At 74.7% G+C, this 57,671-nt stretch carries 48 protein-coding genes (2 of these 48 cut by a window edge); 28 read left to right on the forward strand and 20 right to left on the reverse strand.

What is annotated here, in order from left to right; genetic code table 11:
* Positions 1–944, forward strand: the 3' portion of a protein-coding gene (locus PKE99_RS07340; RefSeq protein WP_081923745.1) for an MFS transporter. Its footprint begins 367 nt before the window's first position; the window shows 944 of its 1,311 coding nt (coding positions 368–1,311); its start codon lies off the left edge, out of view; its stop codon occupies positions 942–944.
* A 7-nt stretch (positions 945–951) separates the two neighbouring features.
* Here the strand turns inward: PKE99_RS07340 and PKE99_RS07345 are convergent, their stop codons facing one another.
* Positions 952–1,719 (reverse strand): IclR family transcriptional regulator, encoded by a 768-nt coding sequence (locus PKE99_RS07345; RefSeq protein WP_051736752.1) that lies wholly within the window; start codon positions 1,717–1,719, stop codon positions 952–954.
* Positions 1,720–1,792: 73 nt separating this feature from the next.
* Between PKE99_RS07345 and PKE99_RS07350 the strand changes: the two genes are divergently transcribed.
* Together PKE99_RS07350 and PKE99_RS07355 are read left to right on the forward strand one after the other, a co-directional pair.
* A complete protein-coding gene (locus tag PKE99_RS07350; protein WP_037040719.1) occupies positions 1,793–3,049 on the forward strand; it encodes a Rieske 2Fe-2S domain-containing protein in 1,257 nt (418 codons plus the stop codon).
* A complete protein-coding gene (locus PKE99_RS07355) occupies positions 3,046–3,288 on the forward strand; it encodes a hypothetical protein (RefSeq protein WP_051736753.1) in 243 nt (80 codons plus the stop codon). Before PKE99_RS07350 ends, PKE99_RS07355 begins: the two co-directional genes overlap by 4 nt.
* 43 nt (positions 3,289–3,331) lie before the next feature.
* Here the strand turns inward: PKE99_RS07355 and PKE99_RS07360 are convergent, their stop codons facing one another.
* Positions 3,332–4,132, reverse strand: coding sequence for an SGNH/GDSL hydrolase family protein (locus PKE99_RS07360; RefSeq protein ID WP_051736754.1), 801 nt, complete (start codon positions 4,130–4,132; stop codon positions 3,332–3,334).
* A gap of 141 nt (positions 4,133–4,273) precedes the next feature.
* Between PKE99_RS07360 and PKE99_RS07365 the strand changes: the two genes are divergently transcribed.
* Positions 4,274–5,734 carry a thioredoxin family protein gene (locus PKE99_RS07365; RefSeq protein ID WP_197040447.1) on the forward strand — a complete coding sequence of 487 codons (1,461 nt, stop codon included), beginning with the start codon at positions 4,274–4,276 and terminating at the stop codon, positions 5,732–5,734.
* Positions 5,735–5,757: 23 nt separating this feature from the next.
* Entirely contained in the window at positions 5,758–6,273 is a 516-nt protein-coding gene (locus PKE99_RS38815) for a UGSC family (seleno)protein (protein ID WP_486362882.1), read from the forward strand.
* 1 nt (position 6,274) lies between these two features.
* Here the strand turns inward: PKE99_RS38815 and PKE99_RS07380 are convergent, their stop codons facing one another.
* The 6 genes from PKE99_RS07380 to PKE99_RS07405 form a co-directional block, all read right to left on the reverse strand.
* Entirely contained in the window at positions 6,275–6,616 is a 342-nt protein-coding gene (locus PKE99_RS07380; protein WP_037040723.1) for a Rieske (2Fe-2S) protein, read from the reverse strand.
* Positions 6,613–6,816: a 2-hydroxymuconate tautomerase gene (gene thmT, locus PKE99_RS07385; protein WP_037040725.1), complete on the reverse strand. Its 204-nt coding sequence runs from the start codon at positions 6,814–6,816 to the stop codon at positions 6,613–6,615. The genes PKE99_RS07380 and thmT overlap by 4 nt, the downstream gene beginning before the upstream one ends.
* Entirely contained in the window at positions 6,807–7,568 is a 762-nt protein-coding gene (locus PKE99_RS07390; protein WP_037040727.1) for a 2-keto-4-pentenoate hydratase, read from the reverse strand. Before PKE99_RS07390 ends, thmT begins: the two co-directional genes overlap by 10 nt.
* Positions 7,565–8,350: a 2-keto-4-pentenoate hydratase gene (locus tag PKE99_RS07395; protein ID WP_037040729.1), complete on the reverse strand. Its 786-nt coding sequence runs from the start codon at positions 8,348–8,350 to the stop codon at positions 7,565–7,567. The genes PKE99_RS07390 and PKE99_RS07395 overlap by 4 nt, the downstream gene beginning before the upstream one ends.
* A 215-nt stretch (positions 8,351–8,565) precedes the next feature.
* Positions 8,566–9,348, reverse strand: a complete 783-nt coding sequence (locus tag PKE99_RS07400; protein ID WP_037040732.1) for an IclR family transcriptional regulator — start codon at positions 9,346–9,348, stop codon at positions 8,566–8,568.
* A complete protein-coding gene (locus PKE99_RS07405) occupies positions 9,345–10,064 on the reverse strand; it encodes a hypothetical protein (protein ID WP_037040735.1) in 720 nt (239 codons plus the stop codon). The genes PKE99_RS07400 and PKE99_RS07405 overlap by 4 nt, the downstream gene beginning before the upstream one ends.
* A 112-nt stretch (positions 10,065–10,176) precedes the next feature.
* Here PKE99_RS07405 and PKE99_RS07410 point away from each other — a divergent pair, with 112 nt between their 5' ends.
* From PKE99_RS07410 to PKE99_RS07435, 6 genes are all read left to right on the forward strand, one after another.
* Complete coding sequence (locus PKE99_RS07410; RefSeq protein WP_037040738.1) at positions 10,177–11,091, forward strand: catechol 2,3-dioxygenase; 915 nt, start codon at positions 10,177–10,179, stop codon at positions 11,089–11,091.
* A gap of 8 nt (positions 11,092–11,099) precedes the next feature.
* Positions 11,100–12,029 (forward strand): catechol 2,3-dioxygenase, encoded by a 930-nt coding sequence (locus tag PKE99_RS07415; RefSeq protein WP_037041541.1) that lies wholly within the window; start codon positions 11,100–11,102, stop codon positions 12,027–12,029.
* A gap of 73 nt (positions 12,030–12,102) precedes the next feature.
* Complete coding sequence (locus PKE99_RS07420) at positions 12,103–13,179, forward strand: histidine phosphatase family protein (protein WP_037040739.1); 1,077 nt, start codon at positions 12,103–12,105, stop codon at positions 13,177–13,179.
* Between the two features lie 4 nt (positions 13,180–13,183).
* On the forward strand, positions 13,184–14,026 hold the full coding sequence (locus tag PKE99_RS07425; RefSeq protein ID WP_037040740.1) for an IclR family transcriptional regulator: 843 nt from the start codon (positions 13,184–13,186) through the stop codon (positions 14,024–14,026).
* Between the two features lie 8 nt (positions 14,027–14,034).
* Positions 14,035–17,460 carry an indolepyruvate ferredoxin oxidoreductase family protein gene (locus tag PKE99_RS07430; RefSeq protein ID WP_231498034.1) on the forward strand — a complete coding sequence of 1,142 codons (3,426 nt, stop codon included), beginning with the start codon at positions 14,035–14,037 and terminating at the stop codon, positions 17,458–17,460.
* 419 nt (positions 17,461–17,879) lie between these two features.
* Entirely contained in the window at positions 17,880–18,923 is a 1,044-nt protein-coding gene (locus PKE99_RS07435; RefSeq protein WP_231498035.1) for a M23 family metallopeptidase, read from the forward strand.
* 12 nt (positions 18,924–18,935) lie between these two features.
* Here PKE99_RS07435 and sthA read toward each other — a convergent pair whose 3' ends face one another.
* On the reverse strand, positions 18,936–20,345 hold the full coding sequence (gene sthA / locus PKE99_RS07440) for a Si-specific NAD(P)(+) transhydrogenase (RefSeq protein ID WP_037040742.1): 1,410 nt from the start codon (positions 20,343–20,345) through the stop codon (positions 18,936–18,938).
* Between the two features lie 285 nt (positions 20,346–20,630).
* Between sthA and PKE99_RS07445 the strand changes: the two genes are divergently transcribed.
* Entirely contained in the window at positions 20,631–21,809 is a 1,179-nt protein-coding gene (locus PKE99_RS07445) for a DUF4192 domain-containing protein (protein WP_197040448.1), read from the forward strand.
* A gap of 44 nt (positions 21,810–21,853) precedes the next feature.
* Here the strand turns inward: PKE99_RS07445 and galE are convergent, their stop codons facing one another.
* Entirely contained in the window at positions 21,854–22,816 is a 963-nt protein-coding gene (gene galE, locus PKE99_RS07450) for a UDP-glucose 4-epimerase GalE (RefSeq protein WP_037040745.1), read from the reverse strand.
* Between the two features lie 231 nt (positions 22,817–23,047).
* Positions 23,048–23,770, reverse strand: coding sequence for an iron-dependent transcriptional repressor DtxR (locus tag PKE99_RS07455; RefSeq protein ID WP_037040748.1), 723 nt, complete (start codon positions 23,768–23,770; stop codon positions 23,048–23,050).
* Between the two features lie 352 nt (positions 23,771–24,122).
* On the opposite strand from PKE99_RS07455, the gene PKE99_RS07460 reads away from it, so the two are divergent.
* The 3 genes from PKE99_RS07460 to PKE99_RS07470 are packed head-to-tail and all read left to right on the forward strand — an operon-like array spanning position 24,123 to position 29,083.
* Positions 24,123–24,992: a sulfurtransferase gene (locus PKE99_RS07460; RefSeq protein ID WP_037041543.1), complete on the forward strand. Its 870-nt coding sequence runs from the start codon at positions 24,123–24,125 to the stop codon at positions 24,990–24,992.
* A gap of 58 nt (positions 24,993–25,050) precedes the next feature.
* Positions 25,051–26,223 carry an acetoin utilization protein AcuC gene (locus tag PKE99_RS07465; RefSeq protein WP_037040751.1) on the forward strand — a complete coding sequence of 391 codons (1,173 nt, stop codon included), beginning with the start codon at positions 25,051–25,053 and terminating at the stop codon, positions 26,221–26,223.
* 4 nt (positions 26,224–26,227) lie between these two features.
* Positions 26,228–29,083, forward strand: a complete 2,856-nt coding sequence (locus PKE99_RS07470; protein WP_081923749.1) for a bifunctional acetate--CoA ligase family protein/GNAT family N-acetyltransferase — start codon at positions 26,228–26,230, stop codon at positions 29,081–29,083.
* 59 nt (positions 29,084–29,142) lie between these two features.
* Here PKE99_RS07470 and PKE99_RS07475 read toward each other — a convergent pair whose 3' ends face one another.
* A complete protein-coding gene (locus PKE99_RS07475) occupies positions 29,143–30,804 on the reverse strand; it encodes a fumarate hydratase (protein ID WP_037040752.1) in 1,662 nt (553 codons plus the stop codon).
* A 264-nt stretch (positions 30,805–31,068) separates the two neighbouring features.
* Here PKE99_RS07475 and PKE99_RS07480 point away from each other — a divergent pair, with 264 nt between their 5' ends.
* The 4 genes from PKE99_RS07480 to PKE99_RS07495 all read left to right on the forward strand — a co-directional run bounded on the left by PKE99_RS07480 (position 31,069) and on the right by PKE99_RS07495 (position 37,765).
* Positions 31,069–33,519 carry a phosphotransferase gene (locus PKE99_RS07480; protein ID WP_037040753.1) on the forward strand — a complete coding sequence of 817 codons (2,451 nt, stop codon included), beginning with the start codon at positions 31,069–31,071 and terminating at the stop codon, positions 33,517–33,519.
* Between the two features lie 194 nt (positions 33,520–33,713).
* Positions 33,714–36,059 (forward strand): xanthine dehydrogenase family protein molybdopterin-binding subunit, encoded by a 2,346-nt coding sequence (locus PKE99_RS07485; RefSeq protein WP_037040755.1) that lies wholly within the window; start codon positions 33,714–33,716, stop codon positions 36,057–36,059.
* A 147-nt stretch (positions 36,060–36,206) separates the two neighbouring features.
* A complete protein-coding gene (locus PKE99_RS07490; RefSeq protein ID WP_037040757.1) occupies positions 36,207–37,031 on the forward strand; it encodes a fumarylacetoacetate hydrolase family protein in 825 nt (274 codons plus the stop codon).
* Positions 37,028–37,765, forward strand: a complete 738-nt coding sequence (locus tag PKE99_RS07495) for a maleylpyruvate isomerase family mycothiol-dependent enzyme (RefSeq protein ID WP_037040760.1) — start codon at positions 37,028–37,030, stop codon at positions 37,763–37,765. The genes PKE99_RS07490 and PKE99_RS07495 overlap by 4 nt, the downstream gene beginning before the upstream one ends.
* Before the next feature lie 12 nt (positions 37,766–37,777).
* On the opposite strand, the gene PKE99_RS07500 is transcribed toward PKE99_RS07495, so the two are convergent.
* The 3 genes from PKE99_RS07500 to PKE99_RS07510 form a co-directional block, all read right to left on the reverse strand.
* Positions 37,778–38,515, reverse strand: coding sequence for a hypothetical protein (locus tag PKE99_RS07500; RefSeq protein ID WP_037040762.1), 738 nt, complete (start codon positions 38,513–38,515; stop codon positions 37,778–37,780).
* 13 nt (positions 38,516–38,528) lie between these two features.
* Positions 38,529–38,690, reverse strand: a complete 162-nt coding sequence (locus PKE99_RS07505; protein WP_156067119.1) for a hypothetical protein — start codon at positions 38,688–38,690, stop codon at positions 38,529–38,531.
* A gap of 404 nt (positions 38,691–39,094) precedes the next feature.
* Entirely contained in the window at positions 39,095–40,153 is a 1,059-nt protein-coding gene (locus PKE99_RS07510; protein WP_051736755.1) for an esterase/lipase family protein, read from the reverse strand.
* A gap of 199 nt (positions 40,154–40,352) precedes the next feature.
* On the opposite strand from PKE99_RS07510, the gene PKE99_RS07515 reads away from it, so the two are divergent.
* From PKE99_RS07515 to PKE99_RS07530, 4 genes are all read left to right on the forward strand, one after another.
* On the forward strand, positions 40,353–41,756 hold the full coding sequence (locus PKE99_RS07515) for an RNB domain-containing ribonuclease (protein ID WP_037040763.1): 1,404 nt from the start codon (positions 40,353–40,355) through the stop codon (positions 41,754–41,756).
* 106 nt (positions 41,757–41,862) lie between these two features.
* Positions 41,863–42,942 carry a glutamate-cysteine ligase family protein gene (locus PKE99_RS07520; RefSeq protein ID WP_037040764.1) on the forward strand — a complete coding sequence of 360 codons (1,080 nt, stop codon included), beginning with the start codon at positions 41,863–41,865 and terminating at the stop codon, positions 42,940–42,942.
* Between the two features lie 108 nt (positions 42,943–43,050).
* Positions 43,051–44,253 carry a PP2C family protein-serine/threonine phosphatase gene (locus PKE99_RS07525; protein WP_037040765.1) on the forward strand — a complete coding sequence of 401 codons (1,203 nt, stop codon included), beginning with the start codon at positions 43,051–43,053 and terminating at the stop codon, positions 44,251–44,253.
* Positions 44,254–44,297: 44 nt separating this feature from the next.
* Entirely contained in the window at positions 44,298–44,663 is a 366-nt protein-coding gene (locus tag PKE99_RS07530) for an ATP-binding protein (protein ID WP_197040449.1), read from the forward strand.
* 25 nt (positions 44,664–44,688) lie between these two features.
* Here the strand turns inward: PKE99_RS07530 and PKE99_RS07535 are convergent, their stop codons facing one another.
* Together PKE99_RS07535 and PKE99_RS07540 are read right to left on the reverse strand one after the other, a co-directional pair.
* Entirely contained in the window at positions 44,689–45,024 is a 336-nt protein-coding gene (locus tag PKE99_RS07535) for an STAS domain-containing protein (RefSeq protein WP_037040766.1), read from the reverse strand.
* A gap of 13 nt (positions 45,025–45,037) precedes the next feature.
* Positions 45,038–47,053: a glycosyltransferase gene (locus PKE99_RS07540; RefSeq protein WP_081923750.1), complete on the reverse strand. Its 2,016-nt coding sequence runs from the start codon at positions 47,051–47,053 to the stop codon at positions 45,038–45,040.
* Between the two features lie 147 nt (positions 47,054–47,200).
* Between PKE99_RS07540 and PKE99_RS07545 the strand changes: the two genes are divergently transcribed.
* Positions 47,201–48,133 carry a glycoside hydrolase family 26 protein gene (locus PKE99_RS07545; RefSeq protein ID WP_051736757.1) on the forward strand — a complete coding sequence of 311 codons (933 nt, stop codon included), beginning with the start codon at positions 47,201–47,203 and terminating at the stop codon, positions 48,131–48,133.
* On the opposite strand, the gene PKE99_RS07550 is transcribed toward PKE99_RS07545, so the two are convergent.
* Both PKE99_RS07550 and panB read right to left on the reverse strand, forming a co-directional pair.
* Complete coding sequence (locus PKE99_RS07550) at positions 48,099–49,349, reverse strand: PP2C family protein-serine/threonine phosphatase (RefSeq protein ID WP_197040450.1); 1,251 nt, start codon at positions 49,347–49,349, stop codon at positions 48,099–48,101. The genes PKE99_RS07545 and PKE99_RS07550 overlap by 35 nt on opposite strands.
* A 148-nt stretch (positions 49,350–49,497) precedes the next feature.
* Complete coding sequence (gene panB / locus PKE99_RS07555) at positions 49,498–50,403, reverse strand: 3-methyl-2-oxobutanoate hydroxymethyltransferase (RefSeq protein ID WP_081923752.1); 906 nt, start codon at positions 50,401–50,403, stop codon at positions 49,498–49,500.
* 246 nt (positions 50,404–50,649) lie between these two features.
* Here panB and PKE99_RS07560 point away from each other — a divergent pair, with 246 nt between their 5' ends.
* From PKE99_RS07560 to PKE99_RS07575, 4 genes are all read left to right on the forward strand, one after another.
* Positions 50,650–52,290: an alpha/beta hydrolase gene (locus PKE99_RS07560; RefSeq protein WP_231498036.1), complete on the forward strand. Its 1,641-nt coding sequence runs from the start codon at positions 50,650–50,652 to the stop codon at positions 52,288–52,290.
* 84 nt (positions 52,291–52,374) lie between these two features.
* Positions 52,375–53,718, forward strand: coding sequence for a type I glutamate--ammonia ligase (gene glnA / locus PKE99_RS07565; RefSeq protein WP_037040767.1), 1,344 nt, complete (start codon positions 52,375–52,377; stop codon positions 53,716–53,718).
* Entirely contained in the window at positions 53,715–54,089 is a 375-nt protein-coding gene (locus PKE99_RS07570) for a DUF6027 family protein (protein ID WP_037040769.1), read from the forward strand. The genes glnA and PKE99_RS07570 overlap by 4 nt, the downstream gene beginning before the upstream one ends.
* 53 nt (positions 54,090–54,142) lie before the next feature.
* A complete protein-coding gene (locus PKE99_RS07575) occupies positions 54,143–57,175 on the forward strand; it encodes a bifunctional [glutamine synthetase] adenylyltransferase/[glutamine synthetase]-adenylyl-L-tyrosine phosphorylase (protein ID WP_037040770.1) in 3,033 nt (1,010 codons plus the stop codon).
* Between the two features lie 74 nt (positions 57,176–57,249).
* On the opposite strand, the gene PKE99_RS07580 is transcribed toward PKE99_RS07575, so the two are convergent.
* On the reverse strand, positions 57,250–57,671 hold the 3' end of the coding sequence (locus tag PKE99_RS07580) for a DUF5685 family protein (protein WP_197040451.1). 706 nt of this gene lie beyond the right edge of the window; 422 of the gene's 1,128 nt are visible here — the last part of the coding sequence; its start codon lies beyond the right edge, outside the window — the gene reads right to left on this strand; it ends in the stop codon at positions 57,250–57,252.

The following is a 57,671-nucleotide window of genomic DNA, read 5'->3' on the forward strand; positions in this document are numbered from 1 at the left end:
GGGCGATCGGGGTGGCGCTGGCGGTGCTCGGCGCCGGGCTCGTCGTGCGGGTGCTGGGCGGCGCGGGCCTGATGCTGGGCGGGACGTTCGTGGCCTGCGCCGGGATCGCGGTGGCCAACGTGCTGGTCCCGGTCGTGGTCAAGGAGTCCTTCGCCCACCGCGTCGGGCTCATGACCGGTCTCTACACGGCGGCGCTGCAGGGCAGCGGCGCGCTCGGCTCCGCGCTGACCCCGGCGGTGGAGGGCCCGGCGGGCGGCTGGCGCGGCGCGCTCGTCCTCTGGGCGGCGCTCGCGCTGGTGGCGCTGGTCGTGTGGGCCGTGGGGGCGCGGCACCGGCCGGCCGCGGAGGTCGCCCACGGCGCCCGGCGCGCGTCGTGGGGCCGGCTGCTGCGCAGCCCGGTGGCCTGGTCGGTGACGGCGTTCATGGGGCTGCAGTCCTTCATGGCCTACGTCGTGATGGGCTGGCTGCCGCAGATCTACCTGGGCGCGGGCCTGTCCAAGGGGACGGCGGGGGTGATGCTCAGCATCGCCACGCTCGTCGCCGTCCCCTTCAGCCTGATGGTGCCGGCGTTCGCCGCCCGGCGGCGGAGCCAGTCCGGCTGGAACGCCGGGCTGACCCTGCTCGCGATCGCCGGGGCGCTCGGGCTGATGCTCGCGCCGGCCGCGGTGCCGTGGCTGTGGGCGGTACTGCTCGGCACCGGGATGACCGTGTTCGCGATGGCGATGACCGTGATCACGCTCCGGGCGGGCGACGCCGCGACGGCGGCCGGGCTGTCCGCCATGGCCCAGGGCTTCGGCTACCTCCTCGCCTCGACCGGCCCGATGCTCGTCGGGCTGCTCCACGAGGCGACCGGCGGCTGGACCGTCTCGCTGGCCGTGCTGCTGGTGGCCCTGGTCGCGCAGCTGGTCGCGGGGGTGCTCGCCGGGCGGCCGCGCACGGTCTGAGCCCCGGTCACCCGAGGCGGTGCGAGACCACCGCCGCGGCCTCGACGACGGCGGCCCGCAATCGCCGCAGGACGTCCGGCGCCGCCCGGTCGGTCGGCGCGGCGACGGAGAGGGCGGCGATGACGACGTCGGCGCGGTCGCGGACCGGCGCGCCCACCGACATGACCCCGATCCGGCTCTCCTCCCGGTTCTCCGCCCAGCCCCGCTCGGCGACCTCCCGCAGCCGCGCACGCAGCACGGCCGGGTCGACGATCGAGCGCGGCGTGGCCCGGTGCGGCCGCCAGGCTTCCAGCCTCGTCGCCAGCTCCGCCTCCGGCAGGGCCGCGAGCAGCACCTTGCCGGTGCTCGTCGTGGTGGCGGGCAGCCGGGTACCGACCCGGGAGAAGATCCGCACGGTGTGCGGGCTCTCCAGCCGGTCGATGTAGACCGACTCCAGTCCGTCGAGCACCGCGAGCTGGACGGTCTCGCCGGTCGTCGCGCGCAGGGCGGCCATGACCGGCAGCGCGGCCTCGTGCAGGTCCAGCGCGGCGCCCACCGCGGAGCCGAGGTCGAACAGCGCCAGCCCGAGCCGGTAGCGGCCGGTCGGGACGCGGTCGAGCAGGCGCTCCTCGGTCAGCGTGCCGAGGATCCGGTGCACCGACGACGTCGAGAGGTCCAGGCGGCGCGCCAGCTCGGAGACCCCCAGCTCGCGGTCGTGCCGGGAGAACTCCTTGAGCAGCCGGGCGGCGTTGCGCACCGAGCTGAGCCCCTTCTCCGACCGGCTCCTTCCCTCCATGCGGGAAGGATTCCTTGTCCGCCGTGACCGGCGCCACCTACCGTTCGCGCACCCCGAACCCGCAGGAGGTGCCGTGCTCACCGCCGAGCAGAACGACGAGCTGACCCAGGTCGAACCCGGGACCCGGATGGGCGAGGTCCTCCGCCGCTACTGGTACCCGGTCGCGTTCACGCGCGAGCTGGAGGAGTTCCCGGTCAAGCGGGTGGAGCTGCTGGGGGAGTTCTTCGCGCTGTGGCGCTCGCCCTCGGGCCGGTACGGGATCGTCCCCGAGCCCTGCCCGCACCGGAAGGCGTCGATGGCCTACGGCGTGGTGGAGGCGAACGGGCTGCGCTGCCCGTACCACGGCTGGGTCTTCGACACCGACGGCGCGTGCACCGAGCAGCCGGCGGAGAAGGACAACACGAACTTCCAGGAGCGGGTGCGGGCCACGGCCGGGCGCGTGGAGGAGCTGGGCGGGCTGGTCTGGGCCTACGTCGGGCCGGCCCCCGCGCCGGAGCTGCCGCGCTTCGACACGTACGTCATGGAGGGCTTCCGGGACATCGGCTGGGCCGACCTGCCGTGCAACTACGTGCAGATCATGGAGAACGCGGTCGACCCGCACCACGTCGAGTTCCTGCACGGGCGGTACTTCGAGTTCGTCGGGCGGCACGAGGGCTTCACCGCGCCCGCCTCGTTCGGCAAGGAGCACGTCCGCATCGGGTTCGACGCCTTCGAGTGGGGGATCATCAAGCGCCGCGTGCTCAAGGGCGCCACCGAGGAGAACGACGACTGGAAGGTCGGCCACCCGCTCGTCTTCCCGTACAACATGCGCGTGGGCGGCGGCGGGATCCACCAGATGCAGATCCGGGTGCCGATCAACCGCACGACCACCCGGTTCATGCTCTACACGGTGCACGCGCCCGACGGCTACGAGCACGTGGAGCAGCCGCAGGTCCCGGACTACGAGATCCCGGTGTTCGACGACCGCGGCCGGCACGTCACGAACTACGTCGAGGGCCAGGACATCATGGCCTGGGTGACGCAGGGCGCGATCACCGACCGCACCACCGAGCACCTCGGCCGCAGCGACATCGGGGTGGCCATGCTCCGCCGGATGTTCCGCGAGCAGATGGACGTCGTGGAGCGCGGCGAGGACCCGCTCGGCACCATCCGGGAGCAGCACGACCGGATCGACCTGCCCTGTGAGAAGGACAAGTTCCACGCGGGCGGCGCGCAGTTCGCGCTGGACTTCTGCGACATGGGGTCGACCCGCTTCTCCCCGGTGCTCGACACGATCAAGAAGATCCACATCTCGGCGGCCGACAAGATCGCCGCGGAGAGGGCCGGGTGACCGTGGCGCCGGGGCTGCCCGGCGGGGCGCGGGAGGACCGCCGCTTCCGCCCCGACGCCGAGGCCCACCGCCGTGACGCCCCGCGCTTCTGTCCGCGGTGCGCCGCCGCCCTCGGGCTGGCGACGGAGTTCTGGGAGGCCGAGGAGCGGCGGTTCTACTGCTGGTGCTCCGGGTGCGGCTGGGCCGGTGAGATCACGCCGGGCGAGGGCGGAGTGCGCGGGCACGAGCCCGAGCACTGACCAGCACTGACCCAGCACTGACCAGCACTGACGGGAACGGGCTTCACGTCCGCCCGACGGCGGCGGTCAGGACGGGGAGGTAGCCGCGGGCGTACCCGGCGGCCGTGGGGTGGTAGGCGCCCGGGCCGCCGGGCGCGACGATCCACGGGGTGGCGCTGCACAGCCCGTGTCCGGCGAACGCGGGCCGGACGTCGACGAACGTCGCCCCGAACCGCTGCGCGGTCTCGGCGATCCGGTCGTTCAGCACGTCCGCGCCGGCGTCGATGCGTGCGCTGCGGACCGGGTTCAGCGGGCAGCCGGGACCGTCGCCGAACAGCCGCGGGTAGCCGAGGACCACGACGCGGGCGGAGGGGGCGCGCACGTGCACGGTGCCGAGCACCACCGCGAGCGCGGAGGGCAGGACGTAGCGGGCCACCCGCTCGCCGGCCCGGACGGCCTGGTCGCAGCCGGCGTCGTCGGGTGCCGTGGTGCAGCGGGCGAGGACGGGGGCGAACCCGGTGTCGTTGCCGCCCACGGTGATCGTGACGAGGTCGGTGTCCTTCGTGACGGCGGAGACCTGGTCGCGCAGCACCCCGGCGGTGGTCGCGCCGCTGCACGCCACCGTCGTGAACGACGCCGGGCCGGTCTCCGCGGCGTACCGGGCCGGGTAGGAGGCGGTGCTGCGGGCGCACGCGCCGCTCGTGCCGTCCGGCGTGGCGCCGACCCCAGCGGCGTAGGAGTCGCCGAGCGCGACGTAGTCGACCGGTTCGGCCGCCGAGGCGACCTGCGCGCCGGTGAGCGTCGCGGCCAGGGCCAGGACGAGCGGGACCAGCGTTCGGCGGAGCCCGAGCGGGAAGCGGCGCACCCTCTTATGTAGCCATCGCGTCGTTCCGGCGGACAACCGCCGTCCGGGTCCGGGAGATCGTCGGTACCGCCACGCACGGTGGCGTCCCGGACAGACCGCCCGGCCTACCGGACGACCGTTCAACCGGCTAGCGTGCGGGGCGTGTCGGTGTCGACGGAGCTCCGGGCGGAGGTGGACCTGCCCACGGACGGGTTCGTCGCCGTCGTCAAGCAGGACTGTCCCACCTGCCGGCTGGTCGAGCCCGTGCTGGCGGCGTTGCCGCAGGTCACCGTGTTCTCGCAGGACGATCCCGCGTTCCCCGAGGGTGTCGCGGACCGGCGGGACGACACGGACCTCGACGCGAGCCTCGCCCTCGACATCGAGACCGTGCCCACGCTCGTGCGGTTCGCCGGCGGCGTCGAGCAGGGCCGGGTCGTCGGGTGGAGCCGCGAGCAGTGGGCCGAGCTCACCGGCGTCGCGGAGATCGGGGCGGACCTGCCGGAGTACCGGCCCGGCTGCGGCTCGCGCACCCAGGACCCGGACGTGGCCGAGGAGATCCTGGTCCGCACCCGCGGCGGGTCGCTGCGCTCGCGCCGGCTGGAGATCGCCGCGCTGGAGGACGAGGTCGAGGCCCTCTACGACCGCGGGTTCTCCGACGGCCTGCCCGTCGTGCCGCCCACCCCGGCCCGGGTGCTGCGCATGCTGGACGGCACCTCGCGCAGGCCGGACGAGGTGGTGGCGGTCGTCCCGCCCAACCTGGTCGAGGCCACCGTGGAGAAGGTGGCGGTCAACGCCGTCCTCGCGGGCTGCCGGCCCGAGTACCTGCCCGTCGTGCTCGCCGCGGTCGAGGCCGCGTGCACGGACGAGTTCAACGCCCACGGCCTGCTCGCGACCACGTGGGGCGCCGGCCCGGCGGTCGTCGTCAACGGGCCGGTCCGCGCCGAGATCGGGATGAACTGGGCCGGCAACGCGCTCGGCCAGGGCAACCGCGCCAACTCGACGATCGGCCGGGCGCTGCAGCTGGTGATCCGCAACGTCGGTGGCGGCCGTCCGCAGGAGGTGGACCGGGCGGCGATGGGACATCCCGGCAAGGTCGGGTTCTGCTTCGCGGAGGACGAGGAGGGCTCGCCGTTCGAGCCGCTCGCGCAGAGCCGCGGCGTCGCGCCGGGGCGCTCGGCGGTCACCGTGTTCGCGGCGGAGGGGCCCCGCGGGATCGTCGACCAGATCTCCCGGCGGCCGGAGTCGCTGGCCCGCTCGCTCGCCCTCGGGCTGCGGGGGGTGTGCCACCCGAAACTGGTACGCGGCTTCGACGCGACGCTGGTCGTGTGCCCGGAGCACGCCCGGGTGTTCGCCGAGGCCGGCTGGGACCGGGCGCGGCTGGAGGCGGCGCTCGACGAGGCGCTGCTGCTGGACCGCGCCGAGATCACCCGCGGCGCCGGCGGCATCGACGAGGGGGTGCCGGCGGGCGACTCCGACCGACCGCTCGCGAAGTTCCGGCCGGGCGGGCTGATGATCGTGCACGCCGGCGGCGGCGCCGGCATGTTCTCGGCCGTGATCGGCGGCTGGGCCGGCGGACCGGGCGGGAGCGCGCCCGTGACGAGAGAGGTGGACCCGTGGCGATGACCCGGACCGGATCGACCGGCTCGCTGGTGATCCTGGACCCGACGGACGAGACCACCGCGGACAGCCGCACGGCGCTGGAGCGCCCGGCCTCGCTCGACGGGCTGCGGGTCGGCCTGCTCGACATCTCCAAGGCGCGCGGGGACGTCTTCCTCGGCCGGCTCGCCGAGCTCCTCGCCGAGCGCGGCGTCACCGTGCGCCGCTACGCCAAGCCGACCTTCACCAAGCCGATGCCGGCCGACCTGCGGCGGCAGATCACCACGGAGTGCGACGTGGTGATCGAGGCCCTCGCCGATTGAGGCTCGTGCACGTCGTGCAGTGTGCACGACTTCGCCGCCCTCGAGGGCCGGGGCGTGATCGCGGCCTTCCTCGCGTCGACGCAGTTCGTGGTGGCCGCCGACGCCCAGGCCCGGGCGCTCGGCTACCGCGAGGTGCCGTCGGTGTTCGTGCCGCACCCGATCCAGGACCGCACGGACGAGGAGATGCGCGCGCTCGCCGACGCCGCGCTGGAGGAGGTGCTCGCGGCCGTGACCCGGCGGTGAGTCACTCGCCGCGGGCGTGGGCGCGCAGCCGCTCGGACCAGGAGAGCGGGGCGGGCGGGTCGCCGACGTCGGCGTAGCGGACGCCGTCCCGCTCGACCACGGGGTAGACGCCGAGGCGGTGCTGCGGCGACACGTCGCACTCGCCCGTCCCCAGGTCGAAGCGGTACCAGTGCGAGGGGCAGACCAGCAGGCCGTCCCTGATCCAGCCGTGCTCCAGCGGGCCGCGGTTGTGCGGGCAGTCCGCGTCGACGACGTGCCAGCGGCCCCCGTGCTCGACCACGGCGAAGGCCCGGCCGTCGGCGGCGACGACGCGGCCTGGCCCGGTGATCCGCAGCAGGCTCATCTCCTGCCGGACGCCCGCAGGTCCGCCAGCGTCTCGCCGCCCACGAACCAGTGCTCCGGCTCGCACTCGGTGAGCACCACGCGGATGGACTCCCGCTTCGCCCCGATCGCCTCCTCGGCGGCGGCGGTGAGCGCTTCGCCGAGCGCCTGCAGCTGCTCGGGGGTGCGGCCCTTGGCGAGCGTGACCTGGATCAGCGGCATCCCAGCTCCAGAGTTCCGAGTCGGTCGATCGACGCGACGACGACGTCCCCCGGCCCGACCGGCACCGCCGCCGTCAGGCCGCCGGACAGGACGATCTCGCCCGCCCGCAGGCCCTCGCCGTCCGCGGCGAGCGCGCGGACCAGCCAGGCGACGGCGGCGGCGGGATGACCGAGCGACGCGGCGCCCGACGCGGTGGCGGCGAGCTTCCCGTTCTTCTCCAGCACCACGCCGACGAGCCGCAGGTCGATGCCCTCGGGCGCGACCGGCGTGCCGACGACGTACCGGGCGGCGGAGGTGTTGTCCGCGACGACGTCGGCCATCGTGAAGCCGTAGTCGGTGTAGCGGGAGTCGAGGACCTCGATCCCCACGGCGACGCCCGACGACGCGGCCACCACGTCCGCCGCGGTGACGTGCGGCCCGGCGAGGTCGCGGCCGAGGGTGAACACGATCTCGGGCTCGCAGCGCGGCTGGATCTGCGCCCCGGTGTCCAGCGGCTCGCCGAGGTCCAGCGCCCCGGCAGCGGGCAGGAAGCCGTAGACCGGTTCGCTGACGTCGACCTGCACCTGCTTCGCGCGCGAGGTCACGCCGAGCTTCCAGCCGGCGAGCGGGCCCGCGGCGCTGCGCAGCTCGCGTTGCACCTGGTAGGCGGTGGGGATGTCCAGCTCGGGGAACTCGTCGGACAGCTTGCCGATCGCGGTGCGGTCGGCGACGGCCTTGCTCAGCCGGGCCGCCAGCTCGCTCACGTTGATCATGCGCCCACCCTCACGGTCACCGGCCCGAGCCGGTCGAACTCGGCCCGGAACACGTCGCCCGGGGTCATCGGGACGGCCGCGTGCAGCGCGCCCGTCATGATCAGGTGCCCGGGTTCGAGGGCGACGCCGTTCTCGCCCAGGACGTTCGCCAGCCAGGCCACGACGGCGACGGGGTCGCCCAGCGCGGCCGCGCCGGCCCCGGTGTCGATCAGCTCGCCGCTGCGGGTGAGGGTCATGCCGACGAGCCGGGTGTCGAGGTCGGCCACCGGGACGATCCGGCTCGAGGTGGCGACGGCGCCGTTGGAGGCGAGGTCGGCCACGGTGTCGGCGAGCTTGATCCGCCAGTCGGCGATGCGGGAGTCGACGATCTCCATCCCGGCCACGGCGCCGGCGAGCGCGGCGCGGGCCTGCGTGACGGTCACGCCCGGCCCCTGCAGGCGCTCGCCGAGCACGAACACGATCTCGGCCTCGACCTTGGGGGCGATGAACCGGCCGAGCGGGATCTCGTCGCCGTCGCGGTAGACCGTCGAGGCGAGGACGGGCCCGTGGTCGGGGGAGTCCACGCCGACCATCTTCTGCATCGGCTCGGAGGTCAGCCCGACCTTGTACCCCACGATCCGGTCGCCGTCGGCGAGCAGGAGGTCGACCAGCTCGCGCTGCACCGCGTACCCGTCGGCCATCCCGAGCGTGGGGTCGTCGTCGGTGAAGGGCGGGATCGGCGTGCGGGTGCGGCGGGCGTCGTAGAGCGCCCGGGCCTTCGCGGCCGCGTCCGTCACGGGCATGAGGTCCTCCTCGTGCGAGTTCGTCGCCCATCCTTCCGCGTCCGCACGGTCGCGGTCACGGCCGGCGTTCCCCGCGTCGGAACGGCAGGGAGGCACTGGTCACCGGTGCGCGGCGAGCTCACGGACCTGCCCGACGAGCGCGTCGACGGAGTTCGCCTCGCCGGGCAGCCGGGTGTGGTCCGTGGGCAGGGCGACGCCGATCCGCACGGGCGGGCTCATGCGCCCCGCCCCTCCCGCTCCGGGGTCCAGCCGAGCCGGCGGGAGATCGCCTCCCCGGCCTCGACCAGCGACCGGGCGTGCCGGCGGCGGGCCGCGGCGCCGAACCGGGCCGTCGGGGCGCCGATCGACAGGGCCGCGACGACCTCGCCGTACCGGTCCCGGACGGGTGCGGCGATCGACACGACCCCGATCTCCCGCTCGTGCACCGCCTCGGCCCAGCCCCGGGCCCGCGCCGCCGCCAGCTCGGCGCGCAGGGCGTCGGCGGTGACGAGCGTGTGCGGGGTGAGCTGCGGGAACGGCCCGGCGATGCGCTCCTCCCGCTCGGCCTCGGGCAGGTGGGCGAGCAGCACCTTCCCCGAGCTGGTGGCGTGCGCGGGCACGCGGCGCCCGGTCTCGGTGAACAGCCGCAGCGAGTGGGCGGACTCGAGCCGGTCGACGTAGACGACGTCGACGCCGTCGAGCACCCCGACCTGGCAGGTCTCGCCGGTCTCGTCGCGCAGGTGGGCGAGCACCGGCCCGGCGGCGGCGTGCAGGTCCAGGTGCACCTTCACCGCCTCGCCGAGCTCGATCATCACCACGCCCAGCCGGTAGCCGCCGGTGTGCGGGTCCTGCTCGATCAGGCCCTCGGCGGCGAGCGTGGTGAGCAGCCGGTGGACCGCGGACTTGCCCAGGTCGAGGCGCCGGGCCAGCTCCGAGACGCCGAGCGTGGCCTCCTGCGCGCGGAAGGCCTTGAGCAGTCGTGCGGCGTTGGTGACGGTGGTGAGCGGGGCGTCGGTCATGCCGGTGCCGCCGGTGCCCCGGTCGATCCCCGGGGCGTTCGGTCCCGCCGGCCGCCGACGCTCGCGAGCAGGGCCTTGCGCACCTCGTCCGGGTCCGGCGCGGGGGACTCGGCGAGGGCGGCGACGGCGGCGTCCCGCGGCGCGATCGCGCGGGCCAGCAGCGCCTGCGCCCGGGGGAGCCCGGCGGCCGAGGCGCCGACCAGCTCGTCGACCAGCGCCTCGCGCCCGCGCACCCGGCTGCGGATCGTGTCGAAGTCCCGCACCGCGGCGGAGTGCCCGCTGGCCAGCCCGGACCCGACGTGTTGGGCGTGGTGCGGGGTCAGGCCCGACCCGGGCTGCGCGACGACGTGGTAGCAGGTCGTCTGGATCCCCAGCGCGCCGCGGACCTCGGCGTACTGCGGCTCCGCCGACTCGTCGACCAGCCCGAGCGCGGGCACCACGACGGGGTCGTAGAAGCGCAGCGTCCACTCCAGCCCGGGCAGCGACCCGCGCTGCTCCACCTCCTGGCCGCGCAGCGGGCCGAGGTCCTCGCGGGTGGCGAGCAGGTGCAGGTTCCGCACGCCCACGGCCGCGACGTGCACCGGGCCGCCCCCGGCGAGCAGCGGCATCCGGCCGCGGGCGCCCGGCGGGAACGTGTCGGCCTGCGCGAGGTAGGCGCCGTGCAGCGCCGCGACGTACTCCGCCACCGCCTCGCGCATCCGCATCGGGTCGGCCATCGGCGTTCCTCCGTTCTGATTTCCGGAACGACTGCACTTCCCTCCGGAACGCTAGGGCGCCACGCTGAAGCCCGTCAACAGCGTCGTCAGCACCGAGCAGGGAGGCTCGCCAGTGGGGATCCTGCGCCTGGCCCACGTCGACGTCCGGACACCCGACCTGGACCTCGCCGCCGCGTACTACACCGAGGTCATGGGCCTGCAGACCGTGCAGCGGGATGCGGACACGGTCTACTTCAAGTGCTGGGACGAGGAGGACCACCACTCGCTGCGGATGCGCTACCACCCGCGCACCGGGCTGGACTCCTTCACGTTCCGCGTCGAGGCCGAGGACGACCTGCACGAGCTCGAGAAGAAGGTCGAGGCCTACGGCTGCCCGACCACGCGGGTCAGCCGCGGCGAGGCCGTCGGGCAGGGGGAGTCAATCCGGTTCGAGGTGCCGAGCGGCCAGGTCATGGAGCTGGTCTGGGACATCGAGAAGACCGGCAACCTGCTCGGCAAGCGCAACCCGGCGCCCACGCCGCCGCCCGACCTGCCCGGCATCGCGCCGCCGCGGATGGACCACATGCTGGTCAACGCCGAGGAGGTCGCCGAGGCCGCCACGTTCTTCACCGACGTGCTGGGCCTGCGGATGACCGAGCAGGTGCTCGACGGCAACGGCCACCAGCTCGGCGTCTGGCTCGCCGGCCGCACCAACACCCCGCACGACATCGCCATCGTCAACGGACCCAACGGCGCCCTGCACCACTGGGCCTACTGGCTCGACGACTGGGACCACATCCGCAAGGCCGCGGACACACTGGCCTACAACGGCGTGCAGATCGACCAGGGCCCCACCCGGCACGGCGTGACCCGCGGCAACACCATCTACTTCTTCGACCCGCTCGGGATCCGCAACGAGGTCTTCACCGGCGGCTACTGGGTCGACCCGGACACCGAGATCATCACCTGGACCGAGGACAACTTCGGGAAGGGCCTCTTCTACTACGAGAACGTCGTCAGCCAGCGCTTCCTGCGCATGCACACGTGAGCGAGAAGATGACCGACAGGATTCTGCGACTGCAGCACGTGGAGGTCCGGGTCCCCGACCTGGAGCTGTGCACCGCCTACTACACCGAGGTCCTCGGCCTCGTCGAGACCGCGCGAGACACGAAGGACGGCGTGGACCGCGTGTTCCTCAAGTGCTGGGACGAGCGTGAGCACCACTCCGTGATCCTCCGCCAGGCCCCGACCTACGGCCTCGACCACATGGCGTTCAAGGTCCGCGAGGCCGGCGACCTGGACCACTACACGGAGCGGCTGCAGGCGGCGAGCGTGCCGGTGAAGCGGTTCGCGGCCCGTGAGCTCGGCCCGGGCTGGGGCGAGGCGATCCGCTTCGAGGCGCCGTCGGGGCACGTCGTCGAGCTGACGCACGGCACCGAGCGGGTGGGCAACATGCTGCCGATGACCAACCCGCCGCCCCGCCCGCAGGACCTGGTGGGGATCGCGCCGCCGCGGCTGGACCACGTGTTCGTGATGGCCGAGGACGTCGACGGCTTCACCCGGTTCTTCACCGAGCTGCTCGACTTCCGGATGACCGAGCAGATCGTGGCGAACGACGGGCACCAGCTGGCCACGTTCCTCGAGCACAGCCACACCCCGCACGACCTCGCCGTCATCACCGGCCCGAACGGGGCGCTGCACCACTTCGCCTTCTGGATGGACGATTGGAACGCGATCCGCGAGGCGGCGGACACGCTGGCCTACCACGGCGTCACGATCGACGTGGCGCCCACGCGGCACGGCGTGACCCGCGGCTACACGACGTACTTCTTCGACCCCGTCGGCAACCGCAACGAGCTGTTCACCGGCGGGTACTGGGTGGACCCGGACTTCGAGCCGATCACCTGGACCGAGGAGGAGATGGGCCGGGCGATCTTCTACTACCACCGGCAGGTCAACGAGCGCTTCTTCACGGTGCACTCGTGAGCGAGCTTGCGAGCGAACCATTCAGCACAGCAGTCCTACGAACGGCACCGACGAGCGTCAGCGAGGAGGAGGCGTGAGTGCGCCGACGGACCCCCGCAAGATCGACCGTTACGAGGCGCCGAACTACCTGGCGCGGTACCGGGAGCGGCAGAGCCGGCGCGGCGGCGGCGACGGGGCGGCGGCCGCCGGCCGGTTCGCGGCGCCCGTGGAGGCGGGCGCCGCCGAGGCCCCCGCCGAGCCGCTGTACCTCCGCCGCTTCCGCGAGCGCGGCGCCGCACCCTCACCGAAGGTCGAGTACGAGGGCGCGGCGTTCACCCCCGAGCTGGCCGAGGCGACCCGCGGCAAGGAGGTCGCCGCACCGGTCGGCCGCCGGGCGAACGAGAGGATCGTCTGCGAGATCTCGATCATCCGGCACGGCATCACCCAGGGCTACTCCACCGACGCCGGCCTGACGCCGATGGGTGGCTGGCAGGCGCACCGCCGCGGGCACGAGCTGGCCCGCCGCTGGGACTCCGGGGACAAGGTGCGGCTGGTCTGCGCGGCCACCAACCGGGCCCGGCAGACCGCGGAGCAGATCTACCGGGGGGCGCAGGACGGGCTGCGGATGTGGGGCCACGACGTCGAGCTGTCGGAGCCCGAACCCGTGCCCGAGCTGCGGAACTTCGGCGTCTGGACGCCGGACGGGCTGCGCGACGTCACGTCGTCGTTCCGCCGGTACCAGTCCGAGATGGAGAAGCTGGAGCGGATGGCCGTCGGCGACCGGCCCCGCTGGCTCGTCGAGATCGACCGCTTCTACCGGACCCAGCTGGGCGGGGCGGACCCGATCCAGATGTGGCTGACCATCCCGATGATGTACTTCGAGCCGCCGGCCGTGTGCGTGCGCCGCTTCTGGCGCGGCTTCCACCGGCTCATGCGGGAGGCGGCCCGACCGGCCACCGGACAGCACCGCATCGTGGCCGCCACCCACTCGGGTCCGATGCGCGCGTTCGCGACCTGGGCGCACGGCTACGACCCGGGCGAGCCCTTGAACACCGAGGAGATCCGGGTGAAGCTCCGCGAGGGTGGCCGCACCGCGTTCGTCTCCTACCGGAACCGGGTGACCGAGGTGCACGTGCCGCCCGCCGACGAGTTCCCGGACTGGGAGGCCTGACGCGATGACGCTCGCCGCCGACACCACCGACGCTGCCGGACGGGCCCTCCGGGACGATCCCCCGCTGCTGGTCCCCGAGTCCCCCGAACCCGACTCGCCGCTGCGCTCGGTGGCGATCGCGATGGCGGTGCTGGACTGCTTCGGGGACGAGGCCGAGCTGGGGGCCACGAAGGTCGCGCAACGCCTGGGCGTCGCCAAGAGCACGGCCTGCCGGATGCTCGCCGCGCTGGCCTCGGGCGGGTTGCTGGAGCGCACGCCCTCCGGGCGCTACCGGCTGGGCCTGCGGCTGTTCGAGATCGGGCAGCTGGCGGTCGACCGGCTGATGCTGCGCGAGGTGTCGCTGCCGGTGCTCGGCGAGCTGCGCGAGGTGCTGCGGGAGACCGCGCAGCTCGCGGTCCCGGTGGGCGCCGACGTCCTGTACGTCGACCGGCTGGAGGGCGCGGGCGTCGGGACGATGTTCCACACGGAGATGTACCGGCGCGGGCCCGGGCACTCCTCGAGCGCCGGCAAGGCGATGGCGGCGGTCAACCCGGCGATGGCGCGCGCGATCCTGCAGCGCGGCTTCGAGCGGCGGACGCCGTTCACGATCGTCGACCCGGGGCGGTACCGGCAGGTGCTCCGCCAGGTCCGGACGGACGGCTACGCCGCCTCCCGCGAGGAGCACACGCTGGGGATGTCGTCGGTGGCCGCGCCGGTCGTCGTCACGCGCGGGGACCGGCGGGTGGCGGTCGCGGCGATCTCGGTGGTCGGGACGACCTCACGGGTCCTGGGCGCCCGCAAGGTCGCGGTGGTGCAGAGTGTCCGGAGGGCGGCGGCGACGGTGTCGGCGCTGTTGGCGCGTTCGTAGGGGGCATCGTGGCCGTCGAGTTCGATCTGGGGACCCGGTACCGGACGGACGGCGGCCCCGCCCTCGTCACGGGGGTGCAGGCGATCGCGCGGCTGCTGGTGGAGCAGCACGCCGCCGACGCGGCCGCGGGACTCCGGACCGCGTCGTTCGTCTCCGGGTACCAGGGCAGTCCGCTGGGCGGGCTGGACAAGACCCTCGCCGCGCTGCCGGAGCTCACCGAGAGCGCGGGCCTGCGGTTCGTGCCCGGGGTCAACGAGGAGCTGGCCGCGACCGCCGTGTGGGGCAGCCAGGTCGAGGTGCCGGGCCACGAGCGGACCGTCGACGGCGCGGTCGGCGTCTGGTACGGCAAGGCGCCCGGCGTGGACCGGGCCGGCGACCCCTTCCGGCACGGCAACATCTGCGGCGCCCACCCGCGGGGCGGCGTCCTCGTGCTGGCCGGCGACGACCCGGGCTGCAAGTCCTCGACGATCCCGTGCGTCTCGGAGCGGACCCTGGCCGGCTACGGCCTGCCGGTGCTGTACCCGGCGGATGCGGCGGACGTCGTGCGGTTGGGCCGGTACGGCATCGCGCTCAGCCGGGCTTCGGGCATGTGGGTGGGGCTGAAGATCACCGCCGACGTGGCCGACGGCGTGTACACGCTCGACCCGGCCGAGGTGTCCGACCTGGACATCACGGTCCCGGAGCTCGAGTGGGAGGGCCGGCCCTGGCGGTACCGGCAGTACCCGATGCTCGTGCCGCCCTCGTCGCTGGAGGCCGAGGCGCAGCTGTACGGGCCGCGCTGGGCGATGGTCCGGGCGTTCCTGGCCGCCAACCCGGTCGACGTCCCGGTCGACCCCGCGCCGGGGGCGACGATCGGGATCGTGGCCGCCGGGAAGGCGTTCGGCGACGTCCGGCAGGCCCTGCGCGACCTCGGCGTCGACTCGGGCGTGCGGCTGCTGAAGCTCGGCGCGGTCCACCCGCTCGAGCGGGAGCGGCTGCGGGCCTTCGCCGCCGGGCTCGACACCGTGCTGGTGGTGGAGGAGAAGGCGCCGTTCGTCGAGACGGCGGTGCGCGACGCCCTGTACGGCACGGCCGACGCGCCCGCGGTGCTCGGTGCGGCCGACGCATCGGGCGCCCCGCTGGTGCCGCAGGCGGGCGAGCTCACCGCGGCGGTGCTGGCCGGGCCGTTGCGCCGCGTGCTGCGCGACCGCCTGCCGCTCGCGGCGCCGAGGTCCGCCCCGCCGCCGTTGGAGCTGCTGCCGGTCGCCCGCACCCCGTACTTCTGCTCCGGCTGCCCGCACAACCGCTCGACCGTGGTCCCGGAGGGGGCGGTGGCCGGGGGCGGCATCGGCTGCCACGCGATGGTCGCGCTCACCCACCGCGAGGTCAGCGAGGTCGGGTCGATCACGCAGATGGGCGGCGAGGGCGCGCAGTGGATCGGGCAGGCGCCGTTCACCACCGCCGGCCACATGTTCCAGAACATGGGCGACGGCACGTTCGCGCACTCCGGGCAGCTGGCCGTGCAGGCGTGCGTGGCCGCCGGCGTGACGATCACCTACAAGCTCCTCTACAACCGCGCGGTCGCGATGACCGGCGGGCAGGACGCCGAGGGCGGGCTCGAGGTGCCCGCGCTAGCCGCGAAACTGCTGGCCGAGGGTGTCGCGAAGATCATCGTGTGCGCCGACGAGCCGCACCGGTTCCGCGACCTGCCGCCGCTGCCGAAGGGCGTGGACCTCTGGCACCGGGACCGCTTCGACGAGGCGCAGCGGATGCTGGGGGACACCCCGGGCGTCACGGTGCTGATCTACGACCAGCGGTGCGCCGCGGAGTCCCGGCGGCTGCGCAAGCGCGGCGCGATCCCGGTCCGGCCCACCCGCGTCGTGATCAACGAGGCCGTGTGCGAGGGCTGCGGCGACTGCGGGGCGAAGTCGAACTGCCTGTCGGTGCAGCCGATCGACACGGAGTTCGGCCGCAAGACGCGCATCGACCAGACCTCGTGCAACACCGACTACTCGTGCCTCGCCGGGGACTGCCCGTCGTTCGTCACCGTCGAGTCGCCCGGCGGCCGGGCGGCGCGCCGCGAGCGCCCGGAGCCGCCGCCGGTGCCCGACGTCGCGGTGCCGGAGGCCGGCGACGTCTTCCTGGCCGGCATCGGCGGGACCGGCATCGTCACGGTCAACCAGGTCCTCGGCTCGGCCGCGGTGCGCGACGGCCGCGCGGTCCACGGCGTGGACCAGACCGGGCTCTCGCAGAAGGCCGGCCCGGTCGTCTCGCACCTGCGGGTGGGGGACCCCGCGGTCGTCGGCCCGGCGAACCGGGTCGGCACCGCGGACTGCTACCTGGCGTTCGACGCGCTGGTCGGGGCGGACTCCCGCTACCTCGCCGTCGCCGCGGAGGACCGGACCACTGCCGTCGTCTCGACGAGTCCGGTGCCGACCGGGGCGCAGGTCCGGGACGCGGGCGTGACCCCGCCGGCCGCCGACGAGCTGGTGGCGCGGATCGCGGGGCGGTCCCGCGAGGTCGTCACGCTCGACGCGCAGGCCGCGGCGGAGGCCCTGTTCGGCGACGCGATGCCGGCGAACCTGCTGTTGGTGGGCGCGGCCTACCAGGCGGGGGTGCTGCCCGTGACGGCCGCGGCGGTCGAGTGGGCCATCGAGCTCAACGGCGTGGCGGTCGCGGCCAACACCGCAGCGTTCCGGTGGGGCCGGGCGGCGGTGGCCGATCCGTCGGCCTTCGCGGCCGCGGTGCCGTCGGCGGCCGTGCGGGACCCCGAGCCCCCCGGACCGGCCCCGGCTCTCGACCTGGGCGAGCTGGCGGGGGAGACCCGGCGGCTGGTCGAGGTCCGCGCCGCCGAGCTGGTCGCCTACCAGTCGGAGCGGACGGCCCGCGCGTACGTCGCCGACGTGCGGGCGGTGTGGCGGGCCGAGCGTGAGCTGGGCGTGGACACCCGGTTCTCCGAGGCCGTGGCGCGCGGGCTGCACCGGCTCACCGCGTACAAGGACGAGTACGAGGTGGCTCGCCTGCTCACCGACCCGGCGTTCGAGGCCCGGCTCGCCGCCGAGGTGCCGGGCGGCACGCGGCTGCGGTACCGGCTGCACCCGCCGGTGCTCAAGGCGCTGGGGCGGCGGCGGAAGATCGCGTTCGGCCCGTGGATGCGGCCGGTGCTGCGCACGCTCGCGAAGGGCAAGGTCGTGCGCGGCACCGCGCTCGACCCGTTCGGCCGCACCGGGATCCGCAGGCTGGAGCGCGCGCTGCGGGACGAGTACCGGGCGATGGTGCTGCGGCTCGCGGAGGGGCTCACCGCGGACACCTACGAGGCGGCGGTGGCAGCGGCCGGGGCGGCGGAGCTGGTCCGCGGCTACGAGGACGTCAAGCTGGCCGGGGTGGCGCGCTACCGGGCCCGGCTGGCGGAGCTCGGCCTCGGGGACGCCGCGGACTCCGACGGCGGCTCTTGACGCGCCGGGGACGAGCCGTTCCTGATCAGGTGATCCAGGTCCCGTAACGCCGTTTGCCCTGCGGTGCTCGCGTTACCCCGGTGACCGCGCGCACAAGGCGGCCACAGTCTGTGACCATTCGGGTGCCCTCGGCGACGACGAGCGGGGCGTGGCGCCCGTCCGTGCGGTGAACGGCAGGCGAACGACCCGCGTGTCGCGCCGACACGCCGGATCCGGCGCGGTCCGGCCACTCGGCGCGCCACCCGATCCGGTGGTCTCGCCGAACGCAACGGGACCGGGACAACGGGTACCCGGCGCCGCTAGCGTCGTCCGCGGATCACGACGAGGTCACGAAGAGGACTCCGGGCCGGCATCCCCGAGCCGACCCGGTCCGGCCCCCCACCGGATGTCCGGCCCCGTCACGATCCGGAAGGAAGATCGTGGCACGGCATCGCTCCCCCCAGGGCCGTCGCGCGATCGCCGGGCCACCGCTGCCCGCCCCCGCGGCGGCAGCGGGGCCCGGCGGCCTGCGAACGAGCCTCCCGCTCCCCAGCGGCTCCCCGTCGCTGACGCCTGCGCTGTCCCCGGCGCTGTCCCTGTCGTCCCCGCCCGCGGGCCTGACGTCGCTGCAGGCCCGCATGGCCGCGGTCGTCGCCGTCGGTGGCGTGGTCGCGGCGGCCGGGCAGGCCGCCTACTCCGGTGCGCTCCCCGACCTGGAGTCCGGGGCCAACGCCCTGCGCGCGGGCCTCGTCGAGCTGACCGCCGGGGCGTCCGTCCTCGCGGGCGACCTCGACACCGGCGACACCGGGACGGCGAACGCGGACGCCATCGCCGACCTGGCCGGCCGTCAGGTGCGCGTCCCGCTCGCGCCCGTCGCCGCGCCGCCCGCGGTGGCCGCTCCGGGCACGGTCGCCGGCCCGGTGACCGGCGCGGACGTCGTGGCCGACGTGGTCAAGGCCGCCGACCTGCACCAGGCCGCCGCCGACGCCGCCCGCAAGGCGGCCGAGGAGGCCGAGGCCGCGCGGAAGGCTGCCGAGGCGGAAGCTGCGCGGCAGGCCGAGGAGCTGGCGAAGCTCGGCGCCGCGCGCGCCGCCGGCGGCGGGATCCAGATGGTGCTCGGGCGGGTGTCGTCGGGCTTCGGCATCCGCGGCGGCGTCCCGCACCAGGGCCTCGACATCGCGGCGCCGATCGGCACGCCGATCCACGTCCCGCTGGCCGGCACGGTGATCAGCTCCGGCCCGGCGAGCGGCTTCGGGCTGTGGGTCCGGGTGCAGCACGCGGACGGCACGATCACCACCTACGGCCACATCAACCGGTCGCTGGTGAGCGTGGGTCAGCAGGTGGAGGCCGGGCAGCAGATCGCCGAGGTCGGCAACCGCGGCCAGTCCACCGGCCCGCACCTGCACATCGAGGTCACCACGCCGGCCGGCACGAAGATCAACCCCAAGCCGTGGCTCGACGAGCAGGGGATCGGCTACACCTGAGTCGGGCGCCGTCTAGCGGTACGCCTCGAGCGCGCGGATCTTGTTCGTCACGTCCAGTGCGGCGACCTTGTAGGCCTCGGAGAGCGTCGGGTAGTTCAGCACCGTGTCGACGAGGTAGTCGACGGTCCCGCCGCAGCCCATGATCGCCTGGCCGATGTGGACGAGGTCGGTGGCGTTGGTGCCGAACACGTGCACGCCCAGCAGCGTCCGGTCCTCCGTGGAGACCAGCAGCTTGAGCATGCCGTAGGAGTCGCCGACGATCGCGCCGCGGGCCAGCTCGCGGTAGCGCGAGATCCCGACCTCGTACGGCGTGGCGGTCTCGGTCAGCTCGGCCTCCGTCCTCCCGCAGTACGAGATCTCCGGGACGGTGTATATGCCGATCGGCTGCAGGCCGTGCAGCTCGCGGGCGGGCTCGCCGAACGCGTGGTACGCGGCCAGCCGGCCCTGGTCCATGCTGGTCGCGGCGAGGGCGGGGAAGCCGATCACGTCCCCCACCGCGTAGATGTGCTCGACCTCGGTCCGGTAGTGCTGGTCGACGGCGATGCGGCCGCGCTTGTCGGCCGTGAGGTTCGCCTTGTCCAGCGCCAGCTCGTCCGTGACGCCCTGCCGGCCGGCCGAGTACATGACCATGTCGGCCGGGATCTTCTTGCCGCTGGCCAGTGAGGTGATCGTGCCCTTGGCGGTGTTCTCCACACGGGCGACCTCCTCGCCGAAGCGGAACGACACGCCCTGGTCGCGCAGGTGGAACTTCAGCGACTCGACGACCTCGGGGTCGCAGAAGTCCAGCATGTTCGGCCGCTTCTCGACGACCGTGACCTTGGTGCCGAGCGCCGCGAACATCGAGGCGTACTCGATGCCGATGACCCCCGCGCCGACCACGACCATGGACGTGGGGACGCGGTGCAGGTGCAGCACCGCGTCGGAGTCCACGACGTGGTACTCGTCGTCGTCGAACTCGACCTCCGGCGGCCGGGCCGGCCTGGTGCCGGTCGCGATCACGACGTACTCGGCGGTGACGGTGCTGTGGTCGCCGCGCTCGGCCCCGCTCACCGTGACGGTGTGCGGGTCCTCGAAGTGCGCGGTGCCGCCGAGGATGTCGACGTGGTTGCGCAGCAGCTGGTTGCGGATGATCTCCACCTCGCGGCCCACCACGTGCTGCGTGCGCGCGAGCAGGTCCGCGATGGTGATCTCCGACTTGACCCGGTAGCTCGCGCCGTACATCTCCCGCTGCGCGAACCCGGTCAGGTAGAGGACCGCCTCGCGCAACGTCTTCGATGGGATCGTCCCCGTGTTGACGCAGACGCCGCCCATCATGTCGCGGCGTTCCGCGATCGCCACCCGCTTGCCGAGCTTGGCCGCGGCGATCGCCGCCTTCTGCCCGCCCGGGCCCGAACCGATCACCAGCAGGTCGTAGTCGTACACCGACCGTCCTCCCGTGCGCGTGTGGTGCGCCGTGCGCCCGGCCTCGCGATCACGCACGCCGGGGGACGCGCTGCTTCCCGGTCAGGGTTCCCCTGCGCGTTCACGAGGGCAACCACAGGACGTTACAACTGTGCGACGACAGGACGACCGATCCGGGGCGCGGCCGGGCCGCTCGGTCCACAGGGTCCGGTGGGGGCCGCGGTTTCCGGTGCCCGGCGCGGCGGTTCTCCACAGCCGCGACAGCTTCTCTCGCCGCCGTCGGTTGTGCGGATGACGCTGCTGGGCATGAGTCCTGCGCCGTTCCCCGTGCCGCCCCCGGTCCCGCCGTCCGCCCCCACGGGGCTGCCCGCACTGCCCGGGGACCCCGACTCCCCGGTGCGCGTCGGCACCGAGGGCCTCCTCGCCGCGGTGCCGGTGCTGATCGGGTTCCGGCCGCGGGACTCGCTGGTCATGATCGCGACGGGCGGGCCGCACGGCCGGCGTGTCGGCCTGACACTGCGGGTCGACCTGCCGCCGCCGGACGACCCGGAGCTCGTGGCCGCGCTCTGCGAGTCGGCGGCCGCGGCGCTGTGCCGGGACGATCCGGAGGGCGCCGCCGTCCTGGTCGTGGGCGGGGGCGAGCCCGGGGGTGACCGGCCGCCGGCACCGGGGGAGCCGGAGTGGCCGCCGCGGGCGGACGTCGCCGGCGCGGCCACCCTCGCCCTGCTCGAGCGGGAGATCGGGGTCCACACGGTGGCGTGGGCGGCCGAGATCGCCGCCGGTGCGCCGTGGCGCTGCTACCCGCTGCACGACTGCGGCTGCGCGGGCACGCTGCCGGACCCGGCGGCGTCGGTCCTCGCCGCCACGGCGGTCGCCCGCGGGGCGGTGGTGCGGGACTCGCGGGAGGAGCTGGCGAAGGTGGTGGAGCCGGCCGGGCCCGCCGAGCCGTTCGGGCCGACCGGATGGTCCGGGCCGACGGAGCCGGGTGGGCCGGCCGGGCCGGCGGAGGTGATCCGGCCGACCGAGCCGAACGGGCCGGCCGGGCTGTCCGCGGGATCCGCCGACGCCGCGGACGGCGAGGCGGAGGCCGGGGATCCGCGGCGGCTGCTGCGGGAGGCGCTGGCCGACGCGGCGGCCGGCCGGTTGGTCGTCGAGCGGCGGCTCGCCGGGGCGATGGCCGCGGCGCTGCGCCGGCCGTGGTTCCGCGACGAGGCCCTCGCGGCGTGCAACGGGGACGCCGCGCCGGAGGCCGAGCAGCTGTGGGCGGCCCTGGCCCGGACCAGCCCCGGCGCGGACGCGGCGACCCCGGCGGCATTGCTCGCCGTGTCGGCCCTGCTCCGGGGTGACGGGGCCCTGGCCAACGTGGCCCTCGACCGCGCGCTCGGCGCGGACCCGGAGCACCGCCTCGCCCACTCCCTGCGGGCAGCGCTCGACGGCGGCTGGGGCCCGCGGGAGATCCGGGCGTGGCTGGAAGGCGCGCGGTGAGGCCGCTCCCTCCGCCGAACCCGCTGTACCCGCCGGATCCGCCGTCAGACGGGCAGGCGGTCCTGGGCGAAGCGCCACGCGTCGCCGACCATGGTCTCCAGGGCGGTACGGGTGGGGTTCCAGCCCAGCTCGGTGGTCGCGCGCCCGCTGGAGGCGATGAGGACGGCGGGGTCGCCGGCCCGGCGCGGGGCCACGCGGGCGGGAATCGGGTGCCCGGTCACCGTCCGGCAGGCCTCGACCACCTCGAGCACCGAGAAGCCGCGGCCGCTGCCGAGGTTGTAGATGCCGTGCCGGCCCGGCTCCGCCTTCTGCAGGGCGAGCAGGTGGGCGTCGGCGAGGTCGTCGACGTGGATGTAGTCCCGCAGGCAGGTGCCGTCCGGGGTGTCCCAGTCGTCGCCGTAGATCGCGACGGACTCCCGGGTGCCCGCGGCCACCTGCAGCACGATCGGGATCAGGTGCGTCTCCACCGCGTGCCGCTCGCCGAAGCGGCCGTGCGCACCGGCCACGTTGAAGTAGCGCAGGCTCACCGCGGCCAGCCCGTACGCCGTGGCGTACGAGGTGATCATGGTGTCGATGGCGAGCTTGCTGGCGCCGTAGGGGTTGGTCGGCCGGGTCGGCGCGTCCTCCGGGATCGGCACCTGCTCCGGCTCGCCGTACACCGCGGCGGTGGAGGAGAAGACCAGCCGCGGGGTGCCGTGCTCGCGCATCGCCTCCAGCAGCCGGAAGGTGCGGACCACGTTGTTGTCCCAGTACAGCTCCGGCTTCTCCACCGACTCACCGACCAGCGAGCGGGCGGCGAAGTGCAGCACCCCGTCGAAGCCCTCGGCCAGCAGCGGGCCCGCGGCCTCGGACAGCTCGCCCTCCACGAAGCGCGCGCCCTCCGGCACCGCGTCGGCGTGCCCGGTGGACAGGTCGTCGAGCACCACGACCTCGTGCCCGGCCTCCACCAGATGGGCCGCGTTGACGCTGCCGACGTAGCCCGCGCCTCCGGTGACGAGCAGCTTCACGAGGTCCTCCCTGGGTCCGGCCGTCCTCCGCGGAACGGTCTCACGCCCGGCCCGGTTCCCCGCGCGCGACCCCGGGCGTCGCGGACACCCCGGACACGCCACGAGCCCCGGCGGCCGGACCGGGGCTCGTGGTGGGACGGGCGCGGGTGCGAGTGCGCGCCACCGGGGGCGGCCCGCAGCTGCGGGAACCGCGACCCGGGCGGTACCTCGGGCGGTGCCTCGGGCGGTGCCTCAGACGGCGCGGACGAGGACCGCGTGCGCGATCAGCGGCGCGACCGTGGCCGTCTCGCCGCCGGAGGTGACGGGCACCGGGTCGCCGAAGCGCGGGATGCCGCCGACCTCGACGTCGCCGCCCGGGACGATCCCGGCCAGCTTGAGCTCGCCCATGAGGTCCGCGTCCACCTGCACGTGCTCGGCGATGCGGCGCACCTCGACCCGGCCGCCGCCGCGGCGGGCGAACTCGTCGAGCCGCTGCAGGCCGACCTCGAGGGTGGGCGGCGCCGAGGCGCGCGAGGCACCCTCCGCGGCCTCGGGGGCGCGCAGCTCGTCCAGCCCCGGGATCGGGTTGCCGTACGGCGAGACCTGCGGGTCGTCGAGCAGCGCGACGAGCTTCCGCTCCACGGCGTCGCTCATCACGTGCTCCCAGCGGCAGGCCTCCGCGTGCACGAGCTCCCACTCGAGGCCGATGACGTCGATCAGCAGGCGCTCGGCGAGGCGGTGCTTGCGCATGACGGCCACGGCGCGGGAGCGGCCGTCGTCCGTCAGCTCGAGGTGCCGGTCGCCGGCGACGACGACGAGCCCGTCGCGCTCCATGCGCGCGACCGTCTGGCTGACGGTCGGACCGCTCTGCCCGAGGCGTTCGGCGATCCGCGCGCGCAGCGGGACGACGCCCTCCTCCTCGAGCTCGTAGATGGTCCGGAGGTACATCTCGGTGGTGTCGATGAGATCGTTCACGGCCGGCCCCTTCGTTCGTCTGACCAGTCTAGCGGCGCCGGTCGCAGCGTCGTCGCAGCGTTGTCGGCGGGCTCGCGCTGGTCGTGGGTGGACGCTGCTGCGTGGTGGGAGATGGTGGGGGACGTTCCGCGGCCCCGGGCACCGTGCCCGGTTCCGCGCGACGCCCTCCGTCACCCGCCCCGGGTGCCGCCGCGTGCAGCGCGGATCGGCGACGCCCGGTGGCGGCGGACGCTTCGAGGTCGAGGATAGACCGTGCAGGATGGTGCGCGTGTCCCCGCCGAACGACGAGACGACCCGTGGCCGGTCCGGCACCGCGCCGGGTGCCGCTGCGGAACCGGGCTGGAGCGCCCCGCTGATCAGTCCCGCCGGCCTGGCGGCCGTGCTCGACCGCGCCGACCGGCCGGTGGTGCTCGACGTCCGCTGGCGGCTGGGCGGGCCGCACGGCCGCGCCGACCACCTGGCCGGGCACGTCCCGGGTGCCGGGTTCGTCGACCTGGACTCCGAGCTGGCCGACCCGCAGCGGGCCGGCGGGATCGGCGGCCGGCACCCCCTGCCGTCGGTGGCGCGGCTCGAGAAGGCGCTGCGGCTGTGCGGGGTGCGCGCCGGCTCCCGTGTGGTCGCCTACGACGACGGCGACGGTTCGGTCGCCGCCCGGGCCTGGTGGCTGCTGCGGTGGGCGGGGCTGCCGGCGGACCGGGTCGCGGTGCTCGACGGCGGCTGGGCGGCGTGGCGGGCCGCCGGCCTGCCCGCGGACACCGGGGCGCTGGCCCCGCAGAACGGCACGATCGTCGTGCGGCCCGGCGGCATGCCGGTCGTCGACGCGGACGGGGCGGCGGTGATCGCGGGTTCCGGCGTGCTGCTCGACGCCCGCGCCGCCGTGCGCTACCGCGGGGAGCAGGAGCCGGTCGACCGGCGGGCCGGTCACATCCCCGGGGCGGTCAACGCGCCGTCGGCCGGGCACGTCGGACCGGACGGGCACTGGCTCCCGCCCGAGCAGCTGGCCGAGCGGTTCCGCGCGCTGGGCGTGGGGCACGGGCCGGTGGGCGCGTACTGCGGGTCGGGCGTCACAGCGGCGTCGGTCGTGCTGGCGCTCGAGGTCGCCGGCATGCGCACGCCCGAGCGGCCCGCGGTGCTCTACGCCGGATCCTGGTCGGACTGGAGCTCCGACCGGCGCCGGCCCGTCGCGACCGGCGAGGAGCCGGGCGACCCAGGGCAGCTGTGAGCGCTCCCGGGACCTTCCGCACGTGCCGCACGCGCGCGATTCGCCTACCGTCCGCGTCATGAGCCCGCGCACCTCGGTGGTCTGGACGCCGGAGTTCCTCACCTACCAGCTCTCGGACGACCATCCCCTCAATCCGGTGCGGCTCGACCTGACAATGCGGCTGGCCAGCCAGTTGGGCGTGCTCGACGGCGTCGAGCTGCTCGCGCCGGAGCCCGCCACCGAGCAGGACCTGCTGCGCGTCCACGAACCCGGGTACCTGACGGCCGTGAAGTCGGCACCGGAGATGCCGTTCGACGTCGGGCACGGGCTCGGCACGGACGACAACCCGATCTTCTTCGGCATGCACGAGGCCAGCTCGCTGATCTGCGGGGGCTCGCTGCTCGCGGCCCGCGAGATCGCCGAGGGCCGCGCCGACCGCGCGGTCAACATCGCCGGCGGGCTGCACCACGCCATGCCGGGCCGGGCGGCCGGGTTCTGCGTCTACAACGACTGCTCGGTGGCCATCGCCTGGCTGCTGGAGCAGGGCTACGAGCGGATCGCCTACGTCGACGTCGACGTGCACCACGGCGACGGCGTCCAGGCCGCCTTCTACGACGACCCGCGCGTCATGACCATCTCGCTGCACCAGCACCCGCTCACGCTGTGGCCGGGCACCGGCTGGTCCGCGGAGCTGGGCAAGGGCAAGGGCGAGGGGTACGCCGTCAACATCCCGCTGCCGCCCGGCACGGGCGACGCCGGCTGGCGCCGGGCCTTCCACGCGATCGTCCCCTCGCTGCTCGAGGACTTCCGCCCGCAGATCCTGGTCAGCGAGTGCGGCGCCGACGCGCACGCGGAGGACCCCCTGGCCAACCTCGAGATGTCGGTCGACGGGCAGCGCGCCACCTACCAGGCCATGCGCGAGCTGGCCGAGACCACGGCCGGCGGGAAGTGGCTCGTGCTCGGCGGCGGCGGGTACGCGCTGTTCCGCGTGGTCCCGCGGGCGTGGACCCACCTGCTCGCGACGGTCCTCGACCGCGACCTCGACCCGGCGACGTCCATCCCCGCGGACTGGACCGCCCACGCCACCTCGCTCACCCGGATGCCGCTGCCGGTCGCCATGACGGACGACGCCGACCCCTCCTACTCCCCGTGGGGCGACGGCAAGGCGGACCGGGTCGACGGCGGCCTCGTCGACACCCGGCGGGCCGTCTTCCCCCTGCACGGCCTCGACCCCGACGACCCCCGGGACTAAGTCCATGCCTGATCGCGCGCCCGACCGGGCCGACCAGACCACCACCGACACCGGCACCCGCTCCGGCAGCAGTACCGGCACCGCGACCGTCGACCCCCCGGCCGGCGGCGCGCCCGAGGCGACCGCCCCGGTACCGCTGGGCGAGGCCGCCCCCGGGCCCGCCTACCCGCGGCACTGGGAGGCGGACATCGTCGCCTCCGACGGCCGGATCGTGCACCTGCGCCCGATCCAGCCGTCCGACGCCGACGCGCTGCTGGCCTTCCACCAGCTGCTCTCCGACCGCACCCGCTACCTGCGCTACTTCGGGCCCTACCCGCGGATCCCCCCGCGCGACCTCGAGCGGTTCGTCACCGTCGACCACCACAAGCGGGTGGCCTTCATCGCGCTGCTCGGCGACGAGATCATCGCCGTCGGGCGCTACGAGGGCCTGAGCGACCCGGACAGGCCCGACGCGCCCGTGACCTCCGCCGAGGTCGCGTTCGTGGTGCGGGACGACCACCAGGGCCGCGGGCTCGGCTCGATCCTGCTCGAGCACCTCGCGGCGGCGGCCCGGGAGAACGGACTCGACCGGTTCGAGGCCGAGGTGCTGGTGGAGAACCACGCCATGGTCCGGGTCTTCCGCGAGGCCGGGTACCAGGTGCGGCGGGCCTTCGCCGAGGGCGTCCTGCACCTCGAGTTCGACATCGACCCGACCGAGCGCTCCCTCGCCGTGCGGGACTCGCGCGAGCAGGCCGCCGAGGCCCGCAGCGTCGCGAACGTGCTCAACCCGACGTCCGTGGCGGTCATCGGGGCGTCCACGGACCCGTCGAAGATCGGCCACGCCGTCCTGTCGAACCTGTTGCGCGCCAACTTCACCGGGCCCGTCTACCCGGTCAACCCGGACGCCCGCTCGGTGCGCGGCGTGCGGGCCTACGCCTCGGTCACGGACATCCCCGACCCGGTCGACCTCGCCGTCGTCGCCATCCCCGCCGCGGGGATCGACGAGGTCATGGACTCCTGCCTGGAGAAGGGCGTCAAGGCGCTCGTGGTGGTCAGCTCCGGGTTCGCCGACGCCGGCGGGCACGGCGTGAGCGCCGAGCGCAAGCTCGTCGCCGAGGCCCGGGCGCACGGCATGCGCGTGATCGGCCCGAACGCCCTGGGCGTGGCCAACCTGGCCGACGAGGTGCGCCTCAACGCCAGCCTGGCCCCGGACCTGCCGCCGCGCGGCCGGGTGGGCTTCTTCAGCCAGTCCGGCGCGCTGGGCACCGCGATCCTCGCGACGGCCAAGTCCCGCGGGCTCGGGCTGTCGACGTTCGTCTCCGCCGGTAACCGGGCCGACGTCTCCGGCAACGACCTGCTGCAGTTCTGGCAGACCGACCCGGCGACGGACGTCGTGCTGCTGTACCTGGAGACCTTCGGCAACCCGCGCAAGTTCGGGCGGCTCGCGCGCCGGCTCGCCCGCACGAAGCCGGTGGTGGCGGTGAAGAGCGGCCGGCACGCCGCGCCCGAGCGGCTGCGGGAGAGCGCCGTCCCGATCGACGACGCGAGCGTGCGGGCGCTGTTCGAGCAGTCCGGCGTGATCCGCGTCGAGACCATCGCCCAGCTGTTCGACACCGCGCTGCTGCTGGCCTACCAGCCGCTGCCGAAGGGCCGCCGGGTCGCGGTCGTCGGCAACTCGACTGCGCTGAACGTGCTGGTCACGGACGCGTTGCGGGACGAGGGCATGGAGACCGCGGGTGACCCGGTCGACGTCGGCGCGGCCGCCTCGCCCGACGAGTTCGCCGCCGCCGTGGGCCGGGCGCTGGAGGCCGACGGCGCGGCCGAGGCGGACTCGATCGTCGTGGTGTTCGTGCCGCCGATCGCGACGCCGGGCGCCGAGTACGCGCGGGTGCTGCGCGAGACCGCGAACAGCGGCGCGGACAAGCCGGTGGCCGCGGTGTTCCTGGCCATGGAGGGTGTGCCGGACGAGCTCGCCGTCCCGCTGCCGGACGGCACGCCCGGGCCGGGGTCCGTGCCGTCGTACGCCAGCCCGGAGCGCGCGGTGCAGGCGCTGTCCCGGGTCGCCCGGTACGCGGCCTGGCGGGAGATGCCGGTCGGGGAGTTCGTGGAGCCCGACGGCATCGACGTCGACCGCGCGCGGGCGGTGATCGAGCGCTTCGGCGTGCACACCGATCCGGACCGGACGGCCGACGGCGCCGGGGACGCCGCGACGCGCACGCTGACGGACGACGAGGCCGTCGAGCTGCTGGGCTGCTTCGGCATCCCCGTCACGGTGTTCCGCCGCGTCCGCGGGTCCCAGGCCGCGGAGGCGGCGGCCGAGGAGCTGGGGTACCCGATCGCGCTCAAGGCGGTGGGGGACCGGTGGCGGCACCGGACCGACCTGGTCGGGGTGCGCCTGGACCTCGGGTCCGCCGCCGCGGTCCGGCGGGCGTTCGCCGACCTCGAGCGGGTGACCGGCAAGGACGAGGTCTACGTGCAGCGGATGGCGCCCAAGGGCACCTCCTGCGTGCTGGAGGTCGCGGAGGACCCGTCGTTCGGGTCGCTGCTGTCCTTCGGCATCTCCGGGATGGCCACCCAGCTGCTCGACGACCGGGCCTTCCGGGTGGTGCCGCTGTCGACCGAGGACGCGGCGGAGCTGATCCGGGCACCGCGGGCCGCTCCGCTGCTCACCGGGTACCGCGGCTCCGAGCCGGCGGACCTGGCCGCGCTCGAGGACCTGGCGTTGCGGGTCGGGGCGATGGCGGAGGCCTTGCCGGAGCTGCGCTCGCTCGCGCTCGACCCGGTGCTCGCCTCGACCGAGGGCGCCTTCGTCACCGGCGCCCGGGTCGTCCTGGGCCCGCCTCCGACGCGGGACGACCACGGCCCCCGCCGCCTCGGCTGACGACACGAACGGCACTCTCGTGCGGTAGGTCGGCACGAGAGTGCCGTTCGTGCGCGTCGTCAGGTGCGGAAGGTGACCTGCAGGGTCGGGGTGCTGGTCTCGGCGAAGAAGTCGTTGCCCTTGTCGTCGACCACGACGAAGGCGGGGAAGTCCTCGACCTCGATCTTCCAGACCGCCTCCATGCCGAGCTCCGGGTACTCCAGCACGTCGACCTTGCGGATGCAGTCCTGCGCGAGCCGGGCGGCCGGGCCGCCGATCGAGCCCAGGTAGAATCCGCCGTGGGCGGCGCAGGAGTCGGTGACCTGCTTCGAGCGGTTGCCCTTGGCCAGCATGACCAACGACCCGCCGGCCTCCTGGAACTGCTTCACGTAGCTGTCCATCCGGCCCGCGGTGGTCGGCCCGAAGGAGCCCGACGCGTAGCCCTCGGGCGTCTTGGCCGGTCCGGCGTAGTACACCGGGTGGTCCTTCATGTACTGCGGCATCTCCTCGCCGCGCTCGAGCCGCTCGGCGATCTTCGCGTGCGCGATGTCGCGGGCCACCACCAGCGGACCGGTGAGCGAGACGCGGGTCTTGACCGGCAGCTGCGAGAGCGTGGCGCGGATCTCGGACATCGGGCGGGTGAGGTCGATCTTCACGACCTCGTCGGCGCCCGACTCGGCGAGCTGCTCCTCGGTCACGTCCGGCAGGTACTTCGCCGGGTCCCGCTCGAGCTGCTCGAGGTACACGCCGTTCGCGGTGATCTTCGCCTTGGCCTGGCGGTCCGCCGAGCAGGACACCGCGATGCCGACCGGCAGCGAGGCACCGTGCCGCGGCAGCCGGACCACGCGGACGTCGTGGCAGAAGTACTTGCCGCCGAACTGCGCGCCGATGCCGAAGTTGCGGGTCAGCTCGAGCACCTGCTGCTCCAGCTCGGGGTCCCGGATCGCGTGGCCCAGCTCCGATCCCGAGGTGGGCAGCCCGTCCAGGTAGCGCGCCGAGGCCAGCTTGGCGACCTTGAGCGTGTACTCCGCGGACATGCCGCCCACGACGATCGCGAGGTGGTACGGCGGGCAGGCCGCGGTGCCCAGCGAGCGCAGCTTCTCGTCGAGGAAGGCGGCGAGCCGCTTCGGGTTCAGCAGCGCCTTCGTCTCCTGGTAGAGGAAGGTCTTGTTGGCCGAGCCGCCGCCCTTGGCCATGACGAGGAACTCGTAGGACGGCTTCTGCCCCGGCTTCGAGTACAGCTCCACCTGCGCCGGCAGGTTCGTCCCGGTGTTCTTCTCGTCCCAGAACGACAGCGGCGCCATCTGCGAGTACCGCAGGTTGAGCTCGTCGTAGGCCTGGAAGACGCCGCGGGAGATCGCCTCCTCGTCGTCCCCGCCGGTCAGGACCGTCTCGGTCTTCTTGCCGACGACGATCGCGGTGCCGGTGTCCTGGCACATCGGCAGCACGCCGCCCGCGGAGACGCAGGCGTTGCGCAGCAGGTCGGTGGCGACGAACCGGTCGTTGCCGGAGGCCTCCGGGTCGTCGATGATCGCGCGGAGCTGGGCGAGGTGGCTCGGCCGCAGGTGGTGCTGGATGTCCTTGACGGCCTCGCGGACCAGGCCGGTGATCGTGGTGGGATCGATCTCGAGGAACGTCCGGCCGGCCGCCTCGACGAGCTTCCCGGCGGGAAGGTCGAGCTCGCGGTACTCCGTCTGGTCGTCCCCGAGCGGGAGCACGTCGGTGTGGTGGAACTCGGGCATGGGAGGACGCTACCTCCGGACCCCGCCGCGACCGGCACGCAGCGGGCGTGATGCTCGCCCTGCCGCGCCGGACGCACCGCTCGTCGACACACGCGGGATGCCCGACCCGGTCCTGCCCGAAGTGTCCCCGTGTGAGCGGAAACTCCCTCCGTCGAGCGACCCCGCGACACCGCCCGTCTCGCACGGAGCGCCGCACGTCGTTCGGGTGGCGTTCATCCTCACTCCACCCGGACGTCGTACGGCCGTGTTGCTAGCGTGCCGCCGGTGGAGAGCCGGGGCGTACGGGCGCCAGATGACCCGCCGAAACCCGAACCCCCGCGACCCACCCGGACGCGGGCCCGGCTCCGCCGTCCGCTGCGCGCGGGGGTCCTCCCCACCGGGATCGGCAAGAGGATCGGCGGCCGGATCGGCAAGCGGATCGGCAGTGCCGCCCACCGCGACGGCCTCGCCCTCATCCTCGGCTCCGGCCTCACCTCGGCGGTCGGACTCGTCTACTGGGTCCTCGCCGCCCGGCTGTTCCCCGCCGACGTCGTCGGCCTGAACCAGGCCGCGCTCTCCGCGGTCATGCTGCTGGGCAGCGTCGCGCACCTGAACATGACCTACGCGCTGCTGCGGTTCGTCCCGGTCGCCGGGCACGCCGCGCGGCGCCTCGTGATCGGCGGGTACCTGGCCGCGGGCGGGATCGCCGCGCTGGCCGGGCTGGCCTTCGCCGCCGGCGCACGGTGGTGGGCGCCGGACCTGGTGGCGGCGGTGGGCCAGGACCGGCTCACGGTGTTCTTCGTGCTCGCGACGCCGGTGTGGGCGCTGTTCACGGTGCAGGACTACGTGCTGACCGGGATCCGGCGCGCCACGGTCGTCCCGCTGGAGAACGGCGTCTTCGCCCTCCTCAAGGTCGGGCTGCTGCTGGCCGCGCTGGTCGCCACCGTGACCGGGGCGATCGCCGTCTCCTGGATGGTCGCGACCGCCCTGCTGGTCCTGGTCGTGAACGTCTGGCTGCTCGCCCGCGCGCTGCCGCGGTTCACCCGTGAGTACGGGGCCGCCGGCGGCGCCGCCGAGCGGATCACGGCGCGGGACCTCGGCGCCTTCGTCCGCGCCGACTACGCGGGCGCGATCTTCCAGCAGGCGGCGATGTTCGGCATGCCCGTGCTGGTGCTCGGCCGGCTCGGCCCGGAGGCCAACGGCGCGTACGGCATCGTCTGGCAGATCGCCCAGGCGCTGTTCGTGGTCTCGTCCGGGATGAACCAGTCGATGGTCGCCCACACCGCCGCCGACGCCGCCTCGGCCGACACCGTCGAGACCGCCCGCCGCGCGACGATCCGCCGCTCGCTCACCCTCGTCCTGCCCGGCGCCCTGGTGGTCGCCGCGGGCGCCCCGCTGATCCTCTCGGTGTTCGGCGCCGGCTACGCCCGCGAGGGCACCGCCGCCCTCGCGCTCACCGCTCTCGCTGCGGTCCCGTACTCGGTGACCTCCGCGACCGTGAGCGCCGCGCGGGTCCGCCGCCGCGGCCGCGTCCAGTTCGCGGTGCCGGCCGCGGCCGCCGTGCTGGTGATCGGTGGCTCGTGGCTGCTGCTGCCCGTGCTCGGCATCGTCGGCGCGGGCGTGGCGTGGCTGGTCGGGCAGTCCGTGGTCGCCCTCGTGATCATGCTCGTGACGGCGCGGTGGCTGCCGCCGTTCCTGGCCCACCGGGTCGACGCGCTGCGCTCGGCCGGCCTGCTGCGCCGCATCGGCGGTGCCGACAGCCTGCTGCTCGGCGTCCCCGGCGGTGCGGGCTGGACCCTCGGCGAGCGCCTCACCGGCGGCTCGGAGTCCGTGGTCGTCCGGGTCGGCCCGGACGGCGGCGCGCTCCGGCCGGGGCAGCAGGGTGCCCTCCAGCAGGGCGCGCTGCTCAAGGCGTGCGACACCCCGCGCAGCCGGCGCGGGCTGGCCTGGCAGACCGAGGTGCTCGACCGGCTGCACGCCGACCCGCGGATCGGGCACCTGCACCCGTTGCTGCCGCGGGTGCTCGGCGCCGGCGAGATCGGCCGCAGCTACTGCGTGATCGAGTCGCTGGTGCCGGGGGAGAGCGGGCTCACGGTGCTGCGCGACCCCGTGCGCGGCCCGGGCTTCGTCGACCACGCCGCCGAGGTGATCGGGGAGCTGCACCGGCACACCGGGGAGGTCCGCCCGATCGGGCCCGAGGACCTCGACGCGTGGGTGCACGAGCCGCTGTCCCGCGTGCGATCGCTCGTCCCCCGCGCACTGCACGCCGACGCCCGCACCCTCGCCGCCCGGCTCGACGCCGCCCTCCGCGGCCGCCGCGCGTCCGTCGGCTGGGTGCACGGCGACTTCAGCCCGGTCAACCTGCTCGCCGACGCCGGGGGCCGGGTCACCGGGATCGTCGACTGGTGCGAGGCCCGCCCCGCCGGGCTGCAGGTGCTCGACGTCGTGGCGCTGCACCAGTTCGCCGTGATGCACGGGGCGGGGCGGGAGCTCGGCTCGCTGGTGCTCGACTGGCTGGCGGGGCCGCCCGACGCGGTCGGGGAGCGGATGGGCACGGCGCAGCGGCGGCTGGGCGGCGACCCCGTCGACGACCGGGTGCTCACCGTCCTGGGCTGGCTGCAGCACGTCTCCGAGGTGGCCCGGAAGTCGGCACGCGCCTCGGCGAACCCGGTCTGGGTGCGGCGCAACGTCCGCGCCCCGCTGCGCGGCGCCCGCGCCGCCCTCGACGCGGCCTGAGCGACCGGAGGTTGGTCGGGTGGCCGGACCGGCCCCCGTCCGGTCCGGCCACCCCGGGCGACACCGACGGCACGCCGGAGGACCGGTGGCCGCGGTGCGGGTAGGAGGGGGGCACGGACGACCTTCCCCGACCCGAACCGCCGGCGTCAAACATTCGGCTCGCTTCTCCACCCGCACGTCGTAATGTGAGTCACATGCCTCATTCCATTCTCGGAACCGCCGTGCGGCGGATCGAGGACCCCGACCTGATCACCGGAGCCACCACCTACGTCGGCAACGTCGTCGCCGGCCGCACGGACGTGCTGCACGCCGCGTTCGTCCGCTCCCCGCTGGCGCACGCGCTCGTCACCGGGATCGACACCTCCGCGGCCGCGGCGGCCGAGGGCGTCGTGGCCGTCTACACCGCCGCGGACCTCGAGCTCCCCGCGCACCACGGGCTGATGGTGCTCAACCCCGACATGCCCCGCCCCCCGCTGGCCACCGACCGGGTCCGGTTCGTCGGCGAGGCCGTGGCGCTCGTCGTCGCCGAGACCAAGGCCGCGGCGGTCGACGCCACCGAGCTGGTCGAGGTCGACTACGACCCGCTGCCCGCCGTCGTCGACCCCGAGGCGGCGCTCGACGCCGACGCCCCGCTGCAGTTCCCGGACGCCGGGTCCAACGTGGCCGCCGGGCTCCGCTCGGCCGAGGGCGGAGCGGTGCTCGACGGCGCCGAGGTCGTGGTCCGCGCGCGCATGGTCAACCAGCGCATCGCGGTCGTGCCGCTCGAGGGCAACGCGATCCTCGTCGACCCGACGGACTCCGACCACACGCTCGTCGTGCACGTCTCCACCCAGATGCCGCACGGCTTCCGCGCCCAGCTCGCCGGGCTGTTCGGGCTGGAGGCCGACGAGGTGCGGGTGATCGCGCCCAACGTCGGCGGCGGGTTCGGCGGCAAGGCCGGGATGATCGCCGAGCACACGGCGACCGTGGGCGCCGCGCGGGCGCTGGGCCGCCCGGTCGCGTGGGTCGAGACGCGCTCGGAGAACCTCGTCTCGATGCCGCACGGCCGCGGCCAGGTCGCCTACTACGAGCTCGGACTGACCCGCGAGGGCCGGATGACGGGGCTGCGCTGCCGGGTCGTCGGCGACGCGGGCGCCTACGCCGGGTTCGGCGGCGCGCTGCCGCTGCACATGACCTACGTGATGGCGCCGGGCGTCTACGATATCCCGAAGGTGGGCTACGACTCCGTCGCCGCGCTGACCAACACCACGCCGATGGGCGCGTTCCGCGGGGCGGGCCGGCCGGAGGCGGCGGCGCACCTCGAGCGACTGGTCGACATCGCCGCGGCCGAGCTCGACCTCGACCCGGCCGAGCTGCGCCGGCGCAACTTCCTCGACCCCGCCGCGTTCCCGCTGACCACGCCGGTCGGCGCGAACTACGACGTCGGGGACTACGACCTGCCGCTGCGCGAGGCGCTGCGGCTGGCCGACTACGAGAAGCTCCGCGAGGAGCAGGTCACCCGCCGCGAGTCCGGCGACCCGGTGCAGCTGGGCATCGGCATGTCGGTCTACGTGGAGATCACCGCGGGCGGCGGGGGCAGCGAGTACGGCTCGGTGCGGGTGCACCCGGACGGCACGGCCACGGTGCAGGCGGGGACCTCGGCGCACGGGCAGGGCCACGCGACGTCGTTCGCGATGCTCGTCTCGGACCGGCTCGGCATCCCGATGGAGAAGATCACCTACGAGCAGTCCGACACCGCCAGCGTGCCGCGCGGCGGCGGCACCGGCGGCTCGCGCTCGCTGCAGATGGGCGGGTCCGCGGTCCGGGTCGCGGCCGACGACGTGCTCAAGGAGGCCACCCAGCGGGCCGCGGCGCTGCTCGAGGCGAACCCCGACGACGTCACGCTGACGGACGACGGGGAGTTCGGCGTCGCCGGCGTGCCGTCGGCCACCGTGACGTGGGAGCAGGTGGCGGCGGAGGGCGAGATCTTCGCCGGCGTCGACGAGCAGCAGTCCGACGCGACCTACCCCTTCGGCGCGCACCTGTCCGTGGTCGAGGTGGACACGCTGACCGGGCGCGTCCGGCCGCGGGCGCACATCGCGGTCGACGACTGCGGGCGGGTGCTCAACCCGCTGCTCGTGGAGGGGCAGCAGCACGGCGGGCTCGCGCAGGGCATCGCGCAGGCGCTCTACGAGGAGGTCCTCTACGACCCGGAGGGCAACCCGACCACCGCGACGCTGGCGGACTACCACATTCCCACCGCGGCCGACCTCTTCTCGTTCCAGGCCGTCACGACCGAGACGCCCACACCGCGCAACGTGCTCGGGGCGAAGGGCATCGGCGAGTCCGCGACGATCGGCTCGACGCCGGCGGTGCAGAACGCGATCGTCGACGCGCTGCGCCCGTACGGGGTCAGGCACGTCGACCTGCCGTGCACCCCGGAGCGCATCTGGCGGGCGATCCAGACGGGCGGCGGCGACCCGTGGCGGGAGCCGGCGGACGTCTTCGGCGGGCTGCCGCTGCGGGGCGGGGACTCGCAGGACGAGTCCGGGGCGATCTAGGACGCGGCCGTACGGCCGCATGATCGACAGGACGGTTCGGCCGTCCGGGGGTGGGTGCGCCGGGCACCCACCCCCGGGGCTGAAAACCGGCCCGGCGTGGCGCAGACTCATGCCCGTGACGCGAGGATCGAGCGTGGAGCGCACGCGATGAGGCTGGCCACCATCCGGACCGCCGCGGGGACCCGCGCCGTCCGGGTCGACGCGACCGGCGCGACCGAGACCGGCGACGCGGACCTGCGGGCCCTGTTGTCCCGCCCGGACTGGGCCGAGCACGCGGCGGCCGCGGCCGGCCCGTCGCACGCCGTCGAGGGGCTCGACTACGCCCCGCTGGTGCCCGCGCCGGAGAAGATCATCTGCGTCGGGCTGAACTACCGCGACCACGTCCTCGAGATGGGCAACGAGCTGCCCGAGTACCCCACGGTGTTCGCGAAGTACGCGCCCGCGCTCGTCGGCGCGTACGACGAGATCGAGCTGCCGACCGTCTCCGAGCAGGTCGACTACGAGGCCGAGCTGGCCGTGGTGATCGGCCGGCCGGTGCGCCACGCCGACGAGGCCGAGGCCGCGGCGGCGATCGCCGGCTACACGATCCTCAACGACGTCAGCGTGCGGGACTACCAGAACCGCACCAAGCAGTTCCTGCAGGGCAAGACGTTCGAACACAGCACCCCGCTGGGCCCCGTGCTCGTCACGCCGGACGAGCTGCCCGAGGGCGGCTGGGCGATCTCCTCGACGCTCGACGGCGAGGTCATGCAGGACTCGACCACCGACCAGCTCGTGTTCGGCGCGGTCGACCTGGTCGTGTACCTGTCGGCGATCCTCACGCTCAACCCGGGCGACGTCATCGCCACCGGTACGCCGGGCGGCGTCGGCCACGCGCGCCGGCCCCCGCGGTACCTGACCGACGGCGCGGAGCTGGTCACCGCGATCGCGGGCCTCGGCGAGTGCCGCAACGTCTGCCGGCTCGCGAAATGACCCGGACGCTCGAGCTGTCGCTGGCGTGGGCCGGCGACGGTGCGGCGCACCTCCGTGGGCTCATGGACCGGATGGGCGACGAGGCCTTCCGCGCCTCGTCCGGGCTGCCCGGCTGGACCCGTGCACACGTGCTCAGCCACGTCGCCCGCAATGCCGAGGCGATGATGAACCTGCTGCACTGGGCGCGGACGGGCGAGGAGACCCCCGCCTACGCCGACGACACCCAGCGGGACGCGGACATCGCGAGCGGGGCGCAGCGGGAGCCGGCCGCGATCCGCGAGGACGTGGTCGCGACCTCGGACAAGCTCGCCCAGGTCGTGAAGGCGATGCCCGAGGAGGCGTGGTCGCGCAGCATCCGCAACCGGCAGGGGCAGGAGGTGCCGGCGACCGAGATCGCGTGGATGCGGGCGCGGGAGATGTGGATCCACTCCGTCGACCTCGACGTGGGGGCCTCGTTCGAGGACCTCCCGCAGCCGATGCTGTGCGAGCTCGTCGCCGACGTGGCCGGGAACCTGGCCGCCCGGTCCGGGGTGCCCGCGGTGCGGCTGGTCGCCAGCGACCGCAACCAGGCGTGGTCGACCGCGTCCGAGGGCACGGCGCCCGCCGTGTCGGTCGAGGCGCCCGTCGCCGACCTGGCGGCGTGGGTGTCCGGGCGCGGGCGCTCGCGCCGGATCCGGGCGGTCACGCCCGAGGGCGAGGCCACACCGGTCCCGGAGCTGCCCGCCTGGCTGTAGTGGGCGGACCGTTCAGGGGCGGTCGCGGCGGGTGAGCTCGTCGAGCCGCGCCTGCACCTCCTCCAGCCGGGAGAGGGTCTCGTCGAGCCGGGCGTGCAGGACCGCGACCTCGGCGGAGAGCACGGCGACCGTGCCCGGGTCCTCGGCCGGCACCTCCGGCGACGCGGCGACGGGGGCCTGCTCCTCGTCGTCGGCCAGGCCGGTCGGGCGGCCCTCGAGCACGACCTCCACCCCGCCGGCGAGCTCGGCGAACCGCTCCGGGCCGAGCACCGGGCGGTCGGCGGCGCAGTTGCGGCAGACCGGGAGGAGCCGCCGCCACCCGACGCTGCCGGCCCCCGAGTCGGCCAGCAGGTCGGCCGGGCGCCCGCACTCGCAGCGCCCGATGCGGACCGTCTTGACGCGCTGGCGGGCGTACCGCAGGCCGCGCTCGTAGCGCCGGTAGCGGCCCGACGCCGCGACCTCCAGCAGCACGGCGCTGCGGTGGTCCGGCTCGCACGCGAGATCGCGCGCGGAGCCCATCTCGTGGAAGCAGTAGAACCCGCAGTCACACCAGCGCGACGGGCAGGCGTGCCGCGAGCCGTGCGCGCAGATGGCGTCGTCCACCGCGCGGTAGACGTGCGCCCTGCCGAGGGTCACGCCGCTGAACCCGCAGCTCGCGCCGTCGGCGGCGAGCATCGGGTACGCGAGCTTGAACCCCGGCAGGGGCTCGTCGGAGTGTTCGCGCGGGCTGCGGGCGAAAGGACCGCCCACCGACCCGGCCCGGTCAGACCCGGGCGGGACGCTCGGCCGGGGCGTCCTCCGCCAGGGCGGCGGTGACGACCGGGACCGTGTCGTGCGCCTGCGGTGCGGGTTCCCGCGTCTCGGCGAGGCGCTCGGCCTCCCGGTCGATCGCGACACCCTCCGCCAGCTTCCTGCCCAACCTCATGACGCCTCCCGGTCGTAGCGGTGAACGCTTGCGTACCAGGCTGATCCTTCGCCGCGAAGTTGTCCAGAGGAGGGGATGACGACCGTGTTTCGCCTCGCCCGGACGGCGGCACCGCCGGGTGCGGCGGGTACGCGGTGGCTCCGACCCTCGCCCGTTCGAGGTGATGTGGGTGTGCGAGCAGGGCGATCGGCCGGCGGCGGGGGTGCTGCTCGGGTGACCGGCCGGCGCCAGCCCGTGGGATACGACCGCCCTCCGGCGGGTGGCCGGTCGCGAGCCGTCGGAGCTCGCACACCGCGTGGAGCGTCGCGCGGGTCGTCGACCGGGTGTGCGGCGACCGGGGCGTATGTGCGAGCGGGCAGCAGCGGGTGTGGCACGCCGCCGAGGGGTATGCGCGCCGGGCCGCGTCAGCAGGGGGTGGGGCGGGTGTAGCAGGGGAGGTCGGGTTCGGCGGGGAGGACCGCGGCGGTAGCGGCGGACCGTGTCAGCGCCCGGTCCACCGCAGCGGTGCCCTGCCGCAGCTCGGCGGAGGTGATGCCCTGGGCCTGGGTCCGCTTGCACGTGGACGCCGCGATCCGGGCGGGGTCGGCCGGCCCCGGGTTCCGCAGCGCGTCGACGACGAGCGCGAAGGAGACGGCGTCGGACAGACCGAGCGGGCCGTGCTCGACCGTCCGGCCGGGGCAGACGTCCTGGACCGCGATCGCCCCGTTCCCCGCGACCGCCCCGCCGCCCGGTTCGGCCGGCAGCGCCGAGGCCTGCGGCTCGGGCGTGACGACGGTGTCCCCGGTCGACACCACGACCGTGTAGTCGACGCCGGCGAAGGTCCGCCGCTCCGAGTTCAGCGCCTCCTCGAACCGGGAGCCGCTGGACTGCTGCCAGAACGCGGCCGAGCAGCCCCGGGCGCACCCGGCGCGGAGGGCGTCGGAGCCGGCGTTGGTGGGGCCGAGGGCGACGAGGTCGGAGACGCGGTCGCGGACGTCGGGCCAGAACCGCAGCGCCCACCGCGGCACCATCCCGCCCTGGCTGTGCCCGACGACCGCCACCTTCCGCCCGGTCCGTTCGGCAATGGTGCGGATCGCGTGCACCACGTACTCCGCGCGGCGGGCGATGTCGCCGGTGTTGGCGTCGGGCGCGGTGGACAGACAGGTCGGAAAGCCCTCGGAGGCGAGCAGCGGCCGCAGCCCCCAGCGGAAGGCCGTGTCGGGGTCGGCACCGGTGCCCGAGAGCAGCAGCACGGTGTCGCGGTTCGCCTGCCCACGGGTGCAGACCAGGCTGGCGGTGAGGTCCGCGGCGGGAGCGGTGAGCGCGGGGCCGGGGCGGTCGACCGGGGCCCAGGCGGGCGCGGCGGGTACCGGGACCGCCGGTGCCCCGGCCGGACCCGCGGGCTCGGTGCGCAGGGACGCGCCGCTCACGGCGGCGTAGACCCCGAACACCAGCCCCACGACGACGACGACCGCCGTCGCCACGCGGACCAGGGCGGACGGCCGGGGCCGGGCGGAGGAGGCGGGGCGCGCCGGAGGCGAAGGGGGCTCGGTGGGCGCAGGGGACACGGTGCGCACGGGCGGCTCCGTCCGGCCGGCGGGGAACTCGACGGATACGACAACACCCCGCGCTCCGCCGCACAAGTCGGTCCGCCCGACCGTAGGGTGCGCCCGTGAGCACGCCATGAGCACGGCCCCGGACTTCGCCGCCGTCCGCGCCGAGTTCGGCCTGCCCGCCCACGGCGCGGCCTTCCCGGCCGCGGTGCTGGCCGAGGCCGAGCGCGCCGCGGCCGCAGGCCCGGACGGCCCGCGCGTCGACGCCACCGACATCCCGCTGGTGACGGTCGACCCGCCGGCCTCGAAGGACCTGGACCAGGCGGTCGGCATCACGCGGACTCCCCACGGGTTCACCGTGCACTACGCCATCGCCGACCTCGGCGCCGTCGTCGACCCGGGCGGCCCGCTCGACGCCGAGGTGCGCCGCCGCGGCCAGACCCTCTACCTGCCCGACGGCGCGGTCCCGCTGCACCCGCCGGTCCTGTCCGAGAACGCCGCGAGCCTCCTGCCCGACGGGCCCCGCGCCGCGGTGCTGTGGCGGATCGAGCTCGACGGCGAGGGCGCCGTCCGGAGCGCCGACGTGCGCCGCGCGCTGGTCCGCTCGGTGGCCCGGCTCGACTACGCCGGCGTGCAGGCCGCGATCGAGGCGGGCCGGGCGCACCCGGCGATCGCCGCCCTGGCCGAGCTGGGTCCGCTGCGCCGCGCCCGGGCCGTCGCGCGCGGGGCGATCGAGCTGGAGCTGCCCGAACAGGAGGTGGTGCCGGCCGGGACGGGGTGGACCGTCCGGACCCGCCGGCGGACGCCGGTGGAGGACTGGAACGCGGAGATCTCGCTGCTCACCGGGCAGGTCGCGGCGCAGATGATGCTCGACGCCGGGGTCGGGCTGCTGCGCACGCTCCCGGCGCCCGATCCCGAGGCGGTCGCCGCGCTGCGGGCGACGGCGCTCGAGCTGGGCCTGGACTGGCCGGAGGGCGAGTCCCCGGCGAAGGTGCTCGCGGCGTTGCCGCGCCCGGCCGACGCCGATCCGCGCGCGCTGGCCGTCCGGCGGGCCGCCACGACCTTGCTGCGCGGGGCCGCCTACGCGTCCTTCGGGGCGGGCACCCCGCCGCCCGAGGACCCGGGCCACGGCGGGATCGGGGCGCCGTACGCGCACGTCACGGCCCCGTTGCGGCGGCTGGTGGACCGGTTCGGCAGCGAGATCTGCCTGGCGCTCGCGGCCGGGCGGGAGGTGCCGGACTGGCTGCTCGAGGCGCTGCCGGGGCTGCCCGGCCTGATGAGCGCGTCGGACACCCTGGCCGCCCGCGTCGACCGCGCCTGCACGGACCGGACCGAGGCCGCGGTGCTGGCCGGCCGGGTGGGGGAGGAGTTCGCGGTCGTGGCGCTGCGCCGCGAGCCCGGCGAGGTCTTCCTCACCGATCCGCCCGTCCTGGCCAGGTGCGAGGGTGAGCTGCAGCCCGGGGCGACCGTGCGGACCCGGCTGGTCGAGGCCGACCCGGTGACCGGCCGGGTCAGGTTCGCCTTACTGGACTGACGGCGCCCGCTCAAGCCCGATCGGGTGTCCGCACCGACACGCACCGCGACGGTCCGCGCACGACTAGCGTCGTCCGCCGGCACGAACGCCGGGGTGGAGGTCGAGGGTGGCGCAGGTCAGGTACGGGATCGAGCACGAGGTGGCGTTCCGCCGCGCCGACGGCGCGTTCGCCGACTTCACGAACACGACCTTCGAGGAGCTGCAGGGGATCGTCGACGCCCTGCCCGAGGACCCGGCCGACTACCCCGATCTGCGGATCGGCGACCAGGGCATCAAGCGCAAGCGCTGGTACGTCGAGGGCTTCGAGCGTTTCGACGACGCGGGCGGCCTGGTCCGCTGCGACCCGAAGGGGATCGAGATCCGCACCCGGATCCACGACTCGGTGGAGGGGGCCGTCGCGGCGCTCGCGGCGGACCTGCGGGCGCTGGAGTGCGAGGCGGCCGGGCGCGGGCTGGAGCCGTACCCGATCGGGTTCAACCCGGTGCGGTCGAGCTATCCCGTCGTCCCCGAGCTCAACGCCTGGGAGCGTGCCCACCGCACGGGCTCGCCGGAGGAGCGGACCGCCCACCTGCACATGGTCACCCACGGGCCGGATCTCAACCTGTCCGTCGCGGGTCTGGGGGGCGCGGAGCTGGTCGACGCCGGCGCCAAGCTCACCCACTACAGCCCCTGGCTCGTGCCGCTGGCGTTCTCCTCGCCGTTCCGCGACGGCGCGGCCTGGGGCGGGCTGTCGGCCCGGACGGCGGTGCGGACCGGACTGCGGCCCGCGGCGATGGTGTTCCTGGAGCCGGGATCGCCGCACGCGCTCGCCACCGATCCCTCGCTCACGCAGCCCGCGCGGCTGCCGGCGGAGGTCGGGCGGATCGAGTTCAAGGCGTTCGACGCCTGCCCGGACCCGGCGCTGTACGGCGAGCTGCTCAGCCTGCTCACCGGCCTCGTGCTCGACGACACCCTGCCGGGCCGGCGGCGGACGCCCGACGCCGCGCTGCACCGGCACGTCGCCGTCGAGGGGCTGGCGGACCCGGACACGCACGCGGGGACCGGCGTCCTCCTCGACGCGGCGGAGCGGGCGCTCGCCGACCGCCCGGCGGACCTGACCCGGTTGGCGGCGCTGCGGGAGCGGTGGCGGGCGCGCGAGTGCCCGGCCGCACGGATGCTCGCCGGGCCCGCCCTCGTCTCCCGCTGATCCCGGACGGTCGGTTCCCGCCCGGCGGAACGGAGCATTTCCGGCGGGCCGATCGGCCCAGGACTGCGCTATCTTCTGCCCGACCTCGGCCAGGGAGGGACCACGGCCATGACGGCGACCGCCGACCCGAGCACGACGCCCGCGGAGGCCCGCGCGCTGGCGCTGGACTCGCTCGGCGTGCACCCGGCGGGGCGGGAGGGGCGGTTCGACCGGATCACCCGCCTCGCGCAGAAGCTCTTCGGCGTCGAGATCGCGGCCGTGACCGTCGTCGACGCGGACACCCAGTGGGTCAAGTCGGCGCAGGGCCTCGACATCCCGTACGTCCCGCTCGAGGACACCTTCTGCAGGGTCACGCTGGCCGCACCCGCGGAGCAGACGGTGATCGAGGACGCCCGCGCGGACGACCGCTTCGCCGACAGCCCCTTCGTCCGGGGCGATCCGCACGTCCGCTTCTACGCCGGTCATCCGCTGACCACCTCGTCCGGCGTCCGGGTCGGCACCTTGTGCCTGATCGACCCCGCGCCGCGCGGCTTCGGGCCCGTCGAGAGCGCGATGCTGGCCGAGCTCGCGGACTGGGCCGAGGCGGTGCTGCGGCGCACGTCGGAGATGGAGCGCGCGGCGCAGGTGCAGCAAGCCCTGCTGCCGCAGGCCGGGTCGATCGACGTCCCCGGTTACGAGGTGGTCGGCACGTGTGTGCCCGCCCACGCCGTCGGCGGCGACCTGTTCGACTGGTACCGCGTGGGCGACGACGGTGCCGACGTGGCGATGACCCTCGGCGACGTGATGGGGAAGGGGATCGGTGCCGCGCTGCTCATGGCGACCGTGCGGTCGGCGCTGCGCACGGCGGGGCGCGAGCTGCCGCCGGGTGCGGCGGTCCGGGACGCGGCGGTCGCCCTCGAGGCCGACCTGGAGCGCACGGGCACGCTGGTGACCCTGTGCCACGCGCGGCTCACGCCCGCGACCGGACAGCTGACCTGGGCCGACGCCGGCCACGGCCTGATGCTCCTCGTCCGCTCGGACGGCGGCGTCACCCGACCGCCCGCCGGCGGGCTCCCGCTCGGGACGCTGCCGGACGACCGGTGGTCCGAGCACGTCGCCGAGCTCGCGTCCGGGGACGCCGTCGTCGTCTTCAGCGACGGTCTCCTGGACCTGTACCCGACGCTGGACGCCGCTCTCGCCGACGTGGCACGCGGGGTCCGCGAGGTGCCCCCGGGCGGACTCGTCGAGTACGTGGACCGGGTGACCCGGCGTGCACGGTGCAGCGCGCTCGCCGACGATGTCACGATGGTGGTCGTCCGACGATGCCCGTGATCGCCCGGAGCCTCCGGTACCCGGGGACGCCGAGGTGTCTGGACGTGGTGCAGGACGCCCTCGGCCGGCTCTGGGTCGACGCACCCGACGTCGCCGGGACCGACCGGATGCTGTTCGAGACGGCGCTGGTCGAGATCGTCGGCAACCTCGTCGAGCACGCCCGCCAGGGTGACGGCCGGCCGGTCGACGTGCAGATGCAGCTCCTGGTGCACCCGGACCGGATCGAGGCCCGGCTCGAGGACAACGGCGGCGCACCGCCCGCCGATCCCGCTGCGGCGGTGCTGCCGGCGGACGACCTGGCCGAGAGCGGACGGGGCCTGGCCCTCGCCGCGGCGGTGGCCGACCTCGAGCACGTCCGCTCCGAGGGCGGCAACCGCTGGACCGTCGTCCGGCGCCGCGGTACGGCCTGACGCGCCCGCGTGGTCGGTCGCGCCGTCAGGTGGCGCCGAATGCGTCCCGGACACTGGCCGCGGGACGCAGGACCCGGTCGAGGTTCGTGAGCTGCAGGACGGTGCGCACCTGCTCCGTCGGCCGGGCGATCCGCAGGTCGCCGCCGGCCTGACGGGCGGTCTTCAGGCCGCCGACCAGCGCACCGAGACCCGACGAGTCGATGAAGTCGGTGGCGGCGAGGTCCACCACGATGTGGACGCGGCCACCCTCGACGAGCTCGCCGATCAGGTTCCTCAGTCCCGCGGTCGACACCATGGTCAGCCGGCCCTGGGGCGTGACCACGGCCGTGTCGTCGTCGAGGTGCTCCGTGCCGAAGTTCATGTCGATCGTGCCTTCACGTCGTCGGGGTCGGTTGCTCGTCGTCGGCCTCGGGGCCGGTGTAGGTCGCCGCCGAGATCACCACGGACAGGATGACCAGGTCGAAGACGACCCACACCAGGTTCACCCCGAGGCTCAGGAGAGTGAACTCGGCCGCGCCGAGCAGGTAGCGGACCGTGCCCACCACGGCCGCCAGGGCCAGCAGGGCCATCGCCGTGAGCTGGGGCCAGACCAGCCGCCACGGAGGACGGGTGCGCGCCTGCTTCGTCTTCGGGGTCACGACGAAGCCGAGCGGCCGCCCGAACCACACGTTGGCGCAGGCGGTCCACGCCGCCCGGATCCAGAGCGGGAACAGGGCCAGGCTGTACTGGGTCCCGCGCCAGGTCCGTCTGCCGTAGCCGATGACCAGGAACAGCAGCTGGTTGAGGACCAGGTAGGGGACCAGCCGGACCAGGAAGTCCGGGCCGTAGCTCACGACCGGCCGGACGTCGAAGCACAGGAAGAACACCGGGGCGGCGAGGTAGGCGAGGGCGAAGAACCCGCTCAGGTAGCTCCACATCGTCGCGAAGTACATGAGGCGCTGACCCGCGGAGAGCCCCTTCTGCACGAGCGGGTTCTCCTTGAGCATCACCTGGAGGGTGCCCTGGGCCCAGCGCAGCCGCTGGTGCAGCATCGTGCCGAGGTCCTCCGGCGCGAGGCCGTGGGCCAGGTTCTCGTGGTGGTACACGCTCTTCCAGCCCATGCCGTGCAGCCGCATCGCCGTTGCCATGTCCTCGGTGACCGAGAGCGTGGCCATCGGCATGACCGGCTGTGCCTCGTCCGGGCGGCTGACGTCCACGGCGTCGACGAGGGTCCGTACGGACGACAACGCGGCCAGCGGGGACAGCTCCCGGTGCGAGAGCCGGGCCAGGGCGACCTCGTCGAGCACGGGAGGCACCGGCCGGGCGTGCCGTCCGTAGGTCTCCAGCTCGCCGAGCTCCTCCAGGTCGCGGGTCAGCGCGGCGATGTCGGCCTCGACGAGCCCGCGGGACGCCTCGTCGACGCGCTGCCGGAAGCGGTAGGTGACCTCCGACAGCGACGTGTCCCGGGAGCGCATCTCGGTCCGCGCCAGGCCGACCGCCGTCCGCACCGCGTCCACCGCCCTCAGTACCTCGGGACCGTGGTCGCGGGCCTCCCGCTCCGCGGTGTCGAGCAGCGAGTCGGCGGTCCTGAGGATCTGCGCGATGCTGCGCTCGACCTGCTTGACGTAGCCGACGAGGCCCAGCTGCATGAGCGCCTCGCGGCGCAGCACCGCGTTGGACCCGCAGAAGAAGGCCGCGTTCCAGCCGTCCTTGCCCTTCTGGATCGGCCCGTAGAACAGCGGCGCCTGGCTGCCGAGCGGGTCGGCCGCGGTGACGTTGGTGAAGAACTGCGGCGTCTGCACCACGGCGACGTCCGGGTCGCGGAACCAGCCCAGGACCCGGTCGAGGATCTGCGGGTCCGGTATCTGGTCCGCGTCGAGGATCAGCAGGAACTCGCCCTCGGTCTGCATCAGGGCGTTGTTCAGGTTGCCCGCCTTCGCGTGCCGGGGCATGTTCTCCCAGTTCGCGTCCCGGGTGACGTAGCCGATGCCGGCCTCGGCCGCGGCGGCGGCCATGTCGGGGCGGGCGCCGTCGTCGAGGACCCATGTCCGGTGCGGGAAGCGGATGTCCCGCGCGGCCCGCGCCGTGGTCATGACGAGGTCGACCGGCTCGTTGTACGTGGTCACGAACACGTCGACGGTGGCGTCCGGATCGGGAGTCGGGGGCTCGCCGCGCTCCTTGATCCGCCACATCGTGATACCGAACAGGAACGCGTCGACGAGGCTGTAGGTCTCCGCGAGGACCAACGGGACGGCGATCCACCAGACGTTCCAGCTGACGGACTCGAACCAGCGCCAGACGACGTAGTTCACGCCCAGGGACAGCGTGAGGATCACGAGGATGCGGACGACGACCCGGTTGGCCGCCTTCGGGGCCCGGTGTCGGCGCACCGAGGAGGCATTCCCGGTCATCGGCGGGTACTCCCCGCGTACGCCGGGTGCCGAACTGCACTCATGCCGGGAGAGGATAGGGAGATGCGCCGCTCGGGGCCTGTCGGCAGACCGGAACGAGGCAGTCGCGTCCCCTGGACGGCGGCGTTCCTCACGGTGGGTGGTGGTGTGCTGGGGCTGTTGCTGCTCGCCGCGGCCGCGCCGGAACCCGCACCGCTCGCGGTCGGCGTCGCGGCCGAGGACCGGACCGGCGTCGCCGCGTTCTCGCGGAGCGCGGGGGTGCGTCCCGCGATCGAGGTCTGGTACGCCGCGTGGGCCGGGGAGCCGGGTTTCGACCCGGCCCGCGCCGACGCCGCGGCCGCCGACGGGGCGCTGCCGATGCTCACCTGGGAACCCTGGGACCCGGCGGCGGGCGCGGTGCAGCCGGACTACACCCCCGGGCGGATCGCCGCCGGGGCCCACGACGCCTACATCGCCTCCTTCGCCCGTCAGGTGCGGGACTGGGGAGGGACGCTGGCGCTGCGCCTCATGCACGAGGCCGATGCGCCCCACTATCCGTGGAGCGTCGGGGTCGGCGGCACCACGGCGGCCGACCTCGTCGCCGCCTGGCGCCACGTCCACGACGTGTTCCGCGACCAGGGCGCCGACGTCGTCTGGGTGTGGTGCGTCAACGTCCACTCCGTGGGGACGGCCGCGTACGGGCCGCTCTACCCGGGCGACGACGTGGTCGACTGGCTCGCCGTCGACGGCTACAACGGCGGTGACGCGCTCCCCTGGGGTGGCTGGCGGTCCCCGGCGGAGGTCTTCGCCGACAGCCTCGCCGACCTCCGCGCCCTCTCCGGCCACCCGATCGTGATCACCGAGACGGCCAGTGCGGAGGAGGGCGGCGACAAGGCCGACTGGATCCGCCGGCTGTTCGCCCTGGCGGAGCAGGAGCGCGTCCGCGGCCTGATCTGGTTCGAGGCGGACAAGGAGGCGGACTGGCGGATCTCCAGCTCGCCGGAATCCGCGGCGGCGTTCCGCGAGCAGGCGGCCGTCTCCGCAGAGCCGCCGTTGCCGGCGCGGTTCAGCGGGGAAGGCGCCGGGTGGCGACCACGGTGACGTCGTCGGTCATGGTCCGGTGCCCGCTCAGCTCGACCACCGCGTCGACGAACGCACCCGCGGTGCCGGTGGTGCGGGCGAGTCCGATGATCTCGTCGAGGGCGGCGAACGTGCCCCCGAACAGGTCGAGGAGCCCGTCACTGCATGCCACGAGCACGTCGCCCGGCTCGAGGACGGTGGTGTGCGGCGTCCAGCGGTCCCCGGGCAGGGTCCCGAGCGGGAGGTCGCCCGAGCCGGACCGCTCGACGGACCCGTCCGCGCGCACCACGAGCTGGAGGCCGTGACCGGCGTCCACCCACTCGAGCAGGCCGGTCGCGGGGTCGAGGCGGGCGTGCAGCAGCGTGACCAGCGACTCCGTGAGCCGCAGGTCGTCCTCCAGCGCGGCGGCGGCCAGCCGGAGTGCCTCGGCGGGCGGCCGGCGCCGGCTCGCGGTGTGCAGCGCGGTCTTCACCGTCGCCGCCACGAGACCGGCCGCCAACCCCTTGCCCATGACGTCGGCGAGGGTCATGACGAGGCGGCCGTCGGGTTGGGCCTGCCAGTCGACGAAGTCGCCGCCGACGGATCGGGCGGGCCGGCAGGACGCGGCGAACTCCCATCCCGGCGCCGACGGGGCCGAGCGGGGCAGGAGGTTGCGCTGGATCTCCGCGGCGCGCTCGAGCTCGCTGTCGTGGTCGAGCTCCTGCTCGAGCGCTGCCGCCAGCTCCGCCAGCGCGGCCCGCTGCTCGGTGCTGAAGGCGTGCGGCCGGGTGTCGAGCAGGCACAGCGTGCCCACCCGCTCGCCGGAGGTGTGCAGCGTGCGGCCCGCATAGAAGCGGATCCCCAGCTCGGTCAGCACGGGGTGCTGGTCGAACCGCGGATCGGCGGCGATGTCCTCGACGACGAGGTCCCCGGAGCGCCGGACGGTCTGGTCGCACATCGACCTCTCCCGTGGCAGGGAGGTCACCGTGTGCCCTTGGCGCGAGGTGAACCACTGCTGGTTCTCGTCGATCAGCGACACGCCCACCATCGGCACGCCGAACAGCCTCCGGGCGAGCCGGGTGATGCGGTCGAACCGCTCGTCGCCGACCTCGGGGCGCAGCCCGAGGCTCTCCACGGCACGCACGCGCGCGAGCTCCGCGGCGTCGAGCGCGGGTGCGGCGGGCTCCGGCGGGGTGCCCGGCAGCGACGTCGTGCCGATCTCGGCCATGTCCTCCTCCGGGGCGCCGGGGTGCGTCACCGGCGACGGTACGCACCCCGGCTCCCGACGGCGCCCCGAGGTCGCCCGGACCTGGTCCCCGCGCGCCCCCTGACCCTCCACCGGACACAGGTCGACGGCGCTCTCGCTCATCCCTCATGATGAGCGGGAGCGCCGTTCACCGGGTGGGTCAGTGGTAGGTGTGGGCCTCGTCGGGGTAGGCGCCGCCCCGGACGTCGGCGGCGTAGGCGCGGGCCGCGTCGAGGAGGAGGCCGCCCAGGTCGGCGTAGGGCTTGACGAAGCGCGGCTTGCGGCCCCGGTTCATCCCGGCCATGTCGGACCAGACGAGCACCTGCGCGTCGCAGTCCGGGCCGGCGCCGATGCCGATCGTCGGGATCGTGAGCTCCGCGGTGACCCGCTTCGCGACCTCGCCCGGCACCATCTCCAGCACGACGGCGAACGCGCCGGCCTCCTGCAGGGCGAGGGCGTCGTCGACCAGGCGCTGCTCGGCGGACTGGCCGCGGCCCTGGATCCGGAACCCGCCGAGGGCGTGCTCGCTCTGCGGGGTGAAGCCCAGGTGCGCCATGACCGGGATGCCGGCGGCGGTGAGCGCCTCGACCTGCGGGGCGTAGTGGGCGCCGCCCTCGAGCTTGACGGCGTGCGCGCCGCCCTCCTTCATGAACCGGAAGGAGGTCTCCAGGGCCTGGGCGGGGGAGATCTGGTAGCTGCCGAAGGGCAGGTCGGCCACCACGAGGGCGTGCTTCGCACCCCGGACCACCGCCTTGACCAGCGGCATCAGCTCGTCGACGGTGACGGGCAGGGTGTTGTCGTGGCCGAAGACGTTGTTGCCGGCGGAGTCGCCGACGAGCAGGACCGGGATGCCGGCCTCGTCGAAGATCTCCGCGGAGTAGACGTCGTAGGCGGTGAGCATCGGCCAGCGCTCGCCGCGCTGCTTCATCTCGGCGAGGTGGTGCACCCGGGTGCGCTTCTGCGGGGCGGCGCTGCGGTAGGGCGCCTGCACCTCGCCGTGCGCAGAGCCGTGGGCACCGTTCGCGGGGGTGCCGTGCGCGGGCGTGCCGGTGGTGTCGCGGGACATCGTCGTCCGTCCTCCCTCGAGGCCTGCACCGCAGGTCCCCGGGTCGTCTGGGTCTGGCTGGGGTCGTGCTCGGTCGTGCTCGGTCGTGCTCGGTCTGGCTGGGGTCGTGCTCAAGGTCGTGCGCCGAAAGCGTGACACCCGGCGCTCACCGCACGCACGGTCCGGCGACGCACCTCACACGGCGGTGTGCGCCCCGCTCACCGCACCCCGGGTGGCGCACCGGGCCGCCGCTGTCATGCTGGCGCGGTGCTTGGCTCCGTGTCGTCGCGTCGTCGCTCCCCGTCCGGGCCGCCCCACCTGGGCGTACGGGCCCTGACCGCGCTGGTCGCGGTCCTCGCCTGCGTCGGTCTGTCCGCCTGTTCCGCCCCGACCGCGACCGCGCCGGCCGCGGCCACGGCCACCCCGCCGGGTGATCCTGCGCAGGACCCGGCGCTGGCCCGCTTCTACGGCCAGCAGCTGCAGTGGGGCCCCTGCACGGACTACGCGGCCTCGCCCGACGTCGCGGACCAGTACCGCGACCCGCGCTACCAGTGCGCCAAGCTCGAGGCCCCGCTCGACTACGCGCAGCCGGACGGCAAGACGGTGAAGATCGCCGTCATGCGGTCGAAGGCCACCGACCAGGCCAACCGGATCGGCTCGCTGCTGCTCAACCCGGGGGGTCCCGGCGTCTCGGGCACGCAGCTCGTGCCCGCCACCGTGAAGTCGACGGAGAACTCGCCGGTCCAGGCCCGCTTCGACCTCGTGGGCTTCGACCCGCGCGGGGTCGGGGTCAGCGAGCCGTCGATCGACTGCCTGACCGACGCCGAGCAGGACCAGTACCGGGCCACGGTCTACTCCGACCCGTCCCCGGCCGGCGTGGCCGCGCTGGAGGCGCACAACAAGGAGTACGCCGACCGCTGCACCGCCCGGATGGGCGCGGACGTGCTCGCGCACCTGGGCACCCGCGAGGTCGTCAAGGACCTGGACGTGCTGCGCGCCGCCCTCGGCGACGAGAAGCTGACCTACTACGGCTACTCGTACGGGACGTCGGTCGGCTCCACCTACGCCGAGGCCTTCCCGACCCGCGTCCGCGCGATGGTGCTCGACGGCGCCGTCGACCCCACGCAGGACACGGTGGAGACGAACATCGACCAGAGCGCGGGCTTCCAGCAGGCCTTCGACGCCTACGGGGCCTGGTGCACGACCCAGCCGAACTGCCCGCTCGGCACCGACCCCAAGGCCGTCACCGCGACCTGGCAGAAGATCGTCCAGCCGCTGATCGACAACCCGGCCCGGACCTCGGACCCGACCCGCACGCTGTCCTTCTCCGACGCGATCACCGGCGTGCAGCAGGCGCTCTACCTGCGCTCGCTCTGGCCGGCACTGTCGCTGGGCATCTCCAAGCTGGCCGCGGGCGACGGCTCGGTCCTGCTGACCCTGGCCGACTTCTACTACAAGCGCGTGAACGGGCAGTACGACAACTCGCTCGAGGCGTTCCAGGCCATCACCTGCATGGACAACGTCCGCATCACCGACCCGGCGCAGGTCGCGAAGCTCAACGAGGGCGTGGTGGGCGCCGCGCCGTTCACCGCGACCGGGCGCGGCGCGGTCAACGCGAAGGACCCGTGCGCCTTCTGGCCCGTCCCGCCGACCCTGGAGCCGCACCGGCCGCAGGCCGACGGGCTGGCCCCGGTCGTCGTCGTCTCGGTGACGGGGGACCCGGCCACGCCGTACCAGGCCGGCGTCGACCTGGCGGAGGACCTGAACGGGCGACTGCTGAAGGTCGAGGGGAACCAGCACACCGCCGGTTACCAGGGCAACGCCTGCATCGACGACAAGCTCACGGCCTACCTCGTCGACGGCACGCTCCCGGACGAGGGCGCCCAGTGCGTGCTGCCCGCCCAGTGAGACTCACCCGTTCGCGCTGCGGCGTCCCACACCCTGAGCAGCCACGAAACATTCACGTAACACGAGATTCCTAGCCTGGCGGCCATGGACCGCCAGCAGGAATTCGTGCTGCGAACGCTCGAGGAACGCGACATCCGCTTCGTGCGGCTGTGGTTCACCGACGTGCTCGGCTATCTCAAGTCGGTGGCGGTGGCCCCCGCCGAGCTCGAGGGGGCGTTCGCGGAGGGCATCGGGTTCGACGGCTCGGCGATCGAGGGCTTCGCCCGGGTCTACGAGTCGGACATGGTCGCCCGTCCCGACCCCTCCACCTTCCAGGTGTTGCCCTGGGAGACCGCCAACGGCGAGCACTACTCGGCGCGCATGTTCTGCGACATCGCCATGCCGGACGGCTCGCCGTCCTGGGCCGACCCGCGGCACGTGCTGCGGCGCGCCCTGTCCAAGGCCGGCGAGGCCGGCTTCACCTGCTACGTCCACCCCGAGATCGAGTTCTACCTGCTGCGCGACCTGCCGTCGGACGGGTCGCCGCCGATCGCCGCCGACTCCGGCGGCTACTTCGACCAGGCCAGCCACGACGTGGCGCCGCACTTCCGGCGCAACGCCATCGAGACGCTCGAGTCGATGGGCATCTCGGTCGAGTTCAGCCACCACGAGGGCGGGCCCGGCCAGCAGGAGATCGACCTGCGCTACGCCGACGCGCTCACCATGGCCGACAACATCATGACCTTCCGGTACGTGGTGAAGGAGGTGGCGCTGACCCAGGGCGTGCGGGCGTCCTTCATGCCCAAGCCCTTCACCGACCACCCCGGGTCGGCCATGCACACCCACTTCTCGCTCTTCGAGGGCGACCGCAACGCCTTCCACGACCCGGACGACCCCTACGAGCTGTCCGAGACGGGCAAGGCGTTCGTCGCCGGGGTGCTGCGGCACGCGCGCGAGATGAGCGCCGTGACCAACCAGTGGGTCAACTCCTACAAGCGGCTGATCACGGGCGGCGAGGCGCCCACGGCCGTGTCGTGGGGCCACGCGAACCGCTCCGCGCTGGTCCGGGTGCCGATGTACTCGCCCGGCAAGTCGTCGACCCGGCGGGTGGAGATCCGCACGCTGGACAGCGCCTGCAACCCGTACCTGGCGTTCGCGGTGATCCTGGGTGCCGGGCTGCAGGGCGTGCAGAAGGGCTACGAGCTGCCGGCCGCCACCGAGGACGACGTCTGGTCGCTCACCGACACCGAGCGCCGGGCGCTGGGCTACGAGGCGCTGCCGCAGAACCTCACCGAGGCCCTCGGCGCGATGGAGCACTCGGAGCTGGTCGCGGAGATCCTCGGCGAGCACGTGTTCGACTTCTTCCTGCGCAACAAGCGGGCGGAGTGGGACAACTACCGGCGCAACGTCACGCCGTACGAGCTGGCGACCTACCTGCCCGTCCTGTGACGGACGAGGTCGTCCGGCTCGAGCGCTACGCCGGGCCCTGGGAGCCGGACGACCCGGACGCCAACTTCAAGGCCGAGGTGGCCGAGTACGGCCGCCTCGACCCGCTGCACACGCTCCACGGGCTCAGCGCGCACACCGGGATCCCGGTCGGCGCGCTGGTCCGGTACGTCCTCGCCCGGTTCGCGACGACGGGCTCGGGCGGGCTCCTCGAGCTCGGCCCGGCGATGGTCGAGCGGCTGCGCGAGCCGGTCCGCAAGGCCGAGGCGGAGGGCACGGACGGGGCGCGGCTCGCCGCGTACCGGGAGATCGCCGCCCTGCTCGGCTGGCTCGGCGCCCCGCTCGACGATCCCGATCTCTATCCCGGTCCGTGACGGGCCGGGCACGACACCCGGAACCGGGCCCCGATAGGGCAGGATCGGTCGACGTGGCGGAACGTACCCGGACCTCCCTCGCCCGCCTCGGCCTGACCGAGCCCTGGGCGGAGCAGACCCTCGCCGAGCTCGGCTGGTGGGCCGAGGACCGGCCCGTCGAAGGCGCGGAGCCGATCATGTGGGCGCTGGCCCGCTCGCCCGACCCCGACCTCGCGCTGCGGCAGGTCGAGCGGTTCGCCAAGGCCGCGGGGGACTGGAGGACCGTCGACGCCGAGCTGCGCACCGACCTGGGGCTGCGCGGCCGGATGCTGGCGCTGCTCGGCGCCTCCACGGCGCTGGGCGACCACCTGGTCACCCACCCCGACCGCTGGCGGCTGCTCGCCGACGGCCCGGAGCGCGACGACCCGCCGCCGGACCTCGCCCGGCGCGCCGCCAACCTGCTCCGCGCCGTCGGCGCCGATCCCGACGAGCCCGCGTCGGGCGGCCCGGGCGGGGCCCGCGCCCAGATCACCGGGGCGGCGGCGATCACCGCGCTGCGCACGGCGTACCGCGACGAGCTGCTCGGGCTCGCCGGGGCGGACCTCGCCGCGGTCGGGGAGACGTCGCTGCCGGTGATGGAGGTCGACGAGGTCGCCGCGCAGCTCGCCGACCTGGCCGCCGCCGCGATCCGGGCCGCGCTGGCCGTCGCGCTGGAGGAGGTCGACCCGCCCGACGACGTCCGGCTCGCCGTGATCGGCATGGGCAAGTGCGGCGGGCACGAGCTCAACTACGTCAGCGACGTCGACGTGATCTTCGTGGCCGAGGGGGACACGCAGGCCGCGTCCCGGCTGGCGAGCCGGGTGATGCGGATCGCGGGGGAGGCCTGTTTCCAGGTCGACGCCAACCTGCGGCCGGAGGGCCGGCAGGGCGCGCTGGTCCGCACGCTCGACGGGCACGTCACCTACTACAAGCGCTGGGCCAAGACCTGGGAGTTCCAGGCGCTGCTCAAGGCGCGGCCGATCGCCGGGGACGAGGAGCTGGGCGCCGCGTACGCCGAGGCCGTCGCGCCGATGGTGTGGAACGCGGCCAGCCGGGACGACTTCGTGCAGGACGTGCAGGCGATGCGCCGCCGCGTCGAGGAGCACGTGCGGCCGGACCACGCCGAGCGGGAGCTGAAGCTCGGCCGCGGCGGGCTGCGGGACGTCGAGTTCGCCGTGCAGCTGCTGCAGCTCGTGCACGGGCGCTCGGACGAGTCGCTGCGCTCCCCGTCGACGCTCGAGGCATTGGCCGCGCTGGCGGACGGCGGGTACGTCGGGCGGGACGACGGCGCCAACCTCGCCGCCTCCTACCGCTTCCTGCGGCTGCTGGAGCACCGGCTGCAGCTGCAGCGGATGCGCCGCACCCACCTGCTCCCGGCGAAGGACGACACGGACGCGCTGCGCTGGCTCGGCCGGGCTGCGCGGCTGCGCCCGGACGGCCGGCACGACGTCGTCGGGGTGCTGCTCGCGGAGTGGTCGCGCAACGCCCGGCGGGTCCGGCGGCTGCACGAGAAGCTGTTCTACCGGCCGCTGCTGCAGTCGGTGTCGCGGCTGTCGCCGGAGGAGTCCCGGCTGTCGGAGAAGGCCGCGGCGGCCCGGCTCAAGGCGCTGGGCTGGGCCTCGCCGGAGGGCGCGCTCGGCCACCTGCGGGCGCTGACCGGCGGGGTGTCCCGGGCGGCGTCGATCCAACAGACGCTGCTCCCGGTGCTGCTGGAGGAGCTCGCCGCCACACCCGACCCGGACCGCGGTCTGCTGGCCTACCGGCAGGTGTCGGAGGCGCTGGCGAACACGCCGTGGTACCTGCGGCTGCTGCGCGACGAGGGCCTGGTCGCCGAGCGCCTCATGCGCCTGCTGGGCACGTCCGCGCTGGTCCCGGACCTGCTCGTGCGCGCGCCGGAGATCCTGCGCGTGCTGGCCGCGCCCAATCCCGGCCAGCCCGACGAGCTCAAGCGCGACCCGGCCGTCGTCGGGCAGTGGCTGCTCGCCTCCGTCGCCCGGCAGCACGACCTGACCTCCGCGGTCGCCTCGGCACGGTCGATGCGCCGGCACGAGATGCTGCGGGTGGCCTGCGCCGACCTGCTCGGTGCGGTCGAGGTGGCCGAGGTGTGCGAGGCGCTGTCCACGGTGTGGGTCGCGGTGCTGCGCGCGACGCTCGAGGCCACGATCCGGGAGGTCGCCGCGGGGGCGCCGCCGAAGGCCCGGATCGCGGTGATCGGGATGGGCCGGCTCGGCGGCGCCGAGCTGGGCTACTCCTCCGACGCGGACGTGATGTTCGTGTGCGAGCCGGCCGACGAGTCGATCCCCGACGCCGACGCGGTCAAGTTCGCGACCAGCGTCGTCGAGACGGTCCGGCGGCGGCTCGGCGCGCCGAGCCCGGACCCGGCGCTGCAGGTCGACGCGGACCTGCGGCCCGAGGGGCGGTCCGGCCCGCTCGTGCGGACCCTGCACTCCTACCGCGAGTACTACGCCCGCTGGGCGGAGGTGTGGGAGTCGCAGGCGCTGCTGCGGGCCCGGCCGGTCGCCGGCGATCCGGAGCTGGGCCGGCGGTTCATGGAGCTGATCGAGCCGATCCGGTACCCGGCCGAGGGGCTGACCACGGCGCAGGTCACCGAGATCCGGCGGATCAAGGCCCGGGTCGACGACGAGCGGCTCCCGCGCGGGGCGGACCGCTCCACCCACACCAAGCTCGGCCACGGCGGGCTCGCCGACGTGGAGTGGACCGTGCAGCTCCTGCAGCTGCAGCACGCCGGCGACATCCCGGAACTGCGCACGACCTCGACGCTCGAGGGGCTGCGCGAGGCGGCCGAGGCGGGCCTGATCAGCGGGGAGGACGCGGCGGAGCTGAAGGCCGGCTGGGAGACCGCGACCCGCGCCCGCAACGCGATCATGCTGGTCAAGGGCAAGCCGGGGGACCAGCTGCCGCGCTCGGGCCGGGAGCTGGCGGCCGTCGCCGCGGCGTTGGGCTACCCGGCCGACGGCGACCCCGGCCGCTTCCTCGACGACTACCGCCGCACCACCCGCCGCGCCCGGGCCGTGGTGGAGCGGGTGTTCTACGGCTGGGACTCCTGACCCGTGAGTGCCTACTGCCCCTAGAGGGGCAGTAGGCACTCACGACCTGGGCTGAGCTGCGAAAACGAGCCGGGTCAGCAGTCGCACCCGCAGCAGTCGCAGTCCGAGCAGCAGTCGCAGCAGTCGCAGCTCGCCTCGGAGCAGTCGCACCAGTTCGCACAGGTGTCGCTGCGGCAGAAGCCCTCCCGCGCCTCGCGGGTCCACGGGTCCTCGAAGGTGTCGGCGCAGCACATCTGGCAACTGCAGAACAGGCCGACGGCCACGGCGCAGCCCGCGAGCGCCCCGCGCGGCGGCCGCGGGCCGGGGCGGGAGGGCGGGGCGTCGGGATCGGGGTTGCCGGGCTTGCGCTCGGCGTGCGCGGCACCATCGGAGAAGGCGTGCCCGATCGACCGGTCGAGCTCGTGCACCAGCAGCCGGTGCGCCAGCCGGCGGTCGGTCCACCGCACCTCGTCGAGGGCGAGCCGGATGCCGAGCGCGGCGTCGTCGGCCAGGCCAC

The organism is Pseudonocardia halophobica (assembly GCF_027922425.1).
In the GTDB taxonomy this organism is placed as follows: Bacteria; Actinomycetota; Actinomycetes; order Mycobacteriales; family Pseudonocardiaceae; genus Pseudonocardia; species Pseudonocardia halophobica.

Bases quoted from the DNA above. Each gene is read 5' to 3' on its own strand.
- PKE99_RS07485 (WP_037040755.1), top strand. From the start codon at position 33,714: ATGCCTCATTCCATTCTCGGAACCGCCGTGCGGCGGATCGAGGACCCC.
- PKE99_RS07470 (WP_081923749.1), top strand. From the start codon at position 26,228: ATGCCTGATCGCGCGCCCGACCGGGCCGACCAGACCACCACCGACACC.
- PKE99_RS07445 (WP_197040448.1), top strand. From the start codon at position 20,631: ATGAGTCCTGCGCCGTTCCCCGTGCCGCCCCCGGTCCCGCCGTCCGCC.
- PKE99_RS07400 (WP_037040732.1), bottom strand. From the start codon at position 9,348: ATGACCGACGCCCCGCTCACCACCGTCACCAACGCCGCACGACTGCTC.
- PKE99_RS07405 (WP_037040735.1), bottom strand. From the start codon at position 10,064: ATGGCCGACCCGATGCGGATGCGCGAGGCGGTGGCGGAGTACGTCGCG.
- panB (WP_081923752.1), bottom strand. From the start codon at position 50,403: ATGTCCCGCGACACCACCGGCACGCCCGCGCACGGCACCCCCGCGAAC.
- PKE99_RS07475 (WP_037040752.1), bottom strand. From the start codon at position 30,804: ATGCCCGAGTTCCACCACACCGACGTGCTCCCGCTCGGGGACGACCAG.
- PKE99_RS07535 (WP_037040766.1), bottom strand. From the start codon at position 45,024: ATGAACTTCGGCACGGAGCACCTCGACGACGACACGGCCGTGGTCACG.
- PKE99_RS07515 (WP_037040763.1), top strand. From the start codon at position 40,353: ATGAGCACGGCCCCGGACTTCGCCGCCGTCCGCGCCGAGTTCGGCCTG.
- PKE99_RS07425 (WP_037040740.1), top strand. From the start codon at position 13,184: ATGACGCTCGCCGCCGACACCACCGACGCTGCCGGACGGGCCCTCCGG.
- PKE99_RS07345 (WP_051736752.1), bottom strand. From the start codon at position 1,719: ATGGAGGGAAGGAGCCGGTCGGAGAAGGGGCTCAGCTCGGTGCGCAAC.
- PKE99_RS07525 (WP_037040765.1), top strand. From the start codon at position 43,051: ATGACGGCGACCGCCGACCCGAGCACGACGCCCGCGGAGGCCCGCGCG.
- PKE99_RS07380 (WP_037040723.1), bottom strand. From the start codon at position 6,616: ATGAGCCTGCTGCGGATCACCGGGCCAGGCCGCGTCGTCGCCGCCGAC.
- PKE99_RS07505 (WP_156067119.1), bottom strand. From the start codon at position 38,690: ATGAGGTTGGGCAGGAAGCTGGCGGAGGGTGTCGCGATCGACCGGGAG.
- PKE99_RS07465 (WP_037040751.1), top strand. From the start codon at position 25,051: ATGAGCCCGCGCACCTCGGTGGTCTGGACGCCGGAGTTCCTCACCTAC.
- thmT (WP_037040725.1), bottom strand. From the start codon at position 6,816: ATGCCGCTGATCCAGGTCACGCTCGCCAAGGGCCGCACCCCCGAGCAG.
- PKE99_RS07415 (WP_037041541.1), top strand. From the start codon at position 11,100: ATGACCGACAGGATTCTGCGACTGCAGCACGTGGAGGTCCGGGTCCCC.
- PKE99_RS07395 (WP_037040729.1), bottom strand. From the start codon at position 8,350: ATGCCCGTGACGGACGCGGCCGCGAAGGCCCGGGCGCTCTACGACGCC.
- glnA (WP_037040767.1), top strand. From the start codon at position 52,375: ATGGACCGCCAGCAGGAATTCGTGCTGCGAACGCTCGAGGAACGCGAC.
- PKE99_RS07495 (WP_037040760.1), top strand. From the start codon at position 37,028: ATGACCCGGACGCTCGAGCTGTCGCTGGCGTGGGCCGGCGACGGTGCG.
- PKE99_RS07540 (WP_081923750.1), bottom strand. From the start codon at position 47,053: ATGACCGGGAATGCCTCCTCGGTGCGCCGACACCGGGCCCCGAAGGCG.
- PKE99_RS07390 (WP_037040727.1), bottom strand. From the start codon at position 7,568: ATGATCAACGTGAGCGAGCTGGCGGCCCGGCTGAGCAAGGCCGTCGCC.
- PKE99_RS07490 (WP_037040757.1), top strand. From the start codon at position 36,207: ATGAGGCTGGCCACCATCCGGACCGCCGCGGGGACCCGCGCCGTCCGG.